This window comes from Streptomyces herbicida (assembly GCF_032656585.1).
Lineage (GTDB): Bacteria > Actinomycetota > Actinomycetes > Streptomycetales > Streptomycetaceae > Streptomyces > Streptomyces herbicida.
In genome coordinates, this window is the sequence record NZ_JAUYWJ010000016.1 from 227,146 (window position 1) to 280,519 (window position 53,374).

Annotated in this window: 42 protein-coding genes and 2 tRNA genes (1 of these 44 cut by a window edge); 9 read left to right on the plus strand and 35 right to left on the minus strand. The window is 70.7% G+C overall.

Annotated features, from left to right (window positions below):
• Nucleotides 1-1,207, plus strand: the 3' portion of a protein-coding gene (locus tag Q8A52_RS31505) for a HAMP domain-containing protein (protein WP_316757607.1). Its footprint begins 2,942 nt before the window's first position; the window shows 1,207 of its 4,149 coding nt (coding positions 2,943-4,149); the start codon falls outside the window, past its left edge; its stop codon occupies nucleotides 1,205-1,207.
• 12 nt (nucleotides 1,208-1,219) lie between these two features.
• The gene (locus Q8A52_RS31510; RefSeq protein ID WP_316757609.1) at nucleotides 1,220-1,804 is read left to right on the plus strand and encodes a response regulator; all 585 of its coding nucleotides are present in this window, start codon (nucleotides 1,220-1,222) and stop codon (nucleotides 1,802-1,804) included.
• A 50-nt stretch (nucleotides 1,805-1,854) separates the two neighbouring features.
• On the opposite strand, the gene Q8A52_RS31515 is transcribed toward Q8A52_RS31510, so the two are convergent.
• Entirely contained in the window at nucleotides 1,855-3,729 is a 1,875-nt protein-coding gene (locus tag Q8A52_RS31515) for an AMP-dependent synthetase/ligase (protein ID WP_316757611.1), read from the minus strand.
• Between the two features lie 271 nt (nucleotides 3,730-4,000).
• On the minus strand, nucleotides 4,001-5,875 hold the full coding sequence (gene lepA, locus Q8A52_RS31520) for a translation elongation factor 4 (protein WP_316757613.1): 1,875 nt from the start codon (nucleotides 5,873-5,875) through the stop codon (nucleotides 4,001-4,003).
• 221 nt (nucleotides 5,876-6,096) lie between these two features.
• Between lepA and rpsT the strand changes: the two genes are divergently transcribed.
• Complete coding sequence (gene rpsT / locus Q8A52_RS31525) at nucleotides 6,097-6,363, plus strand: 30S ribosomal protein S20 (RefSeq protein ID WP_015660447.1); 267 nt, start codon at nucleotides 6,097-6,099, stop codon at nucleotides 6,361-6,363.
• A 1,076-nt stretch (nucleotides 6,364-7,439) separates the two neighbouring features.
• Here the strand turns inward: rpsT and holA are convergent.
• From holA to leuS, 8 genes are all read right to left on the minus strand, one after another.
• Nucleotides 7,440-8,426, minus strand: a complete 987-nt coding sequence (gene holA / locus Q8A52_RS31530) for a DNA polymerase III subunit delta (protein ID WP_316757615.1) — start codon at nucleotides 8,424-8,426, stop codon at nucleotides 7,440-7,442.
• Nucleotides 8,427-8,492: 66 nt separating this feature from the next.
• Nucleotides 8,493-8,738: a hypothetical protein gene (locus tag Q8A52_RS31535; protein WP_316757617.1), complete on the minus strand. Its 246-nt coding sequence runs from the start codon at nucleotides 8,736-8,738 to the stop codon at nucleotides 8,493-8,495.
• A 34-nt stretch (nucleotides 8,739-8,772) separates the two neighbouring features.
• On the minus strand, nucleotides 8,773-9,612 hold the full coding sequence (locus Q8A52_RS31540) for an arylamine N-acetyltransferase family protein (protein ID WP_316757618.1): 840 nt from the start codon (nucleotides 9,610-9,612) through the stop codon (nucleotides 8,773-8,775).
• A gap of 4 nt (nucleotides 9,613-9,616) precedes the next feature.
• A complete protein-coding gene (locus tag Q8A52_RS31545; RefSeq protein WP_316757620.1) occupies nucleotides 9,617-12,241 on the minus strand; it encodes a ComEC/Rec2 family competence protein in 2,625 nt (874 codons plus the stop codon).
• Entirely contained in the window at nucleotides 12,238-13,377 is a 1,140-nt protein-coding gene (locus Q8A52_RS31550) for a ComEA family DNA-binding protein (protein ID WP_316757622.1), read from the minus strand. Before Q8A52_RS31550 ends, Q8A52_RS31545 begins: the two co-directional genes overlap by 4 nt.
• A 106-nt stretch (nucleotides 13,378-13,483) precedes the next feature.
• On the minus strand, nucleotides 13,484-14,329 hold the full coding sequence (locus Q8A52_RS31555; RefSeq protein ID WP_316757623.1) for a DegV family protein: 846 nt from the start codon (nucleotides 14,327-14,329) through the stop codon (nucleotides 13,484-13,486).
• 72 nt (nucleotides 14,330-14,401) lie between these two features.
• A complete protein-coding gene (locus Q8A52_RS31560) occupies nucleotides 14,402-15,145 on the minus strand; it encodes a hypothetical protein (RefSeq protein ID WP_316757625.1) in 744 nt (247 codons plus the stop codon).
• Between the two features lie 138 nt (nucleotides 15,146-15,283).
• Nucleotides 15,284-18,166, minus strand: coding sequence for a leucine--tRNA ligase (gene leuS / locus Q8A52_RS31565; protein ID WP_316757627.1), 2,883 nt, complete (start codon nucleotides 18,164-18,166; stop codon nucleotides 15,284-15,286).
• Between the two features lie 417 nt (nucleotides 18,167-18,583).
• Between leuS and Q8A52_RS31570 the strand changes: the two genes are divergently transcribed.
• Both Q8A52_RS31570 and Q8A52_RS31575 read left to right on the plus strand, forming a co-directional pair.
• Nucleotides 18,584-19,879, plus strand: coding sequence for a cytochrome b/b6 domain-containing protein (locus Q8A52_RS31570; protein ID WP_316757629.1), 1,296 nt, complete (start codon nucleotides 18,584-18,586; stop codon nucleotides 19,877-19,879).
• Complete coding sequence (locus Q8A52_RS31575; protein ID WP_316757631.1) at nucleotides 19,876-21,486, plus strand: NADH-ubiquinone oxidoreductase-F iron-sulfur binding region domain-containing protein; 1,611 nt, start codon at nucleotides 19,876-19,878, stop codon at nucleotides 21,484-21,486. Before Q8A52_RS31570 ends, Q8A52_RS31575 begins: the two co-directional genes overlap by 4 nt.
• Nucleotides 21,487-21,599: 113 nt before the next feature.
• Here the strand turns inward: Q8A52_RS31575 and Q8A52_RS31580 are convergent.
• Nucleotides 21,600-21,672 (minus strand) — tRNA-Ala (locus Q8A52_RS31580).
• A gap of 138 nt (nucleotides 21,673-21,810) precedes the next feature.
• Between Q8A52_RS31580 and Q8A52_RS31585 the strand changes: the two genes are divergently transcribed.
• On the plus strand, nucleotides 21,811-23,010 hold the full coding sequence (locus Q8A52_RS31585) for a glycosyltransferase 87 family protein (RefSeq protein ID WP_316757633.1): 1,200 nt from the start codon (nucleotides 21,811-21,813) through the stop codon (nucleotides 23,008-23,010).
• Here the strand turns inward: Q8A52_RS31585 and Q8A52_RS31590 are convergent.
• The 3 genes from Q8A52_RS31590 to Q8A52_RS31600 all read right to left on the minus strand — a co-directional run bounded on the left by Q8A52_RS31590 (nucleotide 23,000) and on the right by Q8A52_RS31600 (nucleotide 24,949).
• Nucleotides 23,000-23,233: a hypothetical protein gene (locus tag Q8A52_RS31590; RefSeq protein ID WP_006136074.1), complete on the minus strand. Its 234-nt coding sequence runs from the start codon at nucleotides 23,231-23,233 to the stop codon at nucleotides 23,000-23,002. The genes Q8A52_RS31585 and Q8A52_RS31590 overlap by 11 nt on opposite strands.
• Nucleotides 23,234-23,236: 3 nt before the next feature.
• A complete protein-coding gene (locus Q8A52_RS31595; RefSeq protein ID WP_316757635.1) occupies nucleotides 23,237-23,410 on the minus strand; it encodes a hypothetical protein in 174 nt (57 codons plus the stop codon).
• Between the two features lie 69 nt (nucleotides 23,411-23,479).
• Nucleotides 23,480-24,949 (minus strand): MFS transporter, encoded by a 1,470-nt coding sequence (locus Q8A52_RS31600; protein WP_316757637.1) that lies wholly within the window; start codon nucleotides 24,947-24,949, stop codon nucleotides 23,480-23,482.
• A 123-nt stretch (nucleotides 24,950-25,072) separates the two neighbouring features.
• Between Q8A52_RS31600 and Q8A52_RS31605 the strand changes: the two genes are divergently transcribed.
• Nucleotides 25,073-25,981, plus strand: a complete 909-nt coding sequence (locus Q8A52_RS31605) for a helix-turn-helix transcriptional regulator (RefSeq protein ID WP_316757639.1) — start codon at nucleotides 25,073-25,075, stop codon at nucleotides 25,979-25,981.
• A gap of 53 nt (nucleotides 25,982-26,034) precedes the next feature.
• Here Q8A52_RS31605 and Q8A52_RS31610 read toward each other — a convergent pair.
• From Q8A52_RS31610 to Q8A52_RS31640, 7 genes are all read right to left on the minus strand, one after another.
• Nucleotides 26,035-26,107: transfer RNA gene (locus Q8A52_RS31610), tRNA-Ala, on the minus strand.
• Between the two features lie 118 nt (nucleotides 26,108-26,225).
• Nucleotides 26,226-26,894: a histidine phosphatase family protein gene (locus Q8A52_RS31615; RefSeq protein ID WP_316757641.1), complete on the minus strand. Its 669-nt coding sequence runs from the start codon at nucleotides 26,892-26,894 to the stop codon at nucleotides 26,226-26,228.
• A complete protein-coding gene (rsfS, locus tag Q8A52_RS31620; protein WP_316757643.1) occupies nucleotides 26,894-27,337 on the minus strand; it encodes a ribosome silencing factor in 444 nt (147 codons plus the stop codon). The genes Q8A52_RS31615 and rsfS overlap by 1 nt, the downstream gene beginning before the upstream one ends.
• Nucleotides 27,338-27,439: 102 nt before the next feature.
• The gene (locus Q8A52_RS31625; protein WP_316757645.1) at nucleotides 27,440-29,122 is read right to left on the minus strand and encodes an LCP family protein; all 1,683 of its coding nucleotides are present in this window, start codon (nucleotides 29,120-29,122) and stop codon (nucleotides 27,440-27,442) included.
• 16 nt (nucleotides 29,123-29,138) lie between these two features.
• Entirely contained in the window at nucleotides 29,139-29,825 is a 687-nt protein-coding gene (gene nadD, locus Q8A52_RS31630; protein WP_316757647.1) for a nicotinate-nucleotide adenylyltransferase, read from the minus strand.
• A 79-nt stretch (nucleotides 29,826-29,904) separates the two neighbouring features.
• Nucleotides 29,905-30,066 (minus strand): hypothetical protein, encoded by a 162-nt coding sequence (locus tag Q8A52_RS31635; protein WP_316757649.1) that lies wholly within the window; start codon nucleotides 30,064-30,066, stop codon nucleotides 29,905-29,907.
• A gap of 120 nt (nucleotides 30,067-30,186) precedes the next feature.
• Nucleotides 30,187-30,348 (minus strand): hypothetical protein, encoded by a 162-nt coding sequence (locus Q8A52_RS31640; protein ID WP_316757650.1) that lies wholly within the window; start codon nucleotides 30,346-30,348, stop codon nucleotides 30,187-30,189.
• Between the two features lie 102 nt (nucleotides 30,349-30,450).
• Between Q8A52_RS31640 and Q8A52_RS31645 the strand changes: the two genes are divergently transcribed.
• Nucleotides 30,451-31,530 (plus strand): M48 family metallopeptidase, encoded by a 1,080-nt coding sequence (locus tag Q8A52_RS31645; RefSeq protein ID WP_316757654.1) that lies wholly within the window; start codon nucleotides 30,451-30,453, stop codon nucleotides 31,528-31,530.
• Between the two features lie 270 nt (nucleotides 31,531-31,800).
• On the opposite strand, the gene Q8A52_RS31650 is transcribed toward Q8A52_RS31645, so the two are convergent.
• From Q8A52_RS31650 to proB, 5 genes are all read right to left on the minus strand, one after another.
• The gene (locus Q8A52_RS31650; RefSeq protein ID WP_316757656.1) at nucleotides 31,801-32,871 is read right to left on the minus strand and encodes an SCO2583 family membrane protein; all 1,071 of its coding nucleotides are present in this window, start codon (nucleotides 32,869-32,871) and stop codon (nucleotides 31,801-31,803) included.
• Between the two features lie 89 nt (nucleotides 32,872-32,960).
• Nucleotides 32,961-33,533, minus strand: coding sequence for an SCO2584 family spore wall biosynthesis protein (locus Q8A52_RS31655; protein ID WP_450818388.1), 573 nt, complete (start codon nucleotides 33,531-33,533; stop codon nucleotides 32,961-32,963).
• Between the two features lie 97 nt (nucleotides 33,534-33,630).
• Nucleotides 33,631-34,917, minus strand: a complete 1,287-nt coding sequence (locus tag Q8A52_RS31660) for a glutamate-5-semialdehyde dehydrogenase (RefSeq protein WP_316757659.1) — start codon at nucleotides 34,915-34,917, stop codon at nucleotides 33,631-33,633.
• A gap of 110 nt (nucleotides 34,918-35,027) precedes the next feature.
• On the minus strand, nucleotides 35,028-35,456 hold the full coding sequence (locus Q8A52_RS31665) for a hypothetical protein (RefSeq protein ID WP_316757661.1): 429 nt from the start codon (nucleotides 35,454-35,456) through the stop codon (nucleotides 35,028-35,030).
• Between the two features lie 122 nt (nucleotides 35,457-35,578).
• Nucleotides 35,579-36,685: a glutamate 5-kinase gene (gene proB, locus Q8A52_RS31670; protein ID WP_316757694.1), complete on the minus strand. Its 1,107-nt coding sequence runs from the start codon at nucleotides 36,683-36,685 to the stop codon at nucleotides 35,579-35,581.
• Between the two features lie 213 nt (nucleotides 36,686-36,898).
• Between proB and Q8A52_RS31675 the strand changes: the two genes are divergently transcribed.
• Nucleotides 36,899-38,332, plus strand: a complete 1,434-nt coding sequence (locus Q8A52_RS31675) for a polysaccharide pyruvyl transferase family protein (RefSeq protein ID WP_316757663.1) — start codon at nucleotides 36,899-36,901, stop codon at nucleotides 38,330-38,332.
• A 279-nt stretch (nucleotides 38,333-38,611) separates the two neighbouring features.
• On the opposite strand, the gene Q8A52_RS31680 is transcribed toward Q8A52_RS31675, so the two are convergent.
• From Q8A52_RS31680 to Q8A52_RS31720, 9 genes are all read right to left on the minus strand, one after another.
• Nucleotides 38,612-39,769, minus strand: a complete 1,158-nt coding sequence (locus Q8A52_RS31680; RefSeq protein WP_316757696.1) for a glycosyltransferase family 2 protein — start codon at nucleotides 39,767-39,769, stop codon at nucleotides 38,612-38,614.
• Between the two features lie 398 nt (nucleotides 39,770-40,167).
• On the minus strand, nucleotides 40,168-42,249 hold the full coding sequence (locus tag Q8A52_RS31685) for a hypothetical protein (protein ID WP_316757698.1): 2,082 nt from the start codon (nucleotides 42,247-42,249) through the stop codon (nucleotides 40,168-40,170).
• A gap of 179 nt (nucleotides 42,250-42,428) precedes the next feature.
• Entirely contained in the window at nucleotides 42,429-43,928 is a 1,500-nt protein-coding gene (locus tag Q8A52_RS31690) for a bifunctional cytidylyltransferase/SDR family oxidoreductase (RefSeq protein WP_316757665.1), read from the minus strand.
• 890 nt (nucleotides 43,929-44,818) lie between these two features.
• Nucleotides 44,819-46,366: an alkaline phosphatase D family protein gene (locus Q8A52_RS31695; RefSeq protein WP_316757666.1), complete on the minus strand. Its 1,548-nt coding sequence runs from the start codon at nucleotides 46,364-46,366 to the stop codon at nucleotides 44,819-44,821.
• Nucleotides 46,367-46,577: 211 nt separating this feature from the next.
• Entirely contained in the window at nucleotides 46,578-47,045 is a 468-nt protein-coding gene (locus tag Q8A52_RS31700; RefSeq protein ID WP_316757668.1) for a hypothetical protein, read from the minus strand.
• A 376-nt stretch (nucleotides 47,046-47,421) separates the two neighbouring features.
• Nucleotides 47,422-48,870, minus strand: a complete 1,449-nt coding sequence (obgE, locus tag Q8A52_RS31705; protein ID WP_316757670.1) for a GTPase ObgE — start codon at nucleotides 48,868-48,870, stop codon at nucleotides 47,422-47,424.
• A 118-nt stretch (nucleotides 48,871-48,988) separates the two neighbouring features.
• On the minus strand, nucleotides 48,989-49,243 hold the full coding sequence (rpmA, locus tag Q8A52_RS31710) for a 50S ribosomal protein L27 (RefSeq protein ID WP_023550764.1): 255 nt from the start codon (nucleotides 49,241-49,243) through the stop codon (nucleotides 48,989-48,991).
• Between the two features lie 13 nt (nucleotides 49,244-49,256).
• The gene (gene rplU, locus Q8A52_RS31715) at nucleotides 49,257-49,577 is read right to left on the minus strand and encodes a 50S ribosomal protein L21 (RefSeq protein ID WP_100826193.1); all 321 of its coding nucleotides are present in this window, start codon (nucleotides 49,575-49,577) and stop codon (nucleotides 49,257-49,259) included.
• Nucleotides 49,578-49,855: 278 nt separating this feature from the next.
• Nucleotides 49,856-53,374 (minus strand): Rne/Rng family ribonuclease (locus tag Q8A52_RS31720; RefSeq protein ID WP_316757672.1); only part of this gene is annotated, 3,519 nt, incomplete at its 5' end.

The following is a 53,374-nucleotide window of genomic DNA, read 5'->3' on the forward strand; positions in this document are numbered from 1 at the left end:
GTTCGCCACGACGATCCACCGCTCGGGCTCGGACCTGCTCCAGCTGATCAACGACATCCTGGACCTGTCGAAGATCGAGGCCGGCCGGATGGACGTACGCCCGAAACGGCTGCCGCTCATCAAGCTGCTCGACTACGTCCACGCGACCTTCCGTCCGCTCACCCTGGACCGGGGGCTCGCCTTCGAGGTGGCGGTCGGCGAGGACGTGCCGCGGGTGATGTACTCCGACGAGCAGCGCCTGCAGCAGATCCTGCGCAATCTGCTGTCCAACGCGATCAAGTTCACCGCGACGGGCCGGGTGGAGCTGCGGGTGAGCCGGGTGAAGGACCCCGAGCACCACTACGTCCGCGACAGCGACGAGGTGGTCGCCTTCGCCGTCTCCGACACGGGCATCGGGATCGCCGCCGAGAAACTCCCGGTGATCTTCGAGGCGTTCCAGCAGGCCGACGGCACGACCAACCGCAAGTACGGCGGCACCGGCCTGGGCCTGTCCATCAGCCGGGAGATCGCGGGCCTGCTGGGCGGCCGTATCGTCGCGGAGAGCGAGCCGGGCAAGGGCTCCACCTTCACGCTGTACGTCCCGGTCGTCAGCCCCGGCCACGCCGCGACCGGGCCGGTGCCCGAGGACCGTACGACCCTGCCCATCCCCGCGCAGCCGGCCGCCGAGCCCTTCCCGGCGGCCCACGACACCGAGGACTCCTGGCCCGCGCCCACCAAGCTGGAGGCGTGGAAGACGGGCCGCGCGGGGCAGGTGCTGCCCGGCCGGCGTGTGCTGATCGTGGACGACGACATCCGCAACGTGTTCGCGCTCACCCATGTGCTGGGCCGCGTCGGCATGCCGGTGCTCTATGCGGAGAACGGCCGGGAAGGCATCGAGACGCTCGAGCGCAACCCGGACGTCGAGCTGGTCCTGATGGACATCATGATGCCGGAGATGGACGGCTACGAGACCATCTCCTCCATCCGCCGCACGCCGCGCTGGGCCGGGCTGCCGATCGTCGCGCTGACGGCGAAGGCGATGCCCGGAGACCGGGAGAAGTCGATCGCGCGGGGCGCCAACGACTACGTACCCAAGCCGGTGGACGTCGACCGGCTGCTCACCGTCGTGTGCGCGCTCCTGGACCCCGAGAGCACGGGGGGCGAGGAGCCGGAGGGACGCGCCGGTGAACACGACGACGAGCCGGCCGCAGAGGAACGGACCGAGTGAGGCAACGTCACCATGAGCGCTGAGGCAACGACCGGCGAGCGGGCCGGCATCCTCCTCGTGGACGACATGGAGGACAACCTGATCGCGCTGGAGGCCGTCCTGGGCTCCCTCAACCAGCCGCTCGTGCGGGCACGGTCGGGCGAGGAAGCGATGAAGGCACTGCTGCGCCGCCGGTTCGCCCTCGTCCTCATGGACATCCGGATGCCGGGCATGGACGGCTTCGAGACGGCCGCGAACATCAAGCGGCTCGACCAGACCAAGGACATCCCGATCATCTTCCTGACCGGCGCGGACGACGACGCGGGCTACGCCTTCCGCGGCTACGCCACGGGCGCCGCCGACTACCTGACGAAGCCGTTCGACCCCTGGGTACTGCGCGCCAAGGTCTCCGTCTTCCTGGACCTCCACCGCAAGAACCGCCAGCTGGAACACCTGCTCGCCCAGGAACAGTCCCATTGCGCCCAGGTGACCACCCACCTGAACATCCTGGAAAAGCTGCTGGCGGCGGACCCGGTGAACCTTCCGGAGGCTCGGGGGCGGGTGCAGCAGCTGCAGCAGCTGGTGGAGTCCGTACGACGGCAGGGGCGGGCCCGCTAGACAGCGGGGGCGGGGCCCGTCAGGACCCCGCCCCTCGGCCGGGTAACCGGTCAGCCCTCGCGCGTCCCCGCGTACATCTCGTCGATCAGGTGCTTGTACTCGCGCTCCACCACCGGGCGCTTGAGCTTGAGGCTCGGGGTGATTTCGCCGTGTTCCACGTCCAGGTCGCGCGGGAGGAGGCGGAACTTCTTGATGGTCTGCCAGCGCTGCAGACCCTCGTTGAGCTGCTTGACGTAGCCCTCGACCAGCTCGATGGTGGCGGGGGCGGCGACGACCTCGGCGTACGACTTGCCCGCCAGGCCGTTCTCCTTGGCCCAGTCGAGGATGGCGATCTCGTCGAGGGCGATGAGCGCGGTGCAGAAGTTCCGGTCGGCGCCGTGCACGAGGATGTTGGAGACGTACGGGCACACGCCCTTGAACTGGCCCTCGACCTCGGCCGGCGCGATGTACTTGCCGCCGGACGTCTTGATCAGGTCCTTCTTGCGGTCGGTGATGCGCAGATAGCCGTCGGGGGACAGCTCGCCGATGTCACCGGTGTGGAACCAGCCGTCCGCCTCCAGGACCTCGGCGGTCTTCTCCGGCAGCCCGTGGTAGCCCTGCATGATGCCGGGGCCGCGCAGCAGGATCTCGCCGTCGTCCGCGATGCGCACCTCGCAGCCGGGCAGCGGCTTGCCGACCGTGCCGGTGCGGTAGGCCTCGCCGGGGTTGACGAAGGAGGCCGCGGAGGACTCGGTGAGGCCGTAGCCCTCCAGGATGTGCACACCGGCGCCGGCGAAGAAGTAGCCGATCTCGGGGGCGAGCGCGGCGGAGCCGGAGACACAGGCCCGCAGCCGGCCGCCGAAGGCCTCGCGCAGCTTGGAGTAGACGAGGGCGTCCGCGACCTTGTGCTTGGCGCCGAGGCCGAAGGGCACGGAGTGCGCGCCCGTGCGCCGGAAGTTGTCCTGGCTGACCTTGGCGTACTCGCGGGCGACCTCGGCGGCCCACTGGAAGATCTTGTACTTGGCTGGGCCGCCGGCCCGGGCCTTGGCCGCGACGCCGTTGTAGACCTTCTCGAAGATGCGCGGCACGGCCGCCATGTACGTCGGCTGGACCACCGGCAGGTTCTCGATGATCTTGTCGACCCGGCCGTCGACCGCGGTGACGTGCCCGACCTCGATCTGGCCGGAGGTGAGCACCTTGCCGAAGACGTGGGCCAGCGGCAGCCACAGGTACTGCACGTCCTCGGTGCCGACGAGCCCTGTCGCGGCGATCGCCTTCGCCATGTACGACCAGTTGTCCTGCGGGAGGCGGACGCCCTTGGGGCGGCCCGTGGTGCCGGAGGTGTAGATGAGGGTGGCGAGCTGGTCCTTCGTGATCGCCGCCACCCGCTCCTTGATCAGCTCGGGGTGCTTCTCCAGATACGCGGCACCGCGCTGCTCCAGCTCGGTGAGGGTGAGCACCCAGTCGCCGGTCTCGACGCCGGCCGGGTCGATGACGACCACATGGGTGAGCTCGGGCAGCTCGCCGCGCTTCTCCACCGCCTTGGCGAGCTGCGCCGCGTCCTCCGCGATCAGCACCCGGCTCTCGGAGTCGGAGAGGATGAACGCCGACTCGTCGGCGTTGGTCTGCGGGTAGACGGTCGTGGTGGCCGCACCGGCGCACAGGATGCCGAGGTCCGCGAGGATCCACTCGACGCGGGTCGATGAGGCGAGCGCGACGCGCTGCTCGGACTGCACGCCCAGCTCGATGAGACCGGCCGCGATGGCGTAGACCCGCTCGGCGGCCTGTCCCCAGCTCAGCGACTTCCACTCGTCGGGGCCCTGGCCGGAGGCGGCCGGTACCGGGTAGCGGTAGGCCTCCGCGTCCGGTGTGGCCGCCACGCGGTCCAGGAAAAGAGTCGCCACGGACGGCGGACGGTTCTCGATCAGGGTCTGTGTGTCGCTCACGACATCCTCCGGGGCCCGCGACAGTGCGGCTGGCTCAGTGCGGCTGGGTTAACTCACGGGTGTGGTTTCGCGCCGTTGTTTAACTCGCGAGTAACTATCGAGCAGAGATCAGAGTAGAGCCCGACCGGCCGGTTCGTAAGGGGCGGCGGCCTGTCACTTCCTCCAGAGAGTGACCGCTCGCACGCGAAGAGGCCCGCCGCACTTTCGTACGACGGACCCCCCTTGTACCCCATTTGCCGGGACGACCGGCGCTTACTGCGGGTAACCGCGATTACTTCTTGCCCTTGGCCGACCCCGCGCTGTCATCGCTGGAGAGGACGGCGATGAAGGCCTCCTGCGGAACCTCCACGGAACCCACCATCTTCATCCGCTTCTTGCCTTCCTTCTGCTTCTCCAGCAGCTTCCGCTTACGGGAGATGTCACCGCCGTAGCACTTGGCGAGGACGTCCTTGCGGATGGCGCGGATGGTCTCTCGGGCGATGACCCGGGAGCCGATGGCGGCCTGGATGGGCACCTCGAAGGCCTGCCGCGGGATGAGCTCGCGCAGCTTGGCGACGAGCCGCACCCCGTACGCATACGCGGCGTCCTTGTGGGTGATCGCCGAGAAGGCGTCCACCTTGTCGCCGTGCAGCAGGATGTCGACCTTGACCAGACTGGAGGTCTGCTCGCCGGTGGGCTCGTAGTCCAGCGACGCGTAACCACGCGTCTTCGACTTCAGCTGGTCGAAGAAGTCGAAGACGATCTCGGCGAGCGGGAGGGTGTAGCGGATCTCGACCCGGTCCTCGGAGAGGTAGTCCATCCCGAGGAGGGTGCCGCGCCTGGTCTGGCACAGCTCCATGATCGAGCCGATGAACTCGGTCGGCGCCAGGATCGTGGCCCGCACGACCGGCTCGTACACCTCGCCGATCTTGCCTTCGGGGAATTCGCTCGGGTTGGTGACGATGTGCTCGCTGCGGTCCTCCATGACCACGCGGTAGACCACGTTGGGCGCGGTGGCGATCAGGTCGAGCCCGAACTCGCGCTCCAGTCGCTCGCGGATCACGTCGAGGTGCAGCAGGCCGAGGAAGCCGACGCGGAAGCCGAAGCCGAGGGCCGCCGAGGTCTCCGGCTCGTACACCAGCGCGGCGTCGTTGAGCTGCAGCTTGTCCAGGGCCTCGCGCAGCTCGGGGTAGTCCGAGCCGTCCAGCGGATACAGGCCGGAGAAGACCATGGGCTTGGGGTCCTTGTACCCGCCCAGGGCTTCGGTGGCGCCCTTGACCTGGCTGGTGACGGTATCACCGACCTTGGACTGGCGGACGTCCTTCACACCCGTGATCAGATAGCCCACCTCGCCGACGCCGAGGCCGTCGGCCGACAGCATCTCGGGCGAGTTGGTGCCGATCTCCAGCAGCTCGTGCGTGGCGCCCGTGGACATCATCCTGATCCGCTCACGCTTGTTGAGCTGACCGTCGATGACACGGACGTACGTGACCACGCCCCGGTACGAGTCGTACACGGAGTCGAAGATCATCGCCCGGGCGGGCGCGTCCTTCACCCCGACCGGCGCCGGGATGTCCCGGACCACCCTGTCGAGCAGCGCGTCGACGCCGAGACCGGTCTTGGCGGAGACCCGCAGCACGTCGTCGGGGTCGCAGCCGACCAGGTTGGCCAGCTCCTCGGCGAACTTCTCGGGCTGTGCGGCCGGCAGATCGATCTTGTTCAGTACGGGGATGATCGTGAGGTCGTTCTCCATCGCCAGGTAGAGGTTGGCGAGGGTCTGGGCCTCGATCCCCTGGGCGGCGTCGACGAGGAGGACGGTCCCCTCACAGGCCGCGAGCGACCGCGAGACCTCGTACGTGAAGTCGACGTGCCCCGGGGTGTCGATCATGTTGAGGATGTGGGTCGTGCCCTGGTCGGGGCCCTCGGTCGGGGCCCAGGGCAGACGCACCGCCTGGGACTTGATCGTGATGCCGCGCTCGCGCTCGATGTCCATCCGGTCGAGGTACTGAGCACGCATCTGCCGCTGCTCGACCACACCGGTCAGCTGGAGCATCCGGTCGGCGAGCGTGGACTTGCCGTGGTCGATGTGCGCGATGATGCAGAAGTTGCGGATCAGAGCCGGGTCGGTACGGCTCGGCTCGGGCACATTGTTAGGGGTCGCGGGCACGCAGGGTCCTGTCTCTTGAGGCGCCTTATGCCTCGGGTCGGATCGATACGTAGTCTCCATGGTCCCACGGGCGCGGACCGGCGACCGGTTTGGGCCGCTCGGGGAGCCGCTGGTAGTCTGGGTGGCTGTGCCTCATGCCCTCTCAGCGCGAGGCACTTCTTCAAGAAATCATCGGTACGGGTCCCGTGCGGCCCCGTACCAGAACCTGAAAAGGCTCATTCGTGGCGAACATCAAGTCCCAGATCAAGCGGATCAAGACCAACGAGAAGGCTCGGCTGCGCAACAAGGCCGTCAAGTCCTCCCTGAAGACCGCGATCCGAAAGGCCCGCGAGGCCGCTGCCGCGGGTGACGTCGAGAAGGCCACCGAGTACCAGCGCGCTGCCGCGCGTCAGCTCGACAAGGCCGTCTCGAAGGGCGTCATCCACAAGAACCAGGCCGCCAACAAGAAGTCGGCGCTGGCTTCCAAGGTCGCTTCCCTCAAGGGCTGAGTCAAACTCCGACTTGACCGCCGGAAGGACCCAGAGCGGGCCCTCTCTCATCCGCTCCCGTCCGGCAGCCCGAGCTCATACGCGGCCTGCGTTCGCCACGCGGGTATGAGCTCACCAGCTTGATCCGAAGGCCCCGCCACCTCGCCCTTCCCCGGGGCGGGCGGCGGGGCCTTCGTCATGCGCGGGTCGCTCGCGCGGCGTTGACGAGTGGCACAGGGGCGGGTGAGCGGGGGCGGTGCGCCCCCGCCGGGGGCGTCCCCGGAGCCTCTCCGGGAGCGGGGCACGGCGAGTGGGCGAGGAAAGCGGCGTGCCCGCGCTGTCAGCGCCCCCGCGAGCGGGCGGCCGCGAGCGGACAACGGGGGCGGGGCGTCCTCGCCTTCGGCGTCCCCGGGAGCGGGTCGGCGTCCCCTGGAGCGGGCTGCCGTCGCGACCGGCACGACCGCATTCGCCGGCGCGGCCGGACCTTCGGCGTGCGCGGCGCGGGACGGGATCGCTCGCGCGGGGGTGCCGAGCGGACAACGGGGGCGGGGTGTCCTCGCCTTCGGCGTCCCCGGGAGCGGGTCGCGGCGAGTGGAGCCGAGAAGCACCGCGTGCCGAGGCAGCGCGTGGTCCCGCCGTCAGCGTCCCCTGGAGCGGGCTGCCCTCGCGATCGTCACGACCGCCTTCGCCGGCGCGGCCGGACCTTCGGCGTGCGCGGCGCGGGACGGGATCGCTCGCGCGGCGTCGAGGAGTGCCCCGGGAGTGGGTCAGACGGGCGGAATGCCCCCGCCGGGGCCGCGTCCGGGGCGTCTCCGGGCGTGCGCACGGCGAGTGGACCGATGAGGCACCGCGTGCCGAGGCAGCGCCTGGTCCCGCCGTCAGCGTCCCCTGGAGCGGGCTGCCCTCGTGACCGGCACGACCGCATTCGCCGGCGCGGCCGGGCCTTCGGCGTGCGCGGCGCGGGACGGGATCGCTCGCGCGGGGGTGCCGAGCGGACAACGGGGGCGGGGTGTCCTCGCCTTCGGCGTCCCCGGGAGCGGGTCGCGGCGAGTGGAGCCGAGAAGCACCGCGTGCCGAGGCAGCGCGTGGTCCCGCCGTCAGCGTCCCCTGGAGCGGGCTGCCCTCGCGATCGTCACGACCGCCTTCTCCAGTGCGTACTCGGGGTCGTCCCCGCCGCCCTTCACGCCCGCGTCGGCCTCGGCCACCGCCCGCAGTGCGAGCGCGACACCGTCCGGTGTCCACCCCCGCATCTGCTGCCGCACCCGGTCGATCTTCCACGGCGGCATGCCCAGCTCCCGTGCGAGATCGGCGGGCCGGCCGCCACGCGCGGACGACAGCTTCCCAATCGCCCGTACCCCCTGGGCCAGCGCGCTCGTGATCAGCACCGGCGCGACCCCGGTGGCCAGCGACCACCGCAGCGCCTCCAGCGCCTCCGCCGTACGCCCCTCGACCGCCCGGTCGGCGACCGTGAAGCTGGACGCCTCGGCTCGCCCGGTGTAGTACCGCCCTACGACGGCCTCGTCGATCGTCCCCTCGACGTCGGCGACGAGCTGAGTCACCGCGGACGCCAGCTCCCGCAGATCGCTCCCGATCGCGTCGACCAGCGCCTGGCACGCCTCGGGCGTGGCCGACCGGCCGAGCCCACGGAACTCGCCGCGCACGAACGCGAGGCGGTCCGCCGGCTTGGTCATCTTCGGGCAGGCCACCTCCCGCGCGCCCGCCTTGCGCGCCGCGTCGAGCAGCCCCTTGCCCTTGGCCCCGCCCGCGTGCAGCAGCACGAGGGTGATCTCCTCCGCGGGCGCCCCGAGATACGCCTTCACGTCCTTGATCGTGTCGGCCGACAGGTCCTGCGCATTGCGTACGACCACGACCTTGCGCTCCGCGAAGAGCGACGGGCTGGTCAGCTCGGCGAGCGTGCCGGGCTGCAGCTGGTCCGGAGTCAGGTCACGTACATCCGTGTCGGCGTCGGCGGCCCTGGCAGCGGCCACCACCCCCTGTACGGCACGGTCGAGCAGGAGGTCCTCCTGGCCCACGGCGAGCGTCACCGGGGCGAGAGGGTCGTCATTTGCAGTCTTCCTGGCCATCGGGACAAGCATCCCACGCACCACTGACAACGGACCCCGCCGCCGACGCGCGGGCGCCTCCCAGGCCTACGGCTCCTCGCGCCAGCCGTCCCACTCCCCCGCAAACGCGTCCAGCTCCGCGGGGTCCAGCCGCTTGCCCTCGTCCCGCAGGACCACGAGCCACTGCGCGTCCTCGGCGTCGTCCTCGCCGGCCAGCGCATCGCGGACGAGGCGCGGTTCCTCATCGACTCCGAAGCGCTCCGCGAGCGCCTCCACCGCTTCCTCGGCCGCGTCGCGGTCGGGCAGCACCAGCACGTGTCTCACATCGCTCACGTGGTCATTCTCCGGCATCCGACGTATGCCTGAATCAGTCGTCCCGATTACGCTTTCGCACCGTCGGCACACCGTCGAGTTCGATCCCGAACCGATCCCGGTACACCCCAAGTACCTCCTCGTCCGTGCCCAGTTCCCGCACCTCCTTCGTCCCGTCGGCCCCCGTCACCGTCAGCGCGCGCCCGCTGATCGTGATCCTCCCTCCGTCCTCCGTCACCCGCGAACAGACCAGCGACTGCGTGAAGTGCGACGCCGGCGAGGTGCTGTGCCACCACGCCCCGGCCGTGAAGTCGCCGAGCACCCGGGGCCTGGTCTCCAGGCGGTACTGGGGCTTCCCGTCCCGCATCACGTCCAGGTCCCCGGCACCGGCCACCTGGGCCGCGCCGTCCGCCCCCGCGGCGTCCGGCCCGGCCTCGGCGATCCGAAACGTCCCGCCGGGATCCATCTGCTCCCCGCGCTCCGCGAAGGCCAGCGGACCGTGGCTGTGCGCCCCGAACCCCACATCGGCGAGCCACTCGCTCCCGTCGACCGCCCGCACCCGCAGCGCGAGATGGTCGTACGGAATCCCGAGCCGCCCCTCGTCCCCGTACACCCGTCCCGCGAGCAGCACGACCTCGAAGCCCAGCGCGGCGAGCAACGCCCCGAAGGAGCCGTTCAGTTCGTAGCAGAAACCACCCCTTCGCGCCCCCACCAGCTTGTCCAGCAGCCGCTTCTCCTCCAGCACGATCTCCTCGCCGAGGTGGATCGACAGGTTCTCGAAGGGCACGGCCCGCAGATGACGCACATGCAGGTCCCGCAGAACCTCGACGGTGGGCCGCTCCGGGCGCTCTGCACCCAGCCGGCGGAGATAGGCATCGACCTGTGCTGTATTCATGCACTCAGTCTCGCGCCACCCGCAGCTCTCCGTCCGTCCCGCCCGCCCCGACGACCGCGAGCGCCCCGTCCCGGTCCGTACGCAGCACCACCGCCCCTCCGGCACGCAGCGCCGCCACGGTGCCGGGCGCGGGGTGGCTGTACGGGTTGTCCGCACCGCACGAGATGAGCGCCACCCGAGGGGCCGCCAGACGTATCAGGTCCGGGTCCTGATAGGCCGAGCCGTGGTGGGCGACCTTCAGCACGTCCACCTCGCCCAGCTCGGCTGCCGTCGGCGACCTCAACAGCGCCTGCTGGGAGGCGGGTTCGAGGTCCCCGAGGAGCAGCAGCCGCAGCCCGGCCGAGCGCACGAGCATTGCCACGCTCGCGTCGTTGGGGCCGTCCGGAGCCGGGGCCGCCGGGCTCGGCGGCGGCCACAGCACCCGCCAGGACAGCGCGCCGGTGCGCCCCTCCTCTCCGGCGACCGCGTGGGTGAGCCGGATGTGCCGCCGCGCCGCCTCCTTCCGTACGAACTCGGCCTGGTCCGCGGGCTCCTCGAAGCCCGTCGTCTCGATCGCGCCCACCGAGCGCCCCCGCAGCACTCCGGGCAGTCCCGTGACGTGATCCGCGTGGAAGTGGGTCAGCACGACCAGCGGGATCCGGGTGATGCCGAGCTCCCGCAGGCAGTGGTCGACCAGCGCCGGATCGGGTCCGGCGTCCACGACCACCCCGCTGCCCTCTCCCGCCGCCAGCACTGTCGCGTCCCCCTGCCCCACGTCGCACATCGCGAACCGCCAGTCCGGTGGCGGCCAGCCCGTGATCACCCGGGTCAGCGGCGCCGGCCGCACCACCACGAGCAAGAGCAGCGCCCCGCACGCAGCGCACCACCAGGGGTGCCGCAGCAACCGCCGGCCGACGCACACCAGGGCCACGGTGACCACGGCGAGCAACAGCGCTCCCGTCCAGCTGGCCGGCCAGTCCACCCCCGCGCCCGGCAGCGCGGACCCGGCCCGGGCCACCCCCGCGATCCATCCGGCAGGCCAACTCGCGCACCAGGCCAGTGCCTTGGCCACCGGCATCGCCACCGGTGCCGAACCGAGCGCCGCGAACCCGAGCACCGTGGCCGGCGCGACCGCCGCCTCGGCGAGCAGATTGCAGGGCACCGCCACCAGGCTCACCCGCGCCGACAGCACGGCGACAACCGGCGCGCACACGGCCTGCGCCGCACCGGCCGCCGCCAGCGCCTCGGCCAACCGCTCGGGCACCCGGCGCCGCCGCAGCGCCGCACTCCAGCCCGGCGCGAGCACGAGCAGCGCGCCGGTGGCCAGCACCGAGAGCAGGAACCCATAACTTCGGGCCAGCCACGGGTCGTACAGCACCAGCAGCAGGACGGCCGTCGCCAGCGCCGGGACCAGCGATCTGCGGCGTCCCGTCGCCAGGGCGAGCAGCGCCACCGATCCGCAGGCCGCGGCCCGCAGCACGCTCGGGTCCGGTCGGCACACGAGGACGAACCCAGTGGTGAGCACGGCCGCGAGGAGCGCGGTGGCCCGCAGCGAGACGCCGAGGCGCGGGGCAAGACCGCGGCGCTCCACGCGCTGGGCCAGACCGGGCGGTCCGAGGAGCAGGGCGAGCAGGATCGTGAGGTTGCTGCCGGAGACGGCGAGCGTGTGCGCCAGGTCCGTCTCCTTGAACGCCTCGTCCAGCTCGGGCGTGATCCGTGAGGTGTCCCCGACGACCAGCCCCGGAAGCAGCGCACGGGCATCCGCCGGCAGCCCGTCGGTGGCCTCGCGCAGCCCCGCCCGCAGCCGTCCCGCCAGCCGCTGCGGCCCGCTCGGCCCCGCCATGATCTCCGGCACCTGCCGCGCCGTGACCCGCAGCACGGCAGCTGTCCGGTCCCCGCCCGCCATCACGGGCGCCAGTCGCGCGCTCACCCGCAGCCGGGTCGTCGGCAGCAGCCCGAGCCAGGCCGAACGCCCCGGGGGCCGGGCCGAGGCGCCCAGGGCCGCCGGCTCCGGTGCCGGGACATCGCCGTCGACGATCACCAGCACCGGTGTCCGCGTCGTCACGGCCGTCCCGTCGGCCTCCTCGATGCGCCGCACCTCCGCGTGGATCAGGACGGCGACCGGGGCCGCGTGATCTCCTCTGATCCGGGGCCTGCTCAGCCAGGGATCGGAGACGAGTTCGACCTCGGCGGTCACGGTGGCGTACTGCCGGGCCAGCCCGGGCACGGGCTCGCGACGCAGATCCGCTCCGTGCAGCCCGGCGGAGACGGCGGCCGCTGCGACACAGAGCAACACCGCTGCCGACGCGGCACGCGGCAGGGGCCCCGCCCGGGCGGACCATGCCCTCGTCGGTGCGGACAGGGCTGTCGCCCCGTCGTCCATGTGGCGTCGTCCACCTGGTCGTCCACGTCTTCCCGACGCCAGGAGGAGGCACGCTGCGATCAGGCATGCGGCCGCAATGGCTGCGGTCCGGGCGGGCGGTGTGTCGAGCGTCAGCGCCGCCGTCGCCCAGGCCGCGAGCGCGGGCGGTACCAGGCGCAGGTCCGTCGGTCCTTCCTGCCTCGGGTGGGCGGCGCCCAGCCGTTTTCCGGAGGCGGCGTGCACGTCCGCCCGGCCGGTGATGATGCGGTCGCCGGACACCTGGCTCATGGCCGCACCAGATTCCGCAGGTCGGCGAAGCGGCGGTCGCCGATGCCGTTGACCTGGCGCAGTTCGTCGACCGAGCGGAAGCCGCCGTGCTGGGTGCGGTAGTCGACGATGTGCTGGGCGAGCACGGGGCCGACGCCGGGCAGGGTGTCGAGCTGTTCCGTGGTGGCCGTGTTGAGGGAGATCGGGGCCGAGGGTCCTTGCGCACCCGCCGTGGAGCCGGCCGGTCCGGAGCCGCTGACACCGCCGGTGCCGGGCCCCGCGGCCGGTGCGGGGCCGCCGACGACGACCTGTTCGCCGTCCACGAGGAAACGTGCGCGGTTGAGGCCCTCGGTGCTGGTGCCGGGACGCACTCCGCCCGCTGCCCGCAGCGCGTCGGCCACCCGTGAACCGGCGGGCAGGCGCTGGATCCCCGGGTCACGGACCTTGCCGCTGACGTCCACCACGATGTCCGTCCCGGCGGCCCCCGGAACGCCCCCGCCGGTGCCGCCGGACCCGGACCGCCCGGCCTGCCGGGCCTGCCCGGCCCCCTCGCTCTTGTCCTCCTTCCGGTACGGAGCCTCCGCCCGTACCACCTGGGGCGCACTGACGGGCTGTGTGCGGCCGGCCCAGAAGTGCTGCACGGCGAGCACCGCGGCGATGCCGAGGAGCACCGCGAGCGCGGCCACGCCCCGCCGTTCCAGGCCGCACCTGACCTGCAGCCACATCGACATCCGCTCACGCAGGGCGAGCCCGGCACGCTCCCTCCAGGCCGGCACCACGCGTTCGTCGCCGGCGTCGGACAGGACGGTGTCGTCTTCGTCCGGGCTCACCCTGCGCACCGGGCCCACCTTTTGCGCCGGGCTCAGCCCGGGCGCCGTACCCGTCACCGTCGCCGTGTCCGCACCCGGCACCGTGTCCGCGCACACCTCCCTCCCCGGCGGCGCCTTTCCCGACTCCCGCCACTGCACGGCGCGTTCGCCGAAGAGCAGTTCCGCTCGGCGGCGCAGTTCCTCCGCCGGTGCGGAGCGGTGCCGGGCTCGGGGGCGGGTGTCGTGGCGGGCCGGTGAACGACGGTGGCGGGTGCGGCCGTCGGAGGCGGGAGCGCGGCCCGGGCCGCTGGTCGCGGACGAGATGCGGGAGCGTGATCGAAGTGCCATGCGACGAGGATCGGACATCCCGTCGATTCGCGATGATCTTGCTCAATATCCGGGGAGCAGCGCCCAGTTGTGGAAAACTCCGGCACTCATACGGGTGAAGCAGCTGTCATCGCGGAGAGACGACGGCGCCCAGCAGCCCGGGTCCCGTGTGTGCCCCGATCACCGCCCCGACCTCGCTCACATGCAGGTCGGCCAGTCCGGGCACCCGGGTCCGCAGCCGGTCGGCGAGGGCCGACGCCCGGTCCGGGGCGGCGAGATGGTGGACGGCGATGTCGACCTCGGCGGTGCCGGCCCGGTCGGCCACGATCTCCTCCAGCCGGGCGATCGCCTTCGACGCCGTACGCACCTTTTCGAGGAGTTCGATGCGGCCGCCGTCCAGCTGCAGCAGCGGTTTCACGGCGAGCGCGGAGCCCAGCAGGGCCTGGGCGGCGCCGATGCGGCCGCCGCGGCGCAGATAGTCGAGCGTGTCGACGTAGAAGTACGCGGAGGTGCCCGCGGCCCGCTTCTCCGCGGCCGTGACGGCCTCGTCCACGGTGCCGCCCGCCTCGGCCGCCTCGGCAGCGGCGAGCGCGCAGAAGCCGAGCGCCATCGCGACCATCCCGGTGTCCACCACCCGCACCGGCACCGGCGCCTCGCGCGCGGCGACGACCGCCGCGTCGTAGGTGCCCGACAACTCGGCGGAGAGGTGCAGCGAGACGATGCCGGCGGCCCCGGACTCGGCGACCCTGCGGTAGGTCTCAGCGAATACCTGCGGGCCGGGGCGGGAAGTGGTGACCGGCCGCCGCTTCTGCAGTGCCTGGGCGAGGGAGCGGGTCGAGATCTCGGTGCCCTCTTCGAGCGCCTGGTCGCCGAGGACCACGGTCAGGGGCACCGCGGTGATGCCGTGGCGCTCCATCGTCCGCGGCGGCAGGTAGGCCGTTGAATCGGTGACGATCGCGACATGGCGGGACATGAGCTGGAGGTTACCTGGCGTAGTGGCCGAACGGCAGCCCGGCCCCACTCACCTGGGCCGGGACCGGCCGGATCAAGTGGTGCTCTCCGGGCGGGGCTTCTTCTGCCACGGGTAGGAAGGGCGTACGCCGGGCGGGGTGATGGCGGTCCGGGTCGGCTCGTCGGCCGTGCCGGACCCAGGGGCCTCGGGCCAGGTCTGCTGAGCGGTACGGGCGTCGGCGTCGGCGTCGGCCGGAGCCTCGGGCCAGGGAGGGGGCGTGTGCTCGGTGTCCGAGCGGGTCCAGTGCCGCAGTGCGCCGGTCTCGACGTCGATCTGGGCGCTGAGTGCGTCCAGGTCGTCGTCGGCGAAGCGCTGGGCCCGGTCGCGGACCGCCCAGCGCAGGGCGTCGGCAGACTGGGTGATGCGCTCGGTGCGCCGGCGCAGCTCGGGCAGCCGGCCCGCGAGCGTGGCACGGTCCGGCTCGGACTCCATGCGCTTGAGCTCTTCGTCCAGTTCGTGACCGTGCACGCTCAGCCGCTGGAAGAGGCCGAGGGACTCTCTGAGCGACTCGTCCTCGGCCACGCCCGAGTGCAGCGCGTCCTGGGTGGCGCGCATCGAGGTGCGCAGGGTGAGCCGGAGCTGGGCGATCTCGCCGGCGGGGCCGGTCTGGGTGAAGGATTTGGCGCGCAGGGTGTGGTCCTCGACCGTGCGGCGCGCCTGCGTGATCGTGCGGTCGACGCCTCGCTTGGCGGCGCCGATCGCCTTGATCATCGCGTAGGTGCCCAGGACCACGAAGAGCAGGAAGAGCAGGGCGAAGACGGTCAAGAATGCTTCCACGGCGCTCCTCCTCAAGCCCCTCGCGGCACGCGCCGCGCCGCTCTTCGTGCTTCTCCACGGTAAACGCAGCAGGCAGGTCCGGAGTTCCGGAAGAACCCCGAACCTGCCCGTAGGGGACCACCCCGAGGCGCCGGCCGCTCAGGCCGGGACGATGTTCACCAGCTTCGGTGCCCGGACGATCACCTTGCGGATTCCCGCGCCGTCCAGCGCCCGTACGACGTTCTCGTCGGCCAGCGCCACCTTCTCCAGCTCCTCGTCGGAGATGGCCGGCGGGACCTCCAGGCGGGCCTTGACCTTGCCCTTGATCTGCACGACGCAGGTCACGGTCTCGTCCACGACGTACTGCGGGTCGGCGACCGGGAAGTCCTGGTGGACGACCGAGTCGGTGTGGCCCAGCCGGCGCCACAGCTCCTCGGCGATGTGCGGGGCCAGCGGCGCGGCCATCAGCACCAGCGGCTCGGCGACCGAGCGCGGCAGGACGCCGCCCGCCTTGGTCAGGTGGTTGTTCAGCTCGGTGACCTTGGCGATGGCGGTGTTGAAGCGCAGGCCCTCCAGGTCCTGGCGCACGCCGTCGATCGCCTTGTGCAGGGCGCGCAGCGCGTCCTCGTCGGGCTCGGCGTCGGAGACGGTGACCTCGCCGGTCGCCTCGTCGACGATGTTGCGCCACAGCCGCTGCAGCAGCCGGAACTGGCCGACCACCGCGCGGGTGTCCCAGGGGCGGGAGACGTCCAGCGGGCCCATCGCCATCTCGTACAGGCGCAGCGTGTCGGCGCCGTACTCGGCGGCGATCTCGTCCGGAGTCACCGCGTTCTTCAGGGACTTGCCCATCTTGCCCAGCAGACGGGAGACCTTCTCGCCCTCGTAGTAGTAGGCGCCGTCGCGCTCCTCCACCTCGGCGGCCGGCACCGCGATACCGCGGCTGTCGCGGTAGACGTAGGCCTGGATCATGCCCTGGTTGAACAGCTTGTGGAACGGCTCCGCGGAGGAGACGTACCCCAGGTCGTACAGGACCTTGGACCAGAAGCGGGCGTACAGCAGGTGCAGCACGGCGTGCTCGGCACCGCCGACGTACAGGTCGACACCGCCGTGCGGCCGGCCCTCGCGCGGGCCCATCCAGTACTGCTCGATCTCCGGGTCGACCAGCTTCTCGCTGTTGTGCGGGTCCAGGTAGCGCAGCTCGTACCAGCAGGAACCGGCCCAGTTGGGCATGGTGTTGGTCTCGCGGCGGTACTTCTTCGGCCCGTCGCCCAGGTCCAGGGTGACGTTGACCCAGTCCTCGTTGCGGGACAGCGGGGTCTCGGGCTGGGTGTCGGCGTCGTCCGGGTCGAAGGTGCGCGGCGAGTAGTCCTCGACCTCGGGCAGCTCCAGGGGCAGCATCGACTCGGGCAGCGAGCGGGCGATGCCGTCCTCGTCGTAGACGATCGGGAAGGGCTCGCCCCAGTAGCGCTGGCGGCTGAACAGCCAGTCGCGCAGGCGGAAGTTGACGGTGCCCTGGCCGATGCCCTTGCGCTCCAGCCACTCCGTGATGCGCGCCTTGGCGTCGGCGACACCCAGGCCGTCCAGCTTGATGTCGTCGTTGGAGGAGTTGATGATCTTCGCGTCGTACGACGAGAAGGCGTCCTCCCACGTCGAGGTGTCGGTGCCGCGGCCGTCGGTCGGCTCGACGATGCAGCGGATCGGCAGCTCGAAGGCGCGCGCGAACTCGAAGTCGCGCTGGTCGCCCGCCGGGACGGCCATGATCGCGCCGGTGCCGTAGCCCATCAGCACGTAGTCGGCGATGAAGACGGGGATCCGCTCGCCGTTGACCGGGTTGGTGGCGTGCGCGCCGGTGAAGACGCCGGTCTTGTCCTTGGCCTCGGCCTGCCGCTCCACGTCGGACTTGGCACCGGCCTGCGCGCGGTATGCGGCGACCGCCTCGGCCGGGGTCGCGTGGCCGCCGGTCCACACCGTGTGGGTGCCCTCGGGCCAGGCCTGAGGGGTGAACTTCTCGACCAGCGGGTGCTCGGGGGCCAGCACCATGTAGGTCGCGCCGAACAGGGTGTCGGGACGCGTGGTGAAGACCGTGATGTGCTCGCCGTCGATCGGGAAGTCGACGCGGGCGCCCTCGGAGCGGCCGATCCAGTTGCGCTGCTGCAGCTTGATGGCCTCGGGCCAGTCCAGCTCCTCCAGGTCCTCCAGCAGCCGGTCGGCGTAGGCGGTGATGCGCATGTTCCACTGGCGCAGCTTGGCCTTGAAGACCGGGAAGTTGCCGCGCTCGGAGCGGCCGTCGGCGGTGACCTCCTCGTTGGCCAGCACGGTGCCCAGGCCGGGGCACCAGTTGACCGGGGCGTCGGAGGCGTAGGCCAGCCGGTACTCGCCCAGGACGTCGGCGCGCTCGGCGGCGGTCAGCTGGTTCCACGCGCGCCCGTGGTCACCGGGTACGGCGCGCTCGCCGCTCTCGAACTGGGCGATCAGCTCGGAGATCGGGCGGGCCTTGTTCGCCTCGTCGTCGTACCAGGAGTTGAAGATCTGCAGGAAGATCCACTGGGTCCACTTGTAGTAGTCCGGGTCGATCGTCGCGAACGACCGCCGCTTGTCGTGGCCCAGACCCAGCCGGCGCAGCTGGGCCTTCATGTTCTCGATGTTGGCCTCGGTGGACACGCGCGGGTGCGTGCCGGTCTGCACGGCGTACTGCTCGGCCGGCAGGCCGAAGGCGTCGAAGCCCAGGGTGTGCAGGACGTTGTGGCCGGTCATGCGCTGGAACCGGGCGTAGACATCGGTGGCGATGTAGCCCAGGGGGTGACCGACGTGCAGGCCCGCACCCGAGGGGTACGGGAACATGTCCATGATGAACTTCTTGGGCTTGGCGACCAGCCCGGGGGCGCCGGCCAGGTCGCCCTTCGGGTTCGGAGCGGCGTAGGTGCCGTCGGCGTCCCAGAAGTCCTGCCAGCGTGCTTCGATCTCGGCCGCCATGGCAGCCGTGTAGCGGTGCGGCGCGGCCTCCGCTGACGTAGCAGCGGCAGCGGGGTTCGTCTCGCTCATGATCCTCAAAGCTCCATCGGTCGTCTCTGCCTGCGGCGTGTCGTTCTAGAAACGAAAAATCCCCTCACGCAGGAGGGGATGCCGCGCCGATGCCGACCGCCCGGTTCACCCGGCGGTCGGGACTGATCAGCGCGGCCCGCTAAGCAGAAGGCGTACGGCACGCATGGCGTCAGGGTACCGCAGGCGTTGAGCAAGTCGCGACGCTCTTCCGTATGCCTGACTGAGCACAGCAAGCACGGAGGCAAGGTCTGAACCAAGGTCAAAGCTTACTTCGCGTAACACCGCACTAGGGGACATCGCAACAGACGCATTGTCCTTTGATAACAACGCAATAACTCAAACCTCGTACTGATCGGTATGGCGCCGCTTAGAGTTCGGCAGCGGGACCGCTTTCCCGAACTGCTCGGAGTTGCCCCCATGAACCCTCGTCGTAGTAACAGCTCGCTCCCCAAACCCGGCCGGTCGGCCTATGGGGTGGCGTCGGCTGTCGTCCTGCTGCTCATACCCGTGGTGGTACTGAACGGCGGCAGCTGGCTCCAGGACTTCCTCAACTTCGGTGCGGGCGTCCTGTCGCTCGTCAGCCTCACCTGCTCGGTGATCTGGGGCCTGGTCGCCCAGGACCGGCTCATCCTCGACACGCGCCAGCGGATCATTGCCCAAGGCATCCACCGGGTGACCGCCGTCGCCTCGATCGCCTTCCTCCTGGTGCACATCACGATCAAGCTGGCACTGGAGCACACCGTCCTGATCGCCGCGCTGATCCCCTTCAGCCTCGGCGTCTCGGGCAGCGGCGGGCTCATCGGCCTCGGCTCCCTGGCCGGTCTGCTCATGATCTTCGTGGGCGTCACCGGCGCGCTGCGCAACCAGTTCGCGTCCCCCGCACCGGTGGCCGCGCGCTGGCGCGCAATGCACATGCTGGCCTACCCGGCCCTGTGCGCGGCCCTGATCCACGGCCTGTTCGCCGGACGTCCGGCGAAGACGTTCTTCATGGTGTCGTACGAGTTGTGCCTGGTCGGAGTGATGGCGGCCCTCGCCCTGCGCGCCGCGCCGCGCAGCTTCAAGCGCAAGGTCGCCGACCGGATCGTCGCGATCATCGGCAACGAGGAGCGCTCCAGCCTCGAGGGGCTGGACGCAAACCGGGCCCGGATGGCGGAGTCCTCGTCCGGACTGCCGGGCTACGAGAACGAGCGCCCGGCCAGGCCGTCGTTTTCGGACACGGCGGCATCTCCCGCGGCCGCCGGATACGGCGCCGCGCCGGCCCCAGAGCCCGCGTCCGGCTTCGCGGCCGCCTACCGGGCCGTGAAGACACCCTCCTCACGCCCCGAACAGGGCTTCGCCGCCGGCCAGACCGCACGCATGGATCTGCCGCTGGACATGCAGGCCACGGCGGCGATGCCACGCATGGACAGCCCCTCCAGCACGTCGGGCAGCTGGCCGATCCCCTCTCCGCCGCCGGTGGGCGAGGCGCCGCCGTCGGCCTACGACCCGCTCCAGGACACCGGATACAACATCCCGGTCTATGGCAATTCGGGCGGCGCCGGGTATGGCGGAAGTGACGTGTACGACACCGGTGAGACGAACAACCTCTACGGCACGTACAACTCGAACGACACGTACAACAGCGGTCCCGCCAATGAACCATCCCCCGGCAGGTCGTACGACACGCCGGGTTCGGGCGAACCTTGGAACACGCCTTCCGGAGGCTATAGGTGAACGAGGCCCTGCCCGACGTACCAGAAGTCCGTGTGGTCGGACTTCCTCAGCTCACGTCGGGCTTCGACCTTGTCGAAAGGCTCGATCTGCCCATGCACCTGAAGGTGCACGGGCCGCTTGAACCCCTGGGCGGCGAGCAGCTCGCGCAGCTCGCCGAACGGATCAACCTGAAGGGCCGCGGCGGCGCGGGCTTCCCCTTCCACAAGAAGCTGCGCTCGGTCGCCGAAGCGGCGATCAAGCGCGGCGTACGGCCGGTCGTCGTCGTCAACGGAAGCGAGGACGAACCGGCCTGCCGCAAGGACACGGTGCTGATCAACCGTGCCCCGCACCTGATCCTGGACGGCGCGCTGCTGTGCGCCGAGGCGCTGGGTGCCCGCACGCTCGTGGTGGGGGTCACCCGTGAGTCGACCCAGCGCTCCATGGAGGCCGCGCTCGCCGAACGCGGCCTCTCCAACGGCCGCCGGTCGGCACTGAAGGCGTTCGTCCAGCGCAACCCGGTCCGCATGGTCACCGGCGCCGCCGCGTCGCTGATCCGCTCGATCGACGGCGGCCCGGCGATCCCGCCCGGCCGCAAGACCAGCGCCTCGCAGAACGGCGTCGGCGGCGCGCCCACGCTGCTGTCGAACGCCGAGACGTTCGCCCAGCTGGCGATCGCCGCCCGCATCGGCCCGGAGCGCTACGGCAACACCGGCCTGTACGACGAGCCGGGCACCGTCATGCTGACGGTCTCCGGCGCGGTCGCCCGCCCGATGGTGATCGAGGTCCCCACCGGCGTGCCGCTGCGCTACGTCCTCCAGCTGGCCGGGGCCCCGCCGGTGCCGCAGGGCGTGCTGACCGGCGGCTACCACGGCAAGTGGATCGACGCGGCGACGGTCAACGAGGCCATCGTCTCCCGCAACTCCCTGGACGCGGTGGGCGGCGCGCTCGGGGCCGGCGCCATTCTGCCGATCACTCAGGAGACGTGTCCGCTGGGCGAGTCGCTGCGGGTGGCCCAGTGGCTGGCCGACGAGAGCGCGGGACAGTGCGGTCCCTGCTACCTCGGGCTGCCCGCCGCCGCGCGCGGCATGGAGGACATCCTCAACGGCGGCGGACCGGCCGCCCTGGAGGCTCTCAAGCAGGTCGCCAAGAACGTGAAGCGGCGCGGCGCGTGCTCGCACCCGGACGGCTCGGCGATGTTCCTGGAGTCGACCATCAAGGCGTTCACCGACGACCTCGCCGCCCATGTGCTCGGAAACGGCTGCGGAAGGCCCGTGGAGGGCGTTCTGCCGCTCTTCGAGGGAGGCAAGGCCCCGGCGGGCATCCCGGGCGGCGGAGAGCCGGAGGAGGCCGGAGGCAGCCGCCAGAAGATCTACGTGGACTGGACGCTGTGCCGGGGTCACGGCCTGTGCGCGGACATCCTCCCGGAGGTCTTCCAGCTCGGCGCCGACGGCTTCCCGACCGTCGCCCAGGCGAAGGTGCCGCAGTACGCGGAGGCGAAGGCCCTGCGCGCTGTGCGCCGCTGCCCGGCGCTGGCGCTGCGCATCGAGGAGGACACGCGCTCCCAGGCGCCGTCCCGCAACCTTCCGGTCCTCTCCCAGGGTCGCGGTCGCCGCGCCCTCGGCCGCTGAGCACACTCACGGCGGGTCACCCGGCTCGGGTGGCCCGCATTCGTCGTGCCCCGGCCGCCTCCGTACACGACGAAGGCGGGTCATCCGTTCGGATGACCCGCCTTCGAGTTCTGTGGAGCTAAGGAGAATTGAACTCCTGACCTCCTGCATGCCATGCAGGCGCTCTACCAACTGAGCTATAGCCCCGTGCGGCCATGCGGTCGAACCGCATGTTCACCGTGTCGCCCGGCTTCCCCGGCGGCGACGCCAACATTACACGGTCGAAGGGGTGCACCACCAAATCGTTTCCGTTCTGTACGGATTCGGGCGCTAGTGTCGGTCTTCGTGTCCGTGATCGCGATCCCCGGAGCCCGCAGCAGCGCATCGGTCGCCCTGGGGGCGTGCCTCTTCTCCTTCACCGCGTTCTGGGTCGCACAGCGGGCCGCGCACGTGTCGATGATCGACCTGATGGTGTACCGGGCCGAGGGGGCGACCGTCCGCGCGGGCGGCGACCTGTACGCGCTGCGGGCGACCCCCGAGCATCTGCCCACGACGTACCCGCCGTTCGCGGCCCTGCTGTTCACTCCGCTGACGTTCCTGGACGTCCCGCAGCTGCGCGCGACGGCGACGGCCGCGAACCTCGCCCTTGTGGTGGCGTTCGTGTGGCTGTCGCTGAAACTCGTGGGAGCCGCGCGCGTGGAGAGCGTCTGGTGGGTCGCGGCGGCGGCCGTGTGGTGCGAGCCGGTGTGGACGACGCTGCGCTACGGACAGGTCAATCTGCTGCTCGCCGTCCTGGTGCTGTGGGATCTGTCACGCCGTCCGGCCGACGGCCCGGCCCGCTGGGCCGGGGCCGGTTTGGGGCTGGCCGCGGCGGTCAAGCTGACGCCCGCGCTGTTCGCGGTGTTCCTGCTCGCCACCGGCTGCGTGGCGCACCTCAGGGGCGGCGACGGACGCCCCTGGCTGCGGCACGCGCGCGGGGCGGCCGCCGCGTTCGCGGGGGCGACGCTGCTCGCGGCGGCCGTCCTGCCGTACGACTCGTGGCGGTTCTGGACCCGCATGGTCTTCCGCATGAGCCGGGTGGGGCATGCCGAGGAGACCGCCAATCAGGCCCTGCGCGGCGTTCTGGCGCGTCTGCTGCACACACCGGCCCCGGGGGCCCTCTGGGCCACCCTGGCGGCTCTGGTGGCCGTGACAGGGCTGTCGGTGGCGGTCCTGGCGGAGCTGCGGGGCCTACGCGCGTGGGCGGTGGCCGCCTGCGCCGTGACGGCGCTGTTGATCAGCCCGGTGTCGTGGTCGCACCACTGGGTGTGGTGTGTGCCACTGGTACTGCTGCTGTGGACGCGAGGGCACCGGGCGGCCGCCCTGGGCACTGTGCTGGTCTTCTGCTCGTACGCCCTGTGGTGGGTGCCCCACGGCCCCGCGCGGCCCGAACTGCACCAGGGGGGCATCGCGTTGGCGCTGTCCGGCCTCTATGCAGGGGCCGGACTCGTCTTCCTGGCGCTGGCCGGACATCGTTGCCGACGCCCGGCCGGGCTCAGGCCGTGACGAACGAGTAGAACCGCTTGAGCGTGCAGTGCTCCTCGAGGAGCCGGCCGTAGATCGGCTCGCCCTCCAGCTCGCGGTACGTCTCGATCGGGTCGCCTTTTATGATCAGCGCCCGTGCGCATTCCTCGCACCAGTACTGGTAGTCGGGGTTGATCGGCTCCATGTCGCGGACGATCGGCGTTCCGCTCCCGCACCAGTCGCACTTTCGCCTGTGTGCACCCATCGATCAGCTCCAGCTGTGGCCGCAGGCCGTGCACACGTAGGAGATCCCGCCGTTGTCGCCGAGCACTTGGGCCACGTGACCGGAACCGCAGGAAGGGCAGCTGAGACGAGTGGCCGTGTCCCGTGTCAACGTCGCAGCGAGGAGGTGGCCGACCTCCTCGAGGATGCTCGCAGGCATCGCTACTCCCTCCCGTCGGGCCGCGCCCCCTTCCGGCCGTTTGATTCTGCCACGGCCGGACCAATACGGTCAGCGACGCCTCAGTACCAGTCCGGACACGGCACCCACCGAGGCGGTGCCGGCCAGTGCCCACATGCACGCAGAAAGCGCCTCCGCAGAGGTATACGCCGCTGGGGCCCCAAGTGACTCAAGGCGGTTCAAGAACAGTGTGCCGAACGCCGCCACACCGATCAGCTGACCGAGCTGGGTGACCGTCGCGAGCAGCCCGCTGGCGTCCGCCGCGTCCTGCGGCCGCACCGCCGCCAGCGCCCCGGTGAAGGTCGGGCCGAAGGCGAGCGCGAGCCCGACGCCCAGGCCGACGAACGCGACGTACAGCCCGGCTCCGCCGTCGCCGCCGCCCCGAATCGCGAGACCGACACCGGCCACCGAGCCGGCGGTGAGCGCGAAGCCGGCCGGGGCAAGCGCCCGCTGCCAGGAAGCAGGCCAGCGCCGCCAGGTCAGCCCGACCACGCCGAAGACCACCGCGGTCGGCGCGAAGCCGAGACCGGCGCGCAGCGCGCTGTGCCCGAGGCCGCCCTGGAGGTGCAGCGTGAGCGTGAACAGGAATCCGGCGTTGACCGCCATGACGGCCAGGATGCGGAACACCGCCAGGCCCATCCCGGGGTGCCGCAGCACCCGGGGCGCGATCAGCGGGGCGCCGCCGCGCCGGGCCAGCCGGGACTCGTAGCCGCAGAACAGCGCGAAGAGGACCACGGCGGCCGCCAGCGACAGCCACGTCCACAGCGGCCAGTCCTCCTCCTGCCCGAGCACCAGCGGCACCGTCAGCAGCGACACGGAGGAACCGAGCAGCACCAGCCCCGGCAGGTCCAGGCTCCGCGCCGCGCCGGGCCCGGACACTCCGCCCAACGGCAGGACACGCCTGCCGAGCAGCAGCAGTACGGCGCCCACCGGCACGTTCACCAGGAAGACCGGCCGCCAGCCGGTGCCGAGGAGGTCGGCGCTGACCAGCAGCCCGCCGATCGTCTGCCCGGCCGCGGCGCCCACGGCGAGGACGGCCGAGTACGCGCCGAGCGCCCGGACCCGGGCCTCGCCGGTGAAGGTGCGCTGGATCAGGCTGAGCACCTGCGGGATCATCACCGCCGACCCGGCGCCCTGCACCAGCCGGAACACGATCAGCTCGGTGGAGCCCTGGGCCAGGCCGCAGGCGAGTGAGGCGGCGGTGAACAGGGCGAGGCCGACGAGGTGGACGCGGCCGTGGCCGAACCGGTCGCCGAGCCGTGCGCCGGTGATCAGCAGCACCGAGTAGGTGATGGCGTATACGGCGACCACCAGCTGCAAGTCGCTGCCGGGGGCGTGGAGTTCGGAACCGATGGTGGGGGCCGCGACGTTCACGATGAAGACGTCGAGGACCGCCATGAACTGTGCCGTGAGCACGAGCGCGAGCAGCAGCCGGGGCCGGTTGTCAGTGCCGGGTGTTTCACTGATCGCAGGGCCCGGAGCGGGCGTGGGACCCGGTCCCGTTCGGAATGTGGTCGTCATGCCGTCGAGCCTGGCGACGCGCCGATACGGGTGCCGAGAGCCCACCGATGCTGGTACTGACAGCACCTGGCAGGGGACGGACCGGGCGCCGACGATGAAAACGTGACGACGGGGGACGTGACGATGAGGACGACACAGCGCCGCCGGCCGGAGCTGGCCACCTTCCTGCGCAGCAGGCGCGCCCGGGTGACACCGGCCGACGTCGGTATGCCACCGGGGCTGCGCAGGCGCACACCGGGACTGCGCAGGGAGGAAGTCGCCCAGCTCTCCGGCGTGGGTGTGACCTGGTACACATGGCTGGAGCAGGGCCGCCCGATCAACGCGTCCGCGCAGGTCCTGGACGCCGTCGCGCGCACCCTGCGGCTGGATCCGCCGGAGCGGGAGCATCTGTACCGCTTGGCGGAGGTGCCCTTCGACGCGGCCCCGGAGATGCCGACGCGGACGGTCGGACCGGAGGTGCAGGGCATCATCGACGCCCTCGACCCGCTCCTGGCGGTGGTCTACAACTCGCGGTACGACATCCTCGCCGCCAACCCGCCCTACCGGGATCTGTTCGCGGTGCAGGCGACCCTCAGGATCGGTGTGCCGAACGTGCTGTGGTCGCTGTGCACGGTGTCGGAAGAGGCCTGCCCGGTGGTGCACCTCGACCGCGAACTGCCGGTGATGGTGGCCACACTGCGGTCCTCGTACGGCAGACATGTCGGCGAGCCGGCCTGGGAGAACTACATACGCGGACTGTCGGCGGCCAGCCCGTACTTCGCCGAGTTGTGGGCGAGCGGTGCGGTGACGCAACCGGGGCCGCGGGTGAAGACGTTCCGTCACGAGGCGGTGGGAGAACTGCGGATGACCTCGCAGTCGCTGTCGGTGGACGGAATGCCGGAGTGCCGGATCGTGGTCTACACACCGGAGGGCGAAGAGGCCCGCGAGAAGCTCGTGTTGCTCCGGGAACACAGACAGCGGCTGTGGCCGCCGGTGGACGGCGAGGCGGCGGCGATCATCCGTAGGTGGAACGCAGAAGATCCCGCCCCCTGAGGGGACGGGATCCTCATCACCGATCTTTGACAACTCAAAAGAGTGTCGATCCGTGGAGCTAAGGAGAATTGAACTCCTGACCTCCTGCATGCCATGCAGGCGCTCTACCAACTGAGCTATAGCCCCTCACGCCACGCGGCGGAGCCGCATGGTGTTTCGCCCCCACTCGGCGGGGCGAACAAGAAGAACTTTAGCCTGTGACCTGCCGGAAAGTGAAATCCGGGGTCCGGGGCGCTGAGGACGCTCAGTCGTCGTCGCCGAGGACGGGCTCCGGGAGGGTGCCCGCGTTGTGCTCAAGGAGGCGCCAGCCGCGCACGCCCTCGCCGAGGACGGACCAGCAGCAGTTGGAGAGGCCGCCGAGACTCTCCCAGTGGTTGGCCTCGAGGCCGAGCAGACGTCCGATGGTCGTGCGGATGGTGCCGCCGTGGCTGACCACCACGAGGGTGCCGTCCTCGGGCAGCTTCTCGGCGTGCCGCAGCACGACGGGGGCCGCGCGGTCGGCGACCTCGCTCTCCAGTTCGCCGCCACCGCGCCGGACGGGCTCGCCGCGCTTCCACGCGGCGTACTCCTTGCCGTACCGGGTGATGATCTCCTCGTGCGTCAGGCCCTGCCAGACGCCCGCGTAGGTCTCGCGCAGGGCCTCGTCGCGGGCGACCTCGAGACCGGTGAGCTCGGCGAGCTCGGCGGCCGTGTTCACGGCGCGCTGGAGGTCCGAGGAGACGATCACGTCGGGCTTGAGCGAGGCGAGCAGCCGCGCCGCGCGCCGGGCCTGTCCGACGCCCGTCTCGGTGAGCTCGACGTCCGTGGAGCCCTGGAAGCGGCGCTCCACGTTCCAGGCGGTCTGCCCGTGCCGCCACAGGATGATCCGGCGGCCCCGGTCCTTCCTGTCGGTCACCTCGCCCGTAGGGCTCATCACCACTCCCCGTCCAGTTCGGCCGCGTCCTCGGCGGCCTGCAGCTTGGCGTGCTCCTCGGCCTTGCCGCGGGTGGCCTTGGCGTCGGCGGGCAGCTCGAGCTCGGGGCAGTCCTTCCACAGCCGCTCCAGGGCGTAGAAGACGCGCTCCTCGCTGTGCTGCACGTGGACGACGATGTCGACGTAGTCGAGCAGGACCCAACGGGCCTCGCGGTCGCCCTCGCGGCGCACCGGCTTCGCGCCGAGCTCCTTCAGGAGCCGCTCCTCGATCTCGTCGACGATCGACTTGACCTGGCGGTCGTTGGGGGCGGACGCCAGCAGGAAGGCATCCGTGATCGAGAGCACATCGCTGACGTCGTAGGCGATGACGTCGTGGGCGAGCTTGTCGGCGGCCGCCTGGGCGGCGGTGTTGATGAGCTCGATGGAACGGTCGGTGGCGGTCACTGCGTGGCTTTCCGTCGGCGGTCACTAGACATCAAGGGTCTCACGGACCGCCGAGGGCACCCCACGTGATTATCGGATCACGAGGGTGCCCCGGGGCCGTCCTCAGGAGGAGGACGGCGTGTAGTCCTGGCCGAGGACCACCGAGACGCCGGCATTGGAGCTGACCGTGCCCTTCGTCACGGAGCTGGTCGGCAGCCCCAGGGTCTTGGCGACCTCGATGGCGTTCTGCTTGTCGGCGGCGGAGGAGTAGATCACCTTCGAGGTCGCCCGGGTGGTGGACGTCGTACCGGCCTCCAGGAAGGTGAAGCCGCCGTTGAGGAGGACCACACGGGCCTTCTCGGTGTTGTCCTTGACTCCGGTGGCGTTCTGCACGGAGACCCGGACCGCGGAGCCCGCGTCGGGGCTCTTGGCGGTGCCGCCGAGGATGTCCTTGACCACGCTGGCGCTGGTCTGGGCGCTCAGCGTGCCGTCGGTCTGGACGGGCAGCAGGGCCGTCTTGTAGTCGCCGCCCTTGGCGAGGTCGGCGAGCTTGGCGAGGAAGGTGCCCAGGTCCTTGTCGGTCAGAGAGGGGTCGAGGATCTGCGCCAGGGTCTGCACGGTGGTCGTGGCGGCCGTGGCGTCCGAGGACATCTTGCGCAGCACACCCTGCATGACCTGGCCGAACCGCTCCAGCTGGGCGTTCTGGGACTCGCCGGAGACGCGGTAGGTGGCGTAGGCGACGGCCATCTTGCCGCTGAGGGTCTGGTCCTTGCCCTTGTGGACGAGGGGCCCACTGCCCTTCTTCTTCGCGGCCGGGTCGGGCACATCGGCGTTGGTGTCGATGTCGATGTTGCCGACCAGCTCGACGAGGTTCTGCAGATAGGGGGTGTCCAGGCGCCAGGTGCCCTCGATGTTGGTGCCGAGTACGGTGTCGAGCTGGTCCCGGGTCCCGGAGGAGCCGTCGTCGTCGACCGACTTGGCGAGGGTGGTCGTGCCGCCGGCGTCGTCGGTCAGGGCGAGGGAGTTGGGCAGCAGGACGGTCGTGGCCTGCTTGGTGGTGGTGTTGTCGACCAGCAGGGCGGTGGAGGTGCCGCCCTTGCCGGTGTTGTGCAGATGGACGACGATCACGTCGCGGTTCTGGGCGGCCGCGGGGACCGCTGTGCCGGTCTTGGAGCCGGAAGAGGACAGACCTGGCAGCTTCCCGGCGTACCAGAGGTAGCCGGCGCCGCCGACGGCGACCAGCGCGAGGACGACGACCAGGGCAATGCCCCGGCTGCGCGCGCGGCGACGGGCCTCCTCGCGGCGCTCGGTGCGGTTCTCCGTGAACTTCAGCCAGTCGATGACGTCCTCGGAGTTGCCGTCCGGCTCCTCGACGAACGCGAACTGCTCGGTGCGGTAATCGCGTTCGCGGGCGCCCGGGGCTTCCGGTTCCAGCTCCTCGGCGGGTCCGGGCTGCTGCGGGATGTGGGCGGTCTGCTCGGCGACCCGGGGCTGCCGGCCGCTCGCCGCGCTCTGCCCGTAGGGGTCGTACGGGGGTGCCTGGCCGCCGCCGGGGGCGCCGGTGCCGTACGGGTCGTAGGACACCGTCGGCCGCTGTCCGGTGTCGTAGGCGTCGTACGGCGGCACGGGCTGCTGCTGCCCGGTGGCGTAGGGGTCGTACCCGTAGCCCTGTTGCGCGTACGCGTCGTACGTCTGCCGCGGAGCCTGCTGCGCCGGGATCTGGCGGTAGACCGGCTGCCCGTACTCGTCGTAGCCGACGAGTTCGTACTGATCGCCGCCGTAGCCCGCGTCGTATCGGTCGTTCACCGGTGCCCCTCTCGGTTCACTCGCCGCGGTACAGCTCGCGCTTGTCGATGTAGCGCACGACTCCGTCCGGCACCATGTACCAGATGGGGTCGCTCTTGGCGACTCTCGCACGGCAGTCTGTGGAAGAGATGGCCAGCGCGGGAACCTCCACGAGCGAGACACCGCCCTCCGGGAGTCCGGCGTCGCTGAGGTGATGCCCCGGACGAGTGACCCCGATGAAGTGCGCCAGGGAAAACAGCTCCTCGGTGTCGCGCCAGGTCAGGAGCTGGGCGAGGGCGTCCGCGCCGGTGATGAAGAAGAGGTCGGTGTCGGGGTTGAGCGCGCGCAGGTCGCGCAGGGTGTCCACGGTGTACGTGGGGCCGCCCCGGTCGATGTCGATGCGGCTCACCGAGAACTGCGGGTTCTCGGCGGTCGCGATCACCGTCATCAGGTAGCGGTCCTCGGCCGGGGAGACCTTGCGGTGGGTCTTCTGCCAGGGCTGGCCCGTGGGGACGAACACGACCTCGTCCAGGTGGAACTGCGCGGCGACCTCGCTGGCCGCCACGAGGTGCCCGTGGTGGATGGGGTCGAACGTACCGCCCATGACGCCCAGACGGCGCTTGCCCGTGTTCACGGGGCCGTTGCCGGGCCTGTGCTCGGGGCCGTTCACCATGTCGTTCGCCATGTCATTCGCCGGACCGGTAGGCATGTCCTGCTCTCCCATGCGTGCAGACCCTACCGGCCCGGCCTACGGGCCTCGTCCGTCAGACCCCAGGGGGCGGCCCGGTGACGGGCGCCCGGGCTCAGCGGTCGCGGTTGAAGCGGGTGGTGATCCACAGCAGGAGCAGGAGGAGGAGGAAGGCGCCTCCGCCGGTGACGAGGGGGTTGAGGCTGTTGTGGTTGCCGCCCTCCTCGCCCTCGGCGGCGAGGGTGACCAACTGGGCAGCGGTGCTGTGGAAGCTCATCTTCGGCAGGACCTATCCGGTGTGGGCGGGATAAAGATGTCGGCTCATCGTAAGCGGGCGGCCCTGCGCGCCTCGCGCCGACTCCGCCGTTGGGGACGAGCGGGGAACGTTCCCCGCGGCTCAGTCGTCCTTATGTTTGTACCCGCGCAGCAGGAACCAGCCGGTCAGTGCACAACCGAAGAACATCACGATCAGGACGATCCGGAGCAGATTGCCCGCCCCGTGCTGCTGGGCGGCGCTCGCGGCCTCGGTCAGCCAGGCGGCTGCGGGGTGATGCTCCATGACGTGGCTCCTTCGGCTGTACTGCCCGTCCACGGTATCTCCGCCTAGGCTGGGCCCTGCCTTGGGGGCACATAGGGCACACACACGCACATGGGGGATGACATGTCCAGCGACGGTCACGAGCAGAACGGGAACGAGCGCGTACCGAGCAGGCAGCGCCGGCGCTTCCCGGGTATCTCCTCGCGTGCCTACGAGCACCCGGCCGACCGCTCCGCGCTGGTGGCGCTGCGGAAGCTGAGCGGCTTCGACACCGTCTTCAAGGCGCTCAGCGGGCTGCTGCCGGAGCGAAGTCTGCGGCTGCTGTTCCTGTCCGACTCGGTACGCGTGTCGGACCAGCAGTTCTCACATCTGAACGACATGCTGCGGGACGCCTGTTACATCCTGGACCTGGAGAAGGTCCCGCCGATGTACGTCACGCAGGACCCGCAGCCGAACGCGATGTGCATCGGCCTGGACGAGCCGATCATCGTCGTCACCACGGGCCTCGTCGAGCTGCTCGACGAGGAGGAGATGCGGGCGGTCGTCGGCCACGAGGTGGGGCACGCGCTGTCCGGTCACGCGGTGTACCGCACGATCCTGCTGTTCCTGACGAGCCTCGCGCTCAGGATCGCCTGGATACCGATGGGCAACCTCGCGATCATGGCGATCGTGACCGCGCTGCGGGAGTGGTTCCGCAAGTCGGAGCTGTCCGCCGACCGGGCGGGGCTGCTCGTCGGACAGGATCTGCAGGCCTCGATGCGCGGCCTGATGAAGATCGCGGGCGGCAACCATCTGCACGAGATGAACGTGGACGCGTTCCTGCAGCAGGCCGAGGAGTACGAGGCGGGCGGCGACCTGCGCGACTCCGTGCTGAAGATCCTCAACGTGCTGCCCCGCTCCCACCCCTTCACCGCGGTGCGGGCGGCCGAGCTGAAGAAGTGGGCCGGGACCCGCGACTACCAGCGGATCATGGACGGACACTACCCGCGGCGCAGCGAGGACAAGGACACCTCGGTCAGCGACTCGTTCCGTGAGTCGGCGGCGAGCTATGCCAGTGACGTGAAGAGCTCCAAGGACCCGCTGATGAAGCTGGTCACCGACCTCGCCGGCGGGGCCGGGAACCTGGGCGGCCGGGTCAAGCGGGGCTTCGACGGCTTCGCGAGCCCGCCCCCGCCGAAGGCTCCGCCGCAGGACGAGGAGTAACCCTCCGGTCGGCTGCCCCCGGCGCGGGCCGAGCGGACGCGGATCGGCTCGGGCACGGATCGGCTCGGGCACGACCGCTTCGCGTCCCGGCACGGCAGCGCACGGTTGCGCCGGGGAGGCCGACACCACAGGGCGGGCGCGGGCACGGGCCAGGACCGGCACGGCCAGGACGGGCGAAGGGTCTGGGGCACGGTTACGGCCGCGAGCTCACCCGCCGGCTGACGCCGGCGGAGGACCCGGCACGGGTACGGGGACCGGCTCCGCCCCTTCTCAAGCCGTCGGCTCGGCCCCCGTGGCCAGGGTTCCGCAGAGGGCCGTTGCGCTGCCCGTGGCGTAGGGGTTGGTCCCTGCCGGGCCGCCTGCCTTGGCGGTCTGGCCGGCCAGGAGCGGGTTGAGGTGCTTGGTGGAGTCCCCGGCGCAGGAGAGCGGGCCCGCCTGCACATAGGAGACGACCAGCTGGGTCTGGTGCGTGCGCAGGTCGTCGCGGTCGAAGCGGAACGTCAACTCGCGGCGGACGGTGAACAGGGACACCAGGGCCTTGTCGTCGGCGCCGGTCGGCCGGAGCGCATACACGAACGTGTGGTCCGCGGTGACCTCGAGGGTGGACGAGTTGGTCTCGGCGGCTTGCAGCGTGCCCTGGACACGGATCTTGCGGTCGGCCAGCTGTGCGTGGGAGGCGTCGAAGCGAACCAGCCAGCCGGTGGGCGCGTGCCGCCCGTCCGCGGCAGGGTGTTCGAAACTCTGGTCGAACTGGTCGAGTTGGTCGGGGTCGACCAGGACGCGCGCCGGGTGGAACTGGCTGCTGCTGAGCACCTCGGGGTAGAGCGAGGAGCGGACGATGTAGTCCTTCGCCGTGCTTAGGGCGGCCACGACGTCGCCGTCCGAGAAGTGGGCGGTGCGCCGGGAGGCGGGCAGCGGAATCCCCTCGGCGCCGACCGCGTACTGCGCGGCGGGGCTGTGCGCGTACAGGTACTCGGCGTCGGCCGAGCCGGGCACCTTGCCCTGTGGGGAGAGCGGGATGACGGTCATCCGGAGGGCATCGACGGGCTGCCGGGTCTGCGGGGAGCTGTACGGGTGGCGTACGCCCATGTAGATCGCGGTGCCGAAGGCGATGGCGATCAGCAGGACGAGGATCAGCGCCTGCCGGGTCAGCCCCCGGTGCAGGGGCGGGCGACGGCGTACGGCGGGCGCGTGGTCGGCCATGCGCTCCTGCGCGGAGTACTCCTGAAGCCGGGCAGCACGGACGAACGACTCGTCGAAGACGACGGATCGGTACTCGTCCTCGCCACCCACGGGGCCGCCCTCGGGTGTCCCCTCCGGTGGGTCTCCAGGCCCGCCCATACTTTCAGAGTAGGTCTGGAGAGGCTCGGGTAAACGCCCTGGTACACGACAAGTTCTGACAGGTTCTCACCAGGAGGACGACAGGCAGTTCAGGGCGAGCGCGGGATCGCCGAGACGGCCGGCTGGGAGGTGTCGGCGGAAACGGAGGGAGCCGCCGCACTGCCCTGTTCCAGGCCGGTCGAGGCGGGGGGCGGGACCTGGTCCCGGTCGCCCGAGGAGGCGCTGCGGTAGACGGCCGCGAAGGCCAGCGCGACCATGCCGATGCCCATCACGAGCGCGAGCACCCAGGCGACGGGGCGATGCCAGCGGACCTGCCTGCCGTATGTCCCGGGGGCGCCGTAGCCGTCGTCGAGGACCTCGGTGTCGTCCAGGTCGTCGAGGTCGCCGCCACGGCCGAAATCGTGCCCGTCGGGGCCGTACCCGTCGTCGAAGCGTTCGCCGGCGGCGTGCGCCCGGCGCGCCTCGGCCTCGGAGGCCTCGGCTCTTGCCTGGGCGGCGGCCAGGAGGCGCTCGACGGCGGTCGGCTCGTGCACCACGGCCGCTCGTACGAAGGCCTCGTCGAAGACCACGGAGGCGAACTCTTCGTCCGACACCCCGTGGTCGTGGTCGTCGTCGGGCTCCCAGCCGTCCGGGAACGGCGTGCCCCCCACGTCCTCCGGCACGGATCCAGAGTAGACCTGGGGGGTCAATTTGGGCAGACGGTATGGAAATTCATCCGTCTGGTGAGACGCCTCTCACGTGCCCGGGAGGGCGGCTCCGTCAGCGGCGGACGTGGCCGTCGCCGGTGACGATGTACTTGGTGCTGGTCAGCTCCGGCAGACCCATCGGGCCGCGGGCGTGCAGCTTCTGCGTGGAGATGCCGATCTCCGCGCCGAAGCCGAACTGGCCTCCGTCGGTGAAGCGGGTGGACGCGTTCACCGCCACCGTCGTGGAGTCGACCAGCTGGGTGAAACGGCGGGCGGCCTGCTGGGAGGTGGTGACGATCGCCTCGGTGTGGCCGGAGGTCCACAGCCGGATGTGCTCGACCGCCTTGTCGAGGGAGTCGACGACGGCGGCGGCGATGTCGTACGAGAGGTACTCGGTCTCCCAGTCCTCCGGGGTCGCCTCGACCACGGTCGCCTTGGAGTCCTTGGCGTACGCCAGGACGCGTTCGTCGGCGTGCACGGTCACCCCGGCCTCGGCGAGAGCGTCCAGGGCACGCGGCAGGAACTCGGCGGCGATGTCCTGGTGGACCAGGAGGGTCTCGGCGGCGTTGCAGACGCTGACCCGCTGGGCCTTGGAGTTGATCAGGATCTCGACGGCCATGTCGATGTCGGCCCGGGCGTCGACGTAGACGTGGCAGTTGCCGGTGCCGGTCTCGATCACCGGGACGATGGACTCGGAGACGACCGTCTGGATCAGCGAGGCGCCGCCGCGCGGGATCAGCACGTCGACCAGGCCGCGGGCGCGCATGAGCTCGCGCACGCTCTCGCGGCTCTCTCCCGGCACGAGCTGCACGGCGTCGGCGGGCAGCCCGGCACCGCCCACGGCGTCGCGGATCACCCGGACGAGGGCGGTGTTCGACTCGTAGGCGGAGGCCGAGCCGCGCAGCAGGACGGCGTTGCCGGACTTCAGACACAGGGCGGCGGCGTCGACGGTGACGTTCGGGCGGGCCTCGTAGATGATGCCGACGACGCCGAGCGGGACACGGACCTGGCGCAGGTCGATGCCGTTGGGGAGGGTGGAGCCGCGGACCACCTCGCCGACCGGGTCGGGCAGCCCCGCGACGTCCCGCACGTCGGAGGCGATGGCGCGGACCCGCTCGGGCGTCAGGGTGAGCCGGTCGACGATGGCCTCGCTGGTGCCGGCCTCCCGGGCCTTGGCGATGTCCTTGGCATTGGCCTCGACGATCTCGCTCGTACGGACCTCCAGGGCGTCCGCGATGGCGAGCAGCGCGTCGTCCTTCACGGCACGCGGCAGCGGCGCGAGGTCGGCGGCGGCGGCCTTGGCACGGTAGGCGGCCTGGGTGACCGGGGACATGGCGTCGTACGGCGAGAGCGTGGTCATGAGGGAAGGGTAGTGCGCCCGCCGGGGCCGTCCAGCGGTTGTTCCACACCGCGAGACGGGATCAAGAGGGACGAAACGCTTGTAAGCGACCACAAGGCACCCGTAAGGGATCAGAAGGGATGAATCCCCACCGGGGTCGCGGGCGGCGGTCCGTAGCCCTCGGAGACGCGCTGGTGGTAGGTCTCGCGGTCGATGACCTCCAGGCCGACGATCTCCCAGGCGGGGAGCCCGGCGGTCTGGCGGTGCTCGCCCCACAGGCGCAGCGCGACGGCGGCCGCGTCGTGCAGGTCGCGCGCCTCTTCCCAGTAGCGGATCTCCGCGTGGTCGTTGGCGTACCGGCTGGTCAGCAGGAAGGGGTGGTCATGGGCGAGCTGCTCCAGGGCGCGCCGCAGGTCCTTCAGGGGGACTTCCTCCCCCGAGACGCTGAGGGTGACATGCCACAGGCGTGGCAGGTCCTTGGGCTCCTTGTAGGTGTCCCCGGCCGCGACGCTCGTCAGAGCACCACGGGACGCCGCCGCCCCAGGGCGCACTCGTCTCACGACGGCCTCCTTCACGCAGCGACTCGGGAACGTGTTCCTGAGAGAAAGTTGAGCAGGCCGCACGGCTCCGCGGGGCGGTTTTACGGAACGTCCCCCACCGGGGGCGGTCGTTACGCCCCGGTTTACGGGTGGAGGATCACCAGGTCGTCCCTGTGTACGACCTCGCGTTCGTACGACGGCCCCAGTTCCCGGGCCAGTTCCCGTGTCGAACGCCCGATCAGCTGGGGGATCTCCTTGGCGTCGAAGTTGACGAGCCCGCGGGCCACCGCGCGCCCCTCTCCGTCGCGCAGCTCGACCGGGTCGCCGGCGCTGAACTCCCCCTCGACGGCGGCGATTCCGGCCGGCAGCAGCGACTTGCGGCCCTTCACGACCGCGCGCACCGCACCGTCGTCGAGAGTGAGGTGCCCCTGCGGGGTGGAGGCGTGCTGCAGCCACAGCAGGCGGTCGGCGGAGCGCTTGCCGGTGGGGTGGAAGTAGGTGCCGGTGTCCGCGCCGGAGAGGGCGTCGGCCGCGTGGATCGCGCTCGTGAGCACCACGGGGATGCCGGCGGCGGCCGCGATCCGGGCGGCCTCGACCTTGGTGACCATGCCGCCGGTGCCGACACCCGCCTTGCCGGCGTTGCCGATCTCGACGTGGGCGAGGTCCTCGGGCGCCCGAACTTCCGCTATCCGCGAGGTCCCGGGTTTGCTGGGGTCGCCGTCGTACACGCCGTCGACGTCCGAGAGCAGGACCAGCAGGTCGGCGTGGACGAGGTGGGCGACGAGGGCGGCGAGTCGGTCGTTGTCGCCGAAGCGGATCTCGTCGGTGGCGACGGTGTCGTTCTCGTTCACGATCGGGAACGCACCCATCGCGAGCAGCTTGTCGAGGGTGCGGGAGGCGTTGCGGTGGTGGGCGCGGCGGCTCATGTCGTCGGAGGTGAGCAGGACTTGCCCGACGCGGACGCCGTAGCGGGCGAAGGAGGCGGTGTAGCGGGCCACCAGCAGACCCTGGCCGACGCTGGCGGCGGCCTGCTGGCGGGCGAGGTCCCTGGGGCGGCGGCGCAGGCCCAGCGGGGCGAGGCCGGCGGCGATGGCGCCGGAGGAGACGAGGACGATCTCCTTCTCTCCCCCGCTGCGGCTCTTGGCGAGGACGTCGACGAGCGCGTCGACGCGATCGGCGTCCAGGCCGCCCGATGCGGTGGTCAGCGACGAGGAGCCGACCTTGACGACGATCCTGCGGGCCTCGCCCACGGCCTGCCTTGCCCTTGCCACTTACGGTCCGTCCCCTCGCGACACGATACGGCTGTCCGCCTGGCAATCTACGCGAACGGGATGGTGCGTTGCGCATCGGTCCACACACCGGACAGACGTCATGTGATCGTCCGATCACACTGCGCTTACGGCAAAAAGGTTGCGCTGGTTGTGTATGGAAATTAAAGACTGTCAAAACTTAATTTGAACTTTGTGTCACCTAAAGATCGCGGCGCGAAGCGCATCCTCCTCAGATCGGGGAAGAGTCCCTACGACGTCTTCTCTGTCGAAGAGGCCCTCCATCGGGACGTCATCGCCACCAACTCCGGCAACCTGATCTTCAGCGACGCCTCGCACAAGATCCTGGAGACCCCGGCCACGGAGGTGGTCTCCAACGGGATCAGCACCGAGGTGGCGGCGGCATCCCGGATCAACGAGGAGTACGACGCCTTCGTCGTGCCGCTCGCCAACGCGTTCCGGCCCTCCTTCGAGAACGGGCTGCGGCGGCTGACCCGGCTCATCACCCGGCTGAGGATCCCGGTGGTGGTGCTGGGGGTCGGGGCGCAGACCGGGGTGAACTACAACCCGACGCGGCTGCAGCGGATCGAGCCGGCGGTGCGGGAGTTCGTCTCGGCGGTGCTGGACCGCAGTGCGTCGATCGGGGTCCGGGGCGAGTTCACCGAGCAGTACCTGAAGGACATGGGGTTCCGGGACGTCGAGGTGATCGGCTGCCCGTCGCTGTTCATGTACGGGCATCAACTCGGCGTGCACAAGCGGGCGGTGGCGCTGACGCCGGAGTCCCGGATCGCGATCAACGGTTCGCACAGCGCGGTGCGGGCGCAGGGTCTGGACGGGATCATCGACCGCGCCCACGAGCGGTATCCGCGTCTGCGCTTCATCGGGCAGAACCTCAGCGACGCACGGCAGTTGCACTGGCGGGATCTGTCGGACCCGAACGCCCGGGTGACCGCGATGCCGACGCATCCCGACCATCCGATGTACCGGGAGGACAAGGTCCGGGTGTACGTCGACCCCGTCACCTGGATCGACGACCTGCGCTCCTTCGACTTCTCCTTCGGCTCCCGCATCCACGGCAACATCGCGGCGCTGCTCGCCGGTACGCCGGCGACGGTGCTGTGCGGGGACTCGCGGACGCTGGAGCTGTGCCGGTACTTCGACATTCCGCACCGGCGGCTGGACAAGGTCGTCAAGGACCCGGAGAGCGCGGATCCGGCGCGGCTCTACGAAGACGCCGACTTCACCAAGCTGGTGGGCGGTCACCCGGAACGCTTCGAGCGGTTCACGGCGTTCCTGGACAAGAACGGGCTGGAGAACACCTTCACCCACGGGGACGGCGGCGCGGCCTTCGAGGAGCGGATGCGTTCACTTTCGTTCCCGGCGGGGGTCCGCCCCTGGAACGACTCGGACATGGCGTCACTGACCGCGCGGTTCAGCTGGCTGCACACCCGCATCAACGAACTGTCGGTAGACAACGCCCAGTTGAAACGAGACCTGGCCCGCACCCGAACCGGCACCAAGACCACGGCAAGACTGACGCCGGCCACCCCAACCCCCTCGGTCTACCGCCGCGCCCGACGCGCAGTGGGCAGACCGATCCGCAGGGCACTGCAGTCGGGCCGGGATTAGGGCCCGGGCCTCCGGCTGGGACGGCTCGGCTGGGTGCGCCACGAGAGGGGTGGCGGCTGGGCCGGTCGCGGCATGCGTGGCCATACCGGGCCCCGGCGGAGCCGACCCTGGGCGCGGACGGGTTGAGCACGAGGTGGCCAACTGCCGCCGAGCCATACGGTCCGCTGCGGTGGGCTGAGTACGAGGCGGCTGAGACCGGCGGTGGAAGGACCGGGAGGTCGCTGGGGCCGGCGAGTGGAGGGCCGGGAGGCCGCCGCAGGCACCGGCCCCGCGGCAGCGTCACGCTGCCGCCGGGAAGCCCCCCGTCGGCAGGGAGCGCCGTACCTTTCGTATCGCTCGGCGCAGGAAGGAGTTCGCGGAGGCCTCGCGGTAGCCCTCGAAAGCTCGGGCCTCCCGGGGTTCGGCGAGGTAGAGGGAGTCGGGGAGGCCCGCCTCGCGGGAGCGGAAGTGGGGGTAGACGAGGTAGACGCGGGTGCCGCGCTTCTCCAGGATGGCGGCGGCCTGTCTCTTCGCTCTGACGAACTCCACGACGTCCTTGAGGAGTTCGGGTCGGCCGATGGCCACGAGGTGCAGCCGCAGGCGCTCGTGGACGCGGAGCCGGCGGGCGACCTCCGGAGTCCAATAGGCGTCCATCAGCGGCTTGGCCAGCTCGAACTTGTGCCGCCTGACCTCCTCGCTGTCCTTGAGGTACTTGGGGCCGAACTGCGGCAGCAGGGTGATCAGGAAGGGCCGGATCATGAGCGTGTCGCGCTTGGGGCCCGCGGGCACCATCTCGGCGATCAGCTTCATCAGGGCCCGTGCGGAGTCGAAGCGGAGCGTGTAACTGCCGCTCTTCGTGACGTGCTTGCCGTCCTCGCGGCCCACCAGGTAGTAGCAGGGGTAGTCGGCGAGCACGGAGACCCCGTCGGCCCGCAGATACGCCTCCATCGTGAACAGCGCGTCCTCGCCGGTCCACAGGGACTCGTCGAACCGCATCCCGTGCCGTTCGAGCAGCTCGCGGCGGAAGAGCTTCTGGGCGCTCAGGGTGAACTTGATGTTGGACGAGAAGACGTCGGTACGGTCCAGCGTCTTGCCCCACATCGACTTCGGCGGGGTCCGGTTGATCCCCTCGACCTTGCCCAGGACCACATCGGTGCTGTTCTTGTCGGCCATGGCGACCATGCGCTCCAGCGCCTCGGGGCCGAGCCGGTCGTCGGCGTCGAGGAAGAACACGTACCGCCCGGAAGCCTTGCCGAGGCCGACGTTGCGCGGACCGCTCGGACCGCCGGAGTTCTTCTGCCGGATCACGGTGACCCGCATGGCCGCACGGGCCGCGAACTCCTCCAGGCACTCCCCGGTGCCGTCCGTGGAACCGTCGTCGACCGCTATGACCTCGAGACGTCTCGGGTCGATGGTCTGTGCCTCGACCGAAGCCAGACACTCGACCAGGTACGGCATCGCTTCGTACGCCCCGATGATCACAGTCACATCAGGCTGCGTCACGACGGTCACGGTTCCCCCTTGTCAACGGAACATTTCCCCCGAATCGCCTTAATCGCAAATTGTTAGACGGTGGACGGGGTGAAGCGGTTGCTTCACCGCACACATTCCGTGGTCCACATCACATGACGAGCGGATCGACAGGGGCTCTGGCGGGTGACACCGGACAGTACGGACCACCGGTAAGAGATGCTCACCGCCAAGGCGAAGCGGGAGTAAGAGGGAACGGTAAGAGACCTGAACCTGCAGGTCAGAGCGACACCCGGCAACAAAGGGCCCGACCCCGAGGAGTGCTCCTCGGGGCCGGGCCCTGCTTCGCTTCCGCCTGTCCGCGCGGTCGTCGTCCGGTCGGGACGTCAGCCCGCGGTCACACCGTCCGTGTCACCCGTGGACGACAGCCGCTGTCCCGGCAGCACATCCGCGAGTTCGACCTCTTCCGCGGTACCGGCCGCGGCGCGGGCCTCCTGGCCCACGTTGCGGGTCTCGGCCTTGAGGGCGAGGTCCGCCACCGCCGCGTTGAACTGGTCGATGGACTTCGGCTCGTCCGGTCCCAGCAGATAGCGCTTGAGCTCCGTGCGGTCCGCCGCCAGCGGATCGGCCGAGGGGTCGCGGACCGCGTCCAGCAGCCCGCCCAGCTCGCCCGCGCTGTTGGACAGGATCACCGCGGCGCGCACGGCCGTGTTCTGCCGCTTGAACTCCTCCACGCCGAGCTCGGCGGAGTCCGTGACGGCGTAGGGCTTGCCGCTCGCGATGAAGTCGGAGACCACGGACGAGATGTCGGAGACCATCGCGTCGGAGACGTTGAAGCAGTCGTACAGACGCGGCTCGGCGCCGGTGATGACCCGGTGCTCGTACGCGGGGAACGAGCGCCAGTACGCGGCGTTCCACTCGGCGCGCAGCCGGGCGATCTCCTCGTGCTTCTGCACGTCGACCACGCCGTCGCGGCTGGCCTCGGCCTCGTCGCCCTTGTCGCCGCCGGTGCGGGACAGCTCGGCGATACGGGCCTCGATCCGGGTCAGCTCGGCCGTGGCCTGCGCCTGGGCGGCCGCGTCGGCGGCGAAGCGGGAGTCGGCGGCGCGCTCGGCGGCGGCCTTCTCGACCAGGGCCGTGATCCGCCGGTGCGCGGCGCCGGCCTCGGCGCTGACGGTGCCGGTGAAGGGGTGCGGCTTGTACAGGACGCGGACCGGCGGGTCGGCCTTCACCAGCTTGTTCACGATGTTCTCGCCGGCCAGCACGATCGAGGTGTTGCCGGGGTTGCCGTCCCAGCCCTCCCAGGTCGGCGCGTAGAGTACCGTCGGGATGCGACCGTCCGGCACGCCCTGCCACGTCTGGATCGGCGCCAGCTGCGGGCGGCCGACCTCCACGATGTCGTCGTCGCGGACGCCGACGTCGGCGATGGCGTAGCGGTCGCGGCCGGCACGGCCGGCGGTCCACACCTCGTCGTACACCTTGCTGAACGGGTTGACGCTGGCGAGCTTGTCGCTGTCGCCGTGGCCGATGAAGACGTGCTTCATGGTCGGGACGCGCAGCAGGTGGATGTTCTTGCCGACGTTCGCCGCGTAGAGGGCGACGCGCACGGTGGACAGGTCCAGGTTCATCAGGTGCACGCCTCCGGGCACGCAGATGACGGGGACCGTGGTCGGGGCCAGGTTGTTCAGGATGACGCGCTCGCGCAGGACGATCAGCGGCCGGGTCTCCAGCCGCTCCATCGTCTCCAGCCACATGTTGACCTGGTACGCGGAGTCCTTGGAACCGGAGAAGTAGAGCACCGTCTCCGGCTTGTAGGCGGCCAGCCAGTCGTCGACGGCGGCCAGCACCTTCTCGGCGTTCGGCGGGGTCTTGCTACCACGGACGTACGGCATGAGCGCGAGGACGTACAAGGAGCCCAGGGCGATCGTGATGCCGATGCCGACGAATCCGGCGACGGCCGAGTCCATGACCGCGGAGACCAGCAGACCGGCGACGGCCGCGAGGTCGAGGTGGAGCATCTTCTCCGCGGAGCGGTGCAGCAGACCGCGTCGCGGGGCGTCCGGGATGCGGATGCGCGACTTCAGGTCGATGTTGCGGGTGGCGACCGGCATCCGGCGGCGGTTGCGGATCAGGGTGACCAGCGCGCCGTGCGGGGCCTGGAGGCCGTAGAACGCGATGAAGCAGGCGATGGCGCCGTAGAAGATCAGGTTGTTCGAGAGCGACAGCCGTGCCAGCAGCAGGATCAGCAGCAGCTGCCGGATCAGGAAGCGGATCGAGAGACCGGCCCGCACCTTGCTGAGGCGGTTGATCAGGTAGCTGCCCTTGCGGTGCAGATAGTGGTCCGCCAGGTACGTCACGGCGGCCGCTGCCGCGAAGGCGTAGACGCTCGGGACGAGCGCGGCCAGCATGAGCGCCGGGAAGCCCAGCAAGACCAGGGCCGCCGCGGCCAGCTCGGCCGCGCTGCCCACCCGGGCGACGCGTATAGCGGTGGATATCACGGATAACCTTTTGCTGACAAAAAGGCCGGAATAAGACCTTGCGGACAATTTGCGGACGGTCTGGGAGCTCTACGGATTCAGGCCTCTGTGAATGCTCCGCGATCGCGTAGCCACAGAGGCCTGAATTTCAGTTGCCTATTTGATGTTGATTATGCCACGCCGTCCTGACGGTCCAGGACGCTGGCGAGCGCCTGCTCGAAGCCGGAGGCCTGGCCGGCCGCCGCCGTCGGGTCCTGCTGGCGGACGTCGATGACATGACCGGTCAGCTCGGACAGCAGCACGTCGAGCGAGGTGCGGGCCACGGCCTCGGAGGAGAGCAGGCTGCCCGCGGGCTCCTGGCCGAAGGCCTTGGTGCGCATCGGGGTGGCGGTGCGCTCCGGGTTGATGCAGTTGACGCGGATGCCGTCACCGGCCCACTCGTCGGACAGCGCCTGGGTGAGATTCACCATGGCGGCCTTGGTCGAGGAGTAGAGGCTGTACTCGGCGCGGCCGCGGGTGTAGCTGCTGGAGGTGTAGAGCAGCAGCTGGCCCTTGGTCTCGGCCAGGTACTTGTACGAGGAGCGGGCGATCTGCACCGGGGCCAGGTAGTTGACCTTCAGCGCCTCCTCGATGGTGGCGTTGTCGGTCTCGGCGAGCTTGCCGATGCGCAGCACGCCCGCGGTGTTGACGACGTAGTCGATCCGGCCGGTCTCCGCGTACGCCTTGGACAGCGCGTCGTCGACCTCCTCCGGGTTCTCCACGTGGGTGCCGGTGGTGGAGCGGCCGAGCGCGTAGACCTGCGCGCCGTAGGACTCGGCGAGTTCGGCGATGTCCTTGCCGATGCCGTACGAACCGCCGAAGATCACCACGGTCTTGCCGGTGAGGAGCTCGCGGTAGGCCTCCTCGCCGTTCTGCTCCGGGGCCGCGGTCGAGGCGAGCTGGAAGAGCTTGTCGGCGATGAAGACGTCGACCGGCTGGGTCACCTTCATGTTGTACTCGTCACCCGCGACGACGTGGATCGGCACGTCCGGCAGGTACTTGAGCACGACGGAGCAGTCGTCCGTGGCCTGGAAGTTGGGGTCGCCGGCCGCGACCTCGTAGGCCCGCTTGATCGTGGACAGCTTGAAGGCCTGCGGCGTCTGGCCGCGGCGCAGCCGGGAGCGGTCCGGGATCTCGGTGATGAACTCACCGTCCTCGCCGTGCGTGCGGGTCACGATGATGGTGTCCGCGGACGGGATGGCGACGTCGACCGCCTGGTAGCGCTCGAGCGCGACGACGCAGTCGTCGATGACGCGCTGCGACAGCAGGGGGCGTACCGCGTCGTGGAAGAGGACGTTGAGGTCCTCGCCCTCGGCCAGGCCCTCACCGAGGGCGGCGATGGCGCGCTCGGTGGTCTCGTTCCGGGTGGAGCCACCCTCGATGATCTTCTTGACCTTGCGGAACCCGGCCTTGGCGACGATCTTCTCGATGTCGGGGACATAGCCCGGCGCCATCAGCACGATGACGTCGTCGATCGAGTCGGCGTTCTCGAAGGTGGTCAGGGTGTGCTCGATGACTGCCTTGCCGGCGATCTTCAGCAACTGCTTGGGGATCGACAGACCCACGCGCTGACCGGTTCCACCGGCCAGGATCACTGCGGTGGTTCGGGGCTTGGCTATGTGCTGGGACACAGATGACCTACCTTGGGGCGTCAGGGAACCTCGAAATGGTCCCACTTCGGGTTACCGCAGTGCAAGGTGAGCGTCCTTCGCTGCATATGTGGCCGCAACCTCTCATTCACCTTGCAGTCCTGGTGATGGCCGTCGTCCTCACGAGGGCTCCCGGAAGTCCCCGTGAATTTGCTGTGAGTAAGTCCACTCTCAGCGGCGCCGCAGTCGCTGCAGGCACCGATGGCCGAGTACCCCGACGAGTTCCTTCGACGACGTCTGGTGCACCGTGCGGGCCGGAGCCGGCCCGCGCGGGCACCGAGGCGGCCGCGGCGAGGGCCCCGTGCAACGCCTGCGCGGCCACTTCCGGTGAGATCCGCGCCTCGTCGGAGACCGGGTGGCCGGATTCCGTCTGCTCCGGTACGGCGCTGCAGCGCCGGGTCACCGAGGACGCGCACGCCCATCGCCGCGATCCGGTCGCTCATCTCGGCGCCGATGTCCGCGGCGGCCTCGAACGCCCACCGGGGCGTGGCAATCTTCACGTCCTGCTGGGTGGGACTGCACGCGTTCTTCATATGCATGACCGCGCCGTTACGAACGAGCTCGGAATACAGCTCGTCGGGCAGTCCATTGCCGCGGAATTCCACATCAAGATTCCGCAGCATTTCGGTCTCGGCCAGGGTGAGGGAACGATTTTCAGCAGCCGCGTCCAGTGCCGGTCGGTGGGCAGGGTCTCGCCCACCATCACGGGCCGGGCGCAGACGGCCGGCGCGGCCTCCATCGGGTGTCGGGCGGCAGCGGGGCGGGCGTCTCTCGTACGGTCCGTCTCCATGGTCAACGGACGGTAGGAGACTTACCCAGGACTTACCTTTGAGCGCCCTGGGACTGCGGTGAGTCCCAGGGCCCCGCACGCCTCAGACCAGGTTCACGCCCGGTTCGTCCGACTCCACCCGCAGCCGCGCCAGCGTGCTCGCGGTGGCCTGCGGCTTCACCACCGTGTCCACGACCCGGACCTGGGCGTCGATGCCGTCGCGGCGGATGTCGAAGAGGTGGTAGCCGCGGTGCGCGTCGATCACCTTCCAGTGCGGGTTGTCCGCCTTCAGCGGGTCCCACTGGGCGTGGAAGGCGGCCTGGTCCTGGTCGCCGTTGCTGGAGATGGAGGTGCCGACGAACTCGGCGCCGACCACGTCGGAGTCCGGGTCGGCGAAGTCCAGCTTCAGGTCGCTGATCATCGTCAGGTGCCGGTCACCGCTGAGCACGACCGGGTTGCGGACGTCCTGGAACGCCTCCAGGAGCGCGTTGCGTTCGGTCTGGTAGCCGTCCCAGGCGTCGTAGAACCAGAGCTTGCCCTCGCCGAGCAGCAGATCGGTCTCGGCCATCATGATCTGGGAGGCGATCAGGTTCCAGCGGGCCGGGGAGTCCTGCAGCCCGTCCAGCAGCCACTCCTTCTGCGCGGCGCCGAGCATCGTCATCGACGGGTCCTCGGCGCCGGCCTGGCTGGTGGCCTGGTCGCTGCGGAACTGCCGGGTGTCCAGGACGTTGACTCGGGCCAGGCGGCCGAACTCCAGGCGCCGGTACATCTGGATGTGCGGTCCGTTCGGGACGGCGGTGGCGCGGACGGGCATGTGCTCGTAGTACGCCTGGTAGGCCGCCGTCAGCCGGGCCACGAACGCGTCGTGCGACTGCTTGTCGGGGTCCTGCGGGATCTCGCCGGCGAAGTCGTTGTCGACCTCGTGGTCGTCGAAGGTGACCACCCAGGGGGCGTTCGCGTGCATCGCCGCGAGGTCCGGGTCGGTGCGGTACTGGGCGTAGCGGTTGCGGTACTGGACCAGGGTGTACGGCTCCCCCTTGCCCTCGTGCCGGCGCACGCCCGTCGACGAGGGCGTCGACTCGTAGATGTAGTCGCCGACGAAGAGAACGAAGTCGGGGTCCTGGGCGAGCATGTCGGCGTACGGGGTGAAGTAGCCGTGCTGCCAGTTCTGGCAGGAGGCGAGCGCCACACGCAGCGAGCCGCCCCTGCTGTGCGGGTGGGGCGCGGTGCGGGTGCGGCCGGTGGGCGAGATCTGGCCGCCGGTGCGGAAGCGGTACCAGTAGGTGCGCCCCGGGCGCAGGCCCCGAACGTCCACGTGAACGCTGTGCCCGTACTCGGGTCTGGCATCGGCGACGCCCCGGCGAACCGTCTTTCTGCAGCCCTCGTCCTCGGCGATCTCCCACTGCACCGGCACCACGGCGTCGGGCATGCCGCCGCCGCCCAGCGGGTCGGGAGCGAGCCTGGTCCACAGCACGATGCCGTCGGGCAGCGGGTCGCCGGAGGCGATGCCGAGGCTGAACACACCGTCAGGCAGCGGGGTTTCGGCCGCGCGGGCGGGGGCCGGCAGCCAGAGCTGGGCGGAGGCCGCGGCACCTAAGACGGCGGCACCTGCGGTGATGAAGCGGCGTCGGTCGGGCGATGATGCGGTCATTCGCTGACTCCCTTACCACAGTGACCTCTTCGGACCTTCGGAAGCTCCCACGGCCGGACGGTCCGTCCGCTGAACGGAAGCCTTCGCGAGCATGACAAACAAGCAGACAACGGAAGACCCGTTGCGGCACCCAACACCCTTGTGCCACAACGGGTCTGACGGTAGATCGGAATGCGACGCGGACTCAGTAGGCGAACGGGCTGTGTTCTGATCAGCGAGGGAACGCGTCGCCGAGCCGGGCGCGGTTCACAGTGGTGCCGAGGGAGCGGGCGCCGAAGGAGAAGGAGCGGGCGGCCGTGGCCCCGGTGGAGCCGGCGCCGAACACCCACACGGCACCCGCCTGCGCGTCCTCGCCGAGCGCGGCCACGATCGGCTCCGCCCGGCCGTCGCCGTTGCCGTTGCCGTCCGCCAAGTGCACGTTGGTGCCGAAGAGATCCCCGCCCTCGGCCGTCCCGGGCACGCCGGCCCTGCTCTGGCCGAACACCTTGGTGCGGGCGCCGGTCGCCCCGTGCGGCCCGCTGGGTACGACGGCGAAGGTGCCGGCGTTCTTCAGCCCGCCGGCGTCCTCGTACGGAATGCCCGCCACGATGTCGCCGTATCCGTCCCCGCCGACATCGCCGACCGAGACCGACCGTCCGAACTCGTCCCCGGCCTCCTGGACGCCCGGCAGAGCGGCCACATAACCGGCCTTCCTCCTGCCGCCCACGGTCGCGGACGGGGCGGTGACGCCAGGTCCGCGTAGCCGTCGCCGTTGAAGTCCTGTTTCAGGGCCTCGACGGCGGCGGCGGCCGTGGGCCGGGCATGGGCGTCGGGCAGCGTCGCGGAGGTCGCGGCGAGCAGGGCGACGGCCACCACGACGGTGCGGCGAGTGCTCGACGGGGAAGTCCAGGGCACGTCGACTCCGGGAATCGGACGGGCAGTTGACCCGCGGAGAGCACAAGATCCTCGTCCGCGACGCCCTGTACGACTCACCGGAGAGCGACGGGGTTGCCCTGGAGTGCGTGCCGCCTTTCCCCGGCGTTCACCGCTTCAGCTCTGGCCCGGCTCCGGATATGTCACTCGAACGGGTCGAAGCTGTCGAAGTCCTGGAAGGCTTCGTCCCGCTCGGCCTGCCGGTCCCGGCGCCGCTGCACCGCGGGGCGCTGCTCCTCGAACCGGTGGTCCTCGCCGCGCCGGCCGAGCATCTCCGCACCGGACATGACCGAGGGCTCCCAGTCGAAGACGACCGCGTTGTCCTCGGGACCGATGGCGACGCCGTCGCCGGAGCGGGCGCCCGCCTTCATCAACTGCTCCTCGACACCGAGGCGGTTGAGCCGGTCGGCGAGGTAGCCGACGGCCTCGTCGTTGTTGAAGTCGGTCTGGCGGACCCAGCGTTCGGGCTTCTCGCCGCGCACCCGGAACAGCAGCTCGCCGCCCACCTCCTCGCGACTCACGGTGAAGCCCGCGTCGTCCACGGCCTTGGGCCGGATGACGATCCGCGTCGCCTCCTCCTTCGGCTTCGCGGCCCGCGCCCTGGCCACCAGGTCGCCGAGGCCGTACGACAGCTCCTTGAGTCCGATGTGCGCCACCGCCGACACCTCGAAGACGCGGTAACCGCGCGCCTCCAGGTCGGGCCGGACCATCTCGGCCAGGTCCTTGCCGTCCGGCACGTCCACCTTGTTCAGGACGACGATCCGGGGCCGGTTGTCGAGGCCGCCGTACTGCTTCAGCTCCTCCTCGATGACGTCGAGGTCGGAGACAGGGTCACGGTCGGACTCCAGGGTCGCCGTGTCCAGCACATGCACCAGCACGCTGCACCGCTCCACGTGCCGCAGGAATTCCAGGCCCAGCCCCTTGCCCTGGCTGGCGCCCGGGATCAGTCCCGGCACGTCGGCGATGGTGTACACGGTCGCGCCCGCGGTCACCACGCCCAGGTTCGGCACAAGGGTCGTGAAGGGGTAGTCGGCGATCTTCGGCTTGGCCGCGCTGAGCACCGAGATCAGCGAGGACTTGCCCGCGCTCGGGTAGCCGACCAGCGCCACGTCGGCGACCGTCTTCAGCTCCAGGACGATGTCCTGCAGGTCCCCGGGCTCACCGAGCAGCGCGAAGCCGGGCGCCTTGCGGCGGGCCGACGCCAGCGCCGCGTTGCCGAGGCCGCCCCGGCCGCCCTGCGCGGCGATGTACGACGTGCCGTGCCCGATCAGGTCGGCGAGCACATTGCCCGCCTTGTCCAGGACGACCGTCCCGTCCGGCACCGGAAGGACCAGGTCCTGGCCGTCCTTGCCGGAGCGGTTGCCGCCCTCGCCCGGCTTGCCGTTGGTGGCCTTGCGGTGCGGGGAGTGGTGGTAGTCGAGAAGCGTGGTGACCGACTGGTCGACGGTGAGGATCACGTCACCGCCGCGCCCGCCGTTGCCGCCGTCGGGTCCGCCCAGCGGCTTGAACTTCTCGCGGTGGACGGAGGCACAGCCGTGACCTCCGTTACCCGCGGCGACATGCAGATCGACGCGGTCCACGAAGGTGGTCATGGTTCAGTGCCTCCAGAAACGTGCGGGTATTACCAATGTCAACACGCGAAAGGCGGACCCGCCTTCCCGACCGGGAAGTGAGGTCCGCCTCGCGAAAGCGTTCGGTTCAGGCCTGAGCTCAGGCGACCGGAACGATGTTCACGACCTTGCGGCCACGGTGGGTACCGAACTCCACCGCACCGGCCTGCAGCGCGAACAGGGTGTCGTCGCCGCCACGGCCGACGCCGGCGCCCGGGTGGAAGTGGGTGCCGCGCTGGCGGACCAGGATCTCACCCGCGTTGACGACCTGACCGCCGAAGCGCTTCACGCCGAGCCGCTGGGCGTTGGAGTCGCGACCGTTCCGGGTGGACGATGCGCCCTTCTTGTGTGCCATGTCTCCTCAGTCCTTACTTCGCAGCCGCGGGGATCGCGGTGACCTTGATCGCCGTGTACTGCTGGCGGTGGCCCTGGCGACGGCGGTAGCCGGTCTTGTTCTTGTAGCGCAGAATGTCGATCTTCTGGCCCTTGTGGTGGTCCACGACCTCGGCCTGGACCTTGATGCCGGCCAGCACCCACGGGTCGCTGGTCACAGCGTCGCCGTCGACAACGAGCAGGGTCGAGAGCTCGACCGTGTCGCCAACCTTGGCAGTGGAAATCTTGTCAACCTCAACGATGTCGCCGACAGCAACCTTGTGCTGGCGACCACCGCTGCGCACGATGGCGTACACGCGGATCTCTCTCTCGCTCGGAAACGGCACCCCCGCAGGCCAGCCGCCCAGCATCGTCACGGGCGACCTCTCCCGGCCAACCGTGTGCCCGGGAGGAAGAGGTTTACGGGGATGTGGCGTGTTCAGTGGACACGCCGACGGTCAAGGTTACGGGGCCGTGGCCGAAGGGGTCAAACCGGCCGGGTCCCGCTGGGGGTCCCCCTGCTCGAACGAAGCCTAGAGCTCGGGGGAATGCGGCCGGTCACCGGGACCGGCCGCACCCCTCGCTCCGGGCCTTGTCAGGCCTCGTCGGCGGCGGCGGAGACCGCGGTCTTCTTCGCCGTCGACTTGGCGGCGGCCGTCTTGGCGGTCTTGGCCGCCTTCTTGGCCGTCGTCTTCTTGGCCGCGACCGTCTTCTTGGCCACGGTCTTCTTGGTGGCGGCCTTCTTCGCCGTGGCCTTCTTGGCGGTCTTGCGGGCAGCCGCCTTCTTGGCCGGAGCGGCTTCCTCGGTCTCCGCCTCGGCGGCAGCGGGCTCCTGCGCCTCCGCCGACGGGACGACCACGACGGCCGTCTCCTCGGACGCGGTGGGCGCGGTGGGCGCGGTGGCCTTGCGCACCGCACGGCGGCGCGGACGGGCCGGGGCGGCGCTCTCCACGGGCGCCTCCTCGGCCGGAGCCGCGGCCTCGGCCTGCTCCTCGGGAGCCGTCGGGGCCTCGGCCACGGGCGCGGCCTCGGCGACCGTCACCACGGCCGCTTCGGCACCCGCGGGGGAACCGGCGGGCGCCGACACCTTCCGGGTCGCACGACGGCGCGTACGGCCCTTGGGCGCGGTCTCCTCGGTCGACGGCGCGGCGACCACCGCGTCCTCGACGGCGGCGGGCTCGGCGAGCGCCTCGGCGGCCGTCTCCGGCTGCACCGGACGCGCGGCCTCCGCCGCGGCCGGGACAGCCTGGGCGGTGGGCACCTCGGCGACCTCCACCTCGGCCTCCGCCTTCGCGGCGTCGCGCGACGGGGCCTCGGCCTTCGCCGACTGCTTCCGGGGCGCGCCCGCCGGAGCCGAGGCCCGGCGGCCGGCCCGACGGCGCGTACGGCCACGGGTGGCCGCGGCCTCCGCCTCGGCGATGCTGCTGTACAGCTCCTCGTCCGGCGCCATGTCCGGCGCGGGCAGCGCGACGGGCTCCGCGACCTCGGCCACGACCTCGGCCATGGCCTCGGCCTCGCTCTCGGCCTCCTGCTCGGCGGTCTCGACGGCCTCCGTGACTACGGCCTCGTGCTCGTGCACATGTCCGTCGCCGCCGCGGCCACGCTTCTTGCGCTTGCCTCCGCCGCCGACGGAGGCCGGCTGCTCCATGTGGACGATCACGCCACGGCCGTTGCAGTGGACGCAGGTCTCCGAGAAGGACTCCAGCAGCCCCTGCCCGACCCGCTTGCGGGTCATCTGGACGAGGCCCAGCGAGGTCACCTCGGCCACCTGGTGCTTCGTACGGTCCCGGCCCAGGCATTCGAGCAGGCGCCGCAGGACGAGATCCCGGTTCGACTCCAGGACCATGTCGATGAAGTCGATGACGATGATGCCGCCGAGGTCGCGCAGCCGCAGCTGGCGGACGATCTCCTCGGCCGCCTCCAGGTTGTTCCTGGTGACGGTCTCCTCGAGGTTGCCGCCCTGGCCGGTGAACTTGCCGGTGTTGACGTCGACGACGACCATCGCCTCGGTCCGGTCGATCACCAGCGAACCGCCGCTCGGCAGCCAGACCTTGCGGTCCAGCGCCTTGGCGAGCTGCTCGTCGATCCGGTAGGTGGCGAAGGCGTCGACCTCGGAGGTCCACTTCGACAGCCGCTCGGCGAGGTCCGGGGCGACGTGCGAGACGTACCCGTGGATGGTCTCCCAGGCGTCGTCACCGCTGACGACGACCTTGGAGAAGTCCTCGTTGAAGATGTCGCGCACGACCCGGACGGTCATGTCCGGCTCGCCGTACAGCAGCGAAGGCGCGCTTGAGCTGCCGCCGTTCTTGGCCTTCTTCTGGATGTCCTCCCACTGCGCCTGCAGTCGCTCGACGTCCCGGCGCAGCTCGTCCTCGCTCGCGCCCTCGGCGGCGGTGCGCACGATGACGCCCGCGTCCTCGGGGACGATCTTCTTGAGGATGGTCTTCAGCCGGGCGCGCTCGGTGTCGGGCAGCTTGCGGCTGATGCCGGTCATCGAGCCCTCGGGGACGTACACGAGGTAACGGCCCGGGAGGGAGACCTGGCTGGTCAGACGGGCGCCCTTGTGGCCGATCGGGTCCTTCGTCACCTGGACGAGGACGGACTGGCCGGACTTCAGGGCGGACTCGATACGACGCGGGCCGTTCGCCATGCCCAGCGCCTCGAAGTTGACCTCACCGGCGTAGAGCACCGCGTTGCGGCCCTTGCCGATGTCGATGAAGGCGGCCTCCATCGACGGCAGCACGTTCTGGACCTTGCCCAGGTAGACGTTGCCGACGTACGAGGTCGACTGCTCCTTGTTGACGTAGTGCTCGACGAGCACGCCGTCCTCCAGGACGCCGATCTGCGTACGGTCGCCGTGCTGGCGCACGACCATCACCCGCTCGACGGCCTCGCGGCGGGCCAGGAACTCGGCCTCGGTGATGATCGGGACGCGTCGGCGCCCCTGCTCACGGCCTTCCCGGCGGCGCTGCTTCTTGGCCTCGAGACGGGTCGAGCCCTTGATGGACTGCACCTCGTCGGACGGCTCGGCGGGCTTGCGGGGCTCGCGGACCTTGACGACCGTGCGCTCCGGGTCGCCCTCGCCGGGCTCGGCGTCGGCGGAGGTGTCACCGGCGCGACGACGGCGACGGCGACGGCGACGGCTGCCGGCGGAGCCGGCCTCGTCGGCGTGGGCGTCCTCGGCGTCCTCTTCCTCCTGCTCGGCGGTGTCCTCGGCGTCCTGCGCGGCCTGCTCGGCGGCGAGTTCCTCGGACTCGGCGTCCGCGCTCTCACCGGCCTCGCCGCGGCGGCGACGGCGGCCACCACGCCGACGGCGACGGCGCGCACCGGTCTCCTCGGCCTCGTCGCCCTCGGCGGCGTCCTCGACCGAGTCCTCCGGCTCTTCGGCCTCCTCGGTCTCGTCCTCGACGGGGGTCTCGGCCGGGGTCTCGACGGCCCGGGCCTCGGTCTCCTCGTAACCCGCGCCCCGGCGGCGGCGACGGCGGCGCGAGCCGGCCTGCTCCTCCGTGAGTTCCTCGGTCTCCTCGGTTCCGGCCGCCTCGGCGGCGGCCTCGGCGGCGGCCCGCTCCGGGGTCTGGAACTTCGGTTCGGTGAAGACGGGCGCCTGGAACACGGCCACGGCGGGCCGCGCCCGACGGCGCGACTCGGGCTCGGCGGTCTCGGCGGTCTCGGCGGCGACCGCCTGGGCGGGCTGCGGGGCGGGCTCGGAGAACCCGGACGCGGCCTGCCGCACGACCCGGCGCCGGGTGCGACGCGGCGCGGCGTCCTCGGCGGCCGCTTCGGCGGCGGGGGCCTTCACGGGCTCGGCGGCCTGTGCCTCGACGGCGATCTCGGCCTGCTCGGCGGACTCGGCGTCGGGGGCCGCGGCGGCCTCCTCGGCGGCGGGAGCACCGGTGGGCGCGGAGGCACGGCGGGTGGCACGACGACGCGTACGAGCAACCGGCGCAGCCTCCTCAACCGCCACAGGCGCCTCGACGACCTCAGCCTCCGCCTCCGCCTTCACCTCAGCAGCCGGAACAACAGCCTCGACAGCCTCAGCAGACACAGGCGCACCAGCAGGCGCAGAAGCACGACGTGTCGCACGACGACGCGTACGAGCAACCGGCGCAGCCTC

What these genes read in the sequence shown, in the direction of transcription:
- Q8A52_RS31510 (WP_316757609.1), top strand. Translation starts at nt 1,220, where the DNA reads ATGAGCGCTGAGGCAACGACCGGCGAGCGGGCCGGCATCCTCCTCGTG.
- obgE (WP_316757670.1), bottom strand. Translation starts at nt 48,870, where the DNA reads ATGACCACCTTCGTGGACCGCGTCGATCTGCATGTCGCCGCGGGTAAC.
- Q8A52_RS31680 (WP_316757696.1), bottom strand. Translation starts at nt 39,769, where the DNA reads ATGCCGTACCTGGTCGAGTGTCTGGCTTCGGTCGAGGCACAGACCATC.
- Q8A52_RS31645 (WP_316757654.1), top strand. Translation starts at nt 30,451, where the DNA reads ATGTCCAGCGACGGTCACGAGCAGAACGGGAACGAGCGCGTACCGAGC.
- Q8A52_RS31605 (WP_316757639.1), top strand. Translation starts at nt 25,073, where the DNA reads ATGAGGACGACACAGCGCCGCCGGCCGGAGCTGGCCACCTTCCTGCGC.
- nadD (WP_316757647.1), bottom strand. Translation starts at nt 29,825, where the DNA reads ATGGGAGAGCAGGACATGCCTACCGGTCCGGCGAATGACATGGCGAAC.
- Q8A52_RS31555 (WP_316757623.1), bottom strand. Translation starts at nt 14,329, where the DNA reads ATGTCCCGCCATGTCGCGATCGTCACCGATTCAACGGCCTACCTGCCG.
- Q8A52_RS31615 (WP_316757641.1), bottom strand. Translation starts at nt 26,894, where the DNA reads ATGAGCCCTACGGGCGAGGTGACCGACAGGAAGGACCGGGGCCGCCGG.
- Q8A52_RS31695 (WP_316757666.1), bottom strand. Translation starts at nt 46,366, where the DNA reads ATGACCGCATCATCGCCCGACCGACGCCGCTTCATCACCGCAGGTGCC.
- Q8A52_RS31590 (WP_006136074.1), bottom strand. Translation starts at nt 23,233, where the DNA reads ATGGGTGCACACAGGCGAAAGTGCGACTGGTGCGGGAGCGGAACGCCG.
- Q8A52_RS31540 (WP_316757618.1), bottom strand. Translation starts at nt 9,612, where the DNA reads ATGAATACAGCACAGGTCGATGCCTATCTCCGCCGGCTGGGTGCAGAG.
- Q8A52_RS31660 (WP_316757659.1), bottom strand. Translation starts at nt 34,917, where the DNA reads ATGACCACGCTCTCGCCGTACGACGCCATGTCCCCGGTCACCCAGGCC.
- Q8A52_RS31650 (WP_316757656.1), bottom strand. Translation starts at nt 32,871, where the DNA reads ATGGGCGGGCCTGGAGACCCACCGGAGGGGACACCCGAGGGCGGCCCC.
- Q8A52_RS31550 (WP_316757622.1), bottom strand. Translation starts at nt 13,377, where the DNA reads ATGGCACTTCGATCACGCTCCCGCATCTCGTCCGCGACCAGCGGCCCG.
- leuS (WP_316757627.1), bottom strand. Translation starts at nt 18,166, where the DNA reads ATGAGCGAGACGAACCCCGCTGCCGCTGCTACGTCAGCGGAGGCCGCG.
- Q8A52_RS31600 (WP_316757637.1), bottom strand. Translation starts at nt 24,949, where the DNA reads ATGACGACCACATTCCGAACGGGACCGGGTCCCACGCCCGCTCCGGGC.
- Q8A52_RS31570 (WP_316757629.1), top strand. Translation starts at nt 18,584, where the DNA reads ATGAACCCTCGTCGTAGTAACAGCTCGCTCCCCAAACCCGGCCGGTCG.
- holA (WP_316757615.1), bottom strand. Translation starts at nt 8,426, where the DNA reads ATGGCCAGGAAGACTGCAAATGACGACCCTCTCGCCCCGGTGACGCTC.
- Q8A52_RS31545 (WP_316757620.1), bottom strand. Translation starts at nt 12,241, where the DNA reads ATGAGCCAGGTGTCCGGCGACCGCATCATCACCGGCCGGGCGGACGTG.
- Q8A52_RS31635 (WP_316757649.1), bottom strand. Translation starts at nt 30,066, where the DNA reads ATGAGCTTCCACAGCACCGCTGCCCAGTTGGTCACCCTCGCCGCCGAG.
- rpmA (WP_023550764.1), bottom strand. Translation starts at nt 49,243, where the DNA reads ATGGCACACAAGAAGGGCGCATCGTCCACCCGGAACGGTCGCGACTCC.
- Q8A52_RS31595 (WP_316757635.1), bottom strand. Translation starts at nt 23,410, where the DNA reads ATGCCTGCGAGCATCCTCGAGGAGGTCGGCCACCTCCTCGCTGCGACG.
- Q8A52_RS31640 (WP_316757650.1), bottom strand. Translation starts at nt 30,348, where the DNA reads ATGGAGCATCACCCCGCAGCCGCCTGGCTGACCGAGGCCGCGAGCGCC.